The sequence below is a fragment of the Clostridium sp. MCC353 genome (genome assembly GCF_018785315.1).
GTDB lineage: Bacteria > Bacillota > Clostridia > Lachnospirales > Lachnospiraceae > CHH4-2.
Genome location: NZ_WQPN01000054.1, coordinates 1 through 57,671 on the forward strand (window position 1 = coordinate 1; position 57,671 = coordinate 57,671).

Below are 57,671 nucleotides of genomic sequence, written 5' to 3' on the forward strand. Positions count from 1 at the left end.
AGGGCAGAGGTGGAAGCATGGCAACATGTGCAGCTGACTGTTACTAATCGGTCGAGGGCTTAACCAAGTTGGTTTAGGAAGAGGAACCGGTGTAAGAACCGGAACGGATGGAACGGCAGGAATGTCGTGGGTGATATATAATTCAGTGTGTGGTTTTGAGGGTACATATGTGTGGATACATATATGGCAGTGTTAGATGTATGTATTGTTTGTTCGATAAAACTATTTATTAGATAAGATTCCTGGAAACAGGGGTCTTTTTTATTTAAGTAAGAAAGTGTTCTATTGAGTAAAAATAAGGTGATATTTCGTAACCGGCAGGGTGTTTTCAACATATACTATAACCAACATGATATGATAGGTGACGGAATGAATATATATGTTGTCAGGCGGGGAGATAGTGTGGATTCGATTGCGGAGAAATTTGGAATTCCCGTTGAAACACTCATTTTGGACAATCAAATCGCCTATCCATTCCGTCTGGCTGTCGGCCAGGCGGTTTTAATTGACGATTATCCGAATATGGGTGATAAGCCGCCGCTTCAAGTAAATGGGTATGCATATCCATTTATTGAAGCGGATACACTGAGTGAAACCCTTCCTTTTCTGACGGATCTGTCGGTTTTTTCCTATGGCTTTACAATAGAAGGTGATTTGATCCCTCCGATGGCATCCGATGACTGGATGATTCAAAAAGCCGAAGACGCAGGCGTGCGCCCCATCTTGACGTTAACGCCGTTAGGCGCTGATGGAAGGTTTAATAATAACCTGGTGTCAGTTTTAGTGCAAAATCCCAAAGTCCAGGAACATTTGATCTGGGAGTTGGGCCGTACAATGCTGGAGAAAGGATTTGGCGGCGTTGACGTGGATTTTGAGTATGTTCTGGCAGAGGATCGGGTTAATTTTGCAGACTTTGTAAGGCGGCTGACCCAGGTGATGAACCTGTTCGGATATCCGGTTTCAGTGGCTTTGGCTCCCAAGACATCGGGAGACCAAAGGGGGCTGTTGTACGAAGGCATTGATTACCGGTTGTTAGGCGAGGCGGCCAACAGGGTTTTGCTGATGACTTATGAGTGGGGGTATACATACGGTCCTCCTATGGCCGTTGCCCCGATCAACATGGTCCGCCGGGTGGTAGAATATGCGTTGACGGAGATACCAAGAGAAAAAATCAGCCTGGGAATTCCAAACTATGGATATGACTGGCCCCTTCCATTTGTGAGGGGAGAGACGAAAGCGGTTACAATCAGCAACAGGGAGGCGGTGCAGACTGCCATTGACCATGGAGTGAATATCTATTTTGATGAAACTGCTATGGCGCCTTATTTCCGTTATTGGCAGTATGGGATTCAGCATGAGGTATGGTTTGAAGATGTAAGGAGCATGAAGGCGAAATTCGATTTGATAAAGGAGTATGGGCTTACGGGCGCCGGTTACTGGCAGATTATGCGGTTATTTTTGGCTAACTGGCTGCTGTTGGAAGATATGTTTACAATTCTGTAATTCCATGAATATAAAAAGAGAGTTTCTGATACGGATTCGGCCGTCAGAAACTCTCTTTTTAAACAATTAAACCAGGTAACCTTTACTTCTCAAAGCCTGTTCATCTGCTGAAGAGGCAGGAGAGAACCCTTTTTTAATAAGGCCCTGTGTGTAAATTTTATTATAAAATGCAGATATGATGATATTGAACACAAGACCGCCAATACCAGCGGTGAAAAATCCCACGATAATTGCTGCAAAGAACATGATGAGAGCCCATACAAAATCCCCGCGTAAAAGTGGAACAAAGAAGCCAAAGAAAAAGGTGGTCCAGGAAAAGCCGATTTTTACTTCTTTTACCTGACCGGATGCATTAGATAACTTCGCGTGCATGTTAGAATCCTCCTGAGTGTAATATATTTGTTTGTGATATGGAGGCCATAATTATACGGAAAAATATCCGAATATGTAGGTGAACCTACTCATATCCCCCAATGAGATTATAGCCTCTAAGTCGAATTGTGTCAATTTAAAGATTATGATTTCGGCGCGCAGCGGCCCGTGAACAGCAACCGCTTTCATTCTTACCCCTTAACCCCGCCTGCTGCAATGCCATCAATAAATTGATTCTGTGCCAGGAAAAACACCGCCAGTGACGGGATAATAGAAATCAACGATGCAGCCAGAATCCGGTTCCAGTTAAAGCCCGTGTCTGCATCCATGGATAGCTTTATAAAAATAGATGCTGTATATTTGGCGGGTGTGGATACATAAAGCAACGGTCCCATAAAATCATTGGATGTCCACATAAACTGAAACAGACTACAGGAAAACAGCGCCGGTTTCAGCATGGGCACAATCACATAAATCAATGTCATAAAACTGTTACAGCCATCAATTTTTGCTGCTTCTTCTAATTCACCCGGAATCCCCCGCAAAAACTGTATCAGCATAAATACAAAATAAGTTTCTGTGGCAAACAACTCCTTTCAGCGCCGCCAGAAAGATTACCATGGCTGACCCAAACTGCCATATAAAAACATCAATGTAGTTGAAAATTCCCCACTTTAAGATGCCATCAAACAGCTGGTAATCCGAAAAACTGTATACCAGCGACGAACCAAACGGGTATAATTTAAAAATCAGAAATACTATCAGCCAGGGCAGTATGTATAAAAATCCTACATTTCCCTTTAGCCAATGCTTTCTTTTCATGTTTAGTCAGCCCTCTTCTCCCCATATGCCTTATTGATGCTGTCCAGAAGATACTGAGCCAGCTCATCAGTGTCATCTCCATAGCTGATTCCTTCCATGACTTCATAGTAGGCACCGGTGCTGTCCTTGAGCTTTGCATTTTCAAAATAAGGGTCCAAAGGATAGTAGGCGCTTGCCATTCCTATCTTATATCCCTCATAGGTCAGTCCTTCCAACAGTCCGGCCTCTTCCAGAACATTTACAGCTTCCTTATTGACCGGAATTCCTCTGGTTGTGTTCAATATTTTAACTGCCTCAGGATCGGACACCAGGTAGTTGATCAAAAGAACCGCTTCGTCCTTGTGCTTTGAGGTTTCTGTGACTCCAAAGGTACTGGTAATCTTGTAGATGCCTGCGTCCTTCTTTCCAAATCCCTTTAAGTAAGCACCTGCCACAGTCTCTCTTCCTTCTTTTAACGCATTGGTATATCTTGACTGTGAAGAATCCCAGTCAAAGTAGCCGCCAAACTTACCATCCGCCCAGCTGGAATGCTGGTCTACCGTGTCATAGCCGCTTGACTTCAATTCCTGAATTGTTGGCATCACATGGTTAACCTCCAGTGACCTCATCCAGTCCAATCCGTCTTTCAGCTCTTCCATGGTATAATTTAACTGATTGTCCACAACCCATGGTTTCTCATACTTGGACTCCAGATAATAAACCATAAACATCATTCTCTCATATTCGTACAAAGCCATGGGATAGTATTCGTCTCCCAGCTTATCCTTAAAAATCTGGCCGGCCGCCATCAAATCGTCAAAAGTTTCCGGAATCCCGATTCCCGCCTCGTCAAAGGTTGTCTTATCCCAGTAAAATACTTTTCCCGACACAGTTACCGGTAATGCCTGAAGCTTTCCTGCCACATTGCACTCACTCAACACACTCTCATCATACTGGGTCAGATCGATGACATCCTTATAGTTGTACAAATCTACAAACTTGCTTCCATCCACTGAGAACTCGTAAATCCAGTTCCAATTCAACTGCATTACATCCGGTGCAGTCTTTGCGGCCAACTCAGTAGAAACTTTCTCAGCCCAGCCTGAAAACGAACCATATTCCGGTTCTACTGTAATCCACGGATATTTTTCCATAAAACTGTCAAGCGCTTCCAGCGTGGCCTCATGCCGCGCATCGCCTCCCCACCAGGAAAAACGCAGTGTAACAGGTTCGTGGTCCCCGCTGGTACTTCCGGCCTCTGTCTCCTTATCTGGACTTTGCGTCTGAGCCTTCTGCGTCTCTGGCTGCGAGGTCTCTCCCGAACCAGAAGAAGTACTACATCCAGCCACCATACCGGCCAGCATGGAGCATGCTAAAACAACTGCTGTTAATTTTTTTGCTTTCATCTTTTATTTCCTCCTTTTTTTAATCTATCATTTCATCCAGTTCCATCAGGGACTTTGTATAAATCTCAAATCTTCTGTTCCAGACCTGATTGCAGATTTTAGTCATACGCTGAATCCTGGGGTCTTCTGGATCAATCAGGTATCCCGGATTGTATTTTAAGTTTACTTTCTCCCAGCCATAACCAGCGGCTGTCTCTTCCACCCACTGGGCCATATGCTCCTGACTGTTTTCTGTAGGATACCGAAGGTTGATGGACTGTATGATTTTCCCCCTGTCAGTACGGACCATCCCCCCACCAAGCCCTGGTCAAATTTTTCAAAAGCCTTCCAAATATATTGAAGACATTCCACTGCATCCTTCTCCAAATGGATAGCTGCCTTCCTGCAGCTCACTGACACTTTTGACCCTGAAAAAGTCCATCATATCATTTACAAATTCGTCCTTGTGCCCCTCTATCCATCTTCTTATCATGCAGTTCTTCTCCTCAAATAATGGAAGCGTTAAGAAGTTCCTGTTCCATAAACAGAATATCTTTCTTCAGATATTCGTAGGCCTCATATACATTGTGTTGTTCCAACGCCTCAACAATTCGGTCATGGTAGTTTACGCTGGTATGTGCGATCACAGAACTTCTCAAGTTATAAAGCTGTGCATAAGCCCTGGTACAGGTTGAAAGGGCAGTTTCCAGAACAGAGGCAACCAACTCATTTTCAGCGAAAGACGTCAGGGTCAGATGAAAATCCATGTTGTTGTTCCACGCAGTCCATATTGTTTTGGCGCTGCCTTCGGACAAACGTCTGTGATTTAAATCCTTCAGCTGCAGCAGCCGCTCCGACGTCATCTGGCTGGTAGCCTTTGGAAGGCTGGACAGTTCCAGATAAAGGCGCAGTTCAATAAGATCCTGAATATCCCTGGAAGAAATACGAACCACCTGATAGCCGCGGCGCGGGATATTTTTTACGACATTTTCATTGCAAAGCTGAAGCAGAGCTTCACGAACGGGGGATTTACTCATCTTGAAATGCTCAATCATCTGGTTTTCCGTGATAATGGTATCTGCGGTCAGGGTACCTCTGCAGATCATCTCTATAATCTGCTTATATACGAAATCTTTTAAGGAACATGTTTTATCATCGGCCATAGGCTTCTCCTTCCACTGCATTTACCACCCACCGGATTCTTTCATGGGAAATTTCCGTAGGAAGTGTACAATCCGCTCCTATAATCAGCCGATGCCCTTTCATCTGCTCCAAAATTTCTCTGGTGTGGCATACAATCTCCTCTTGTGTCCCATCTACCAGGACACCATGGCGGTCCGGAAAGCCGCCCAGGATAATACTGTCCTGAAACAGCCTGGCTCCATCCGACAGACTAAACTGGTTTCCGTTAACCCCCCAGTTGACAATGGAAGGATGCAGATCTACATACCGGTTAAAATCTATATTGGCCTTGCAGATATGCAGTATGTCGAATTTTGTGGTGTTTTTGATATGTGCGTATATCTTCTGCTCAAAAGGAGCTACAAATTCTTCAAATTCTTCCCCTTGAAAGAAATGGCGCTCTCCTCCAAGAGCAGCATAGAAGATTCCCTCCGCCCCTGCTTCCAGGGAACAGTCGGAAAATTCCATCAGGGTCTGAGTAATTATCTCAAACACCTGCTTCATTTCCCTGGGTCTGCTTCTACAGAACTGTGCCAGATTTCCACCCTTGGTTGTAAATTGACCGGAAAAACCAGTCTCATGAAAAGCCGATGCCAGAAGTCCATGAATGGTAGCTGCAATCGGGTACCTGCCTTTGGAATAATCCGCAATTCGTTTTATGATTTCCATCTGATCTTTAAAAATTTTATCTTTTCTGGAAAACCCCCTGAATTTGTGAATATCGTTCTCCGTGGCAATGATGCTCTCCCCGTCATATAGGATATTTTCATTCATAATCTTCAGAATGTCTGTATCCGTCTCCTCCATAAAATTTATATGAGCCTGAATTGCCGCCTCTCCATGATGCATGGTATCCGGAAAGTGCAGCCAGAACCCCACCGGCGGCCTGTCTGTATCCTTTCCTTCCAGCAGGTTGAAAATACGTTCATGCTTTGTCATCTCAATCCCCTCCTTCATTGAAATTTTGCTTTTGTGATAATATCAATAGTATCATTAATATTTCGCTTTTTCAAGCTTTTTTTATAATTATTATTGATTTTTTTCTATTGAATTGTTTATTTTATACAAAATATTGTTTTTTATAGTATTACTACTGAAAATTATAATCATATCACAAATGACAAAATATAGTTACTGTTCACGGCCAATGTCATTTAGTTTATGATGATCATCAGAGGCTATTCGTTATCAGATAGTGGTGTAACAGGCTTAATAGAGGGTATAAACAGTTTCCTGTGTGAGACATGCAGGGGATAGGACGAAATGGGGAAATTTAGGGTATGACAAACAGACAGATTGCTCATCTGTCTCAAAATGTGTTATTTTTCTATGTATCAATAAAATGAAAGAGTGAGGAAGCAAATTCCCCGCTCTTTCTTCCAATATAGTATGATTTTGATCGGTGCCGGCTCATTTTCGACGATTACACAATTCATGCGGTAGATTTAGTAATTGAGGACAAAGATCGTCTGAAATATGTCACAAAGCAGCTTTATCCGGAAATTGAAAAAAAGTACAAGACTAGATTGGAAATGTGTAGAACGTGATATTCGTACCGTAGCGGAGATCATTTGGAAAAATGGCGGAAAGGAGCGGTGCACCATCTGTCCGATTGTGAAAAAGATGGAGAATGATATTGAAAAATTAGAGGAAGAAATCAAAAGGCTGAATGGCACAATAGAATGGATGCATAATTTGATCTGATTAAAGAGTATGGGCTTTCTGGCGCAGGTTATTGACAGAGTATGCGGTTATTTTTGGCCAACTGGCTGCTGTTGGAAGGCATGTTTACAATTCTGTGATCTCATGCATATAAATAGAGAGCTTCTGATATGGTTTCGGCCGTCAGAAACTCTCTGTTTAAAATTAAACTAAGCAGCAAAGTCTTTCCTACTACGGGAATTTTTAATTTTATATTGTTTTATGAGCACTGTTACCATGTAGCGCTATTTCTTTAGCGTTAAACGCAGATTTCCTTGCCAAATACCACACTATCACTTATAATAATCCCATGGAGACATAGCTCAGCTGGGAGAGCATCTGCTTGACGTGTAGAGGGTCGCAGGTTCGAGTCCTGTTGTCTCCATTTTTAGTTTACATTACATATATGCATGCCGCATTAAAATCTGGATATATAGAATCAACTTTTCTGCGAATCGTACAGGCAAAGGCTTCCCATCCCTAGAACATAGTTGCAATTTTTACATAACTTAGCCTATAATTGTTGAACCTATTACTTGAGTATACATAATAAACTCAGAAGGGAAGTGTCCTTTATGTCATTACCCCATCACGAACTTACACATCCGAAGATTACTGGAACCAACCGGAAGGCGAACGGGCGGAACTGATTGACGGTCAACTCTATTCCATGGCACCTCCCAGCTTTCAACATCAAAAAATAATTTCTGAATTTACACAAGCTATTGGCTCTTATATCAAAAGCAGCCATGGTGACTGCGAGGTCATACCTGCTCCGTTCGCTGCCAACCTGGACGCTGATGATAAAAACTGGGTGGAACCGGACATTTCCGTGATCTGCGATAAAAACAAGCTGACCGACCGCGGATGCTCCGGAGTTCCGTTTTCGTATGGTCCGCACCAATATGCTGTTCATTGGAATACAATCTCAGTCCTCATATCTGTCATTCCCCCACCATTCAGGCACCAGTTCCTTCAGAGTCACGATCCTTCTATTTTCATAATCCATCAGAATCTCAATATCCTTACTGCTGGAATCCAGCTGCATCATAAACTCCCGGCATGCGCAGCAAGGCGACGCAGCCCTTCCGTCCGGATAAACCGTAACTATTTTGTCAATCTTATGTTCACCATATGTTATCATATTCGCTAGAGCGTGTTTAAAAATTGCTTTCTGTCAGATGTGCGTCACAGTTTGTGGGAGATTTGTCCCGAATGAAGGGCGCATAGCGGGCTATGTAACCTGAATTCGGGGCAAATATACCGCAAAGTGGGACGTGCAGATGGCGGAAATGAATTTTCAAACACGCTCTAGGGCGCTTCTCTCCGCACACATTCCCAATCCGCAGGAAGTGTCGATACAGACGCCCACATAAATGTTTCCGGCCTGGGTTAATATGGCTGATGCGACACCTCCGCCGTTTATAAACGGAGATATAACTCTCCGGTTCTGCACCTTTTTCGCTTCACAGTATAAAGTTTCCCAAATATCCATCATCTTCTCCTTAGAATTTTCTTTTATTGTAGCAAATTACTGCCGTGATAACCAGCTTTATGTTCTGTATTAGATAGTTTCTGTGATAAATAGTAATAAAATAGTAAAGTTTTACCCCTTAAAATCCTGTATAATAAAATTAATCACAATATTGTCTGCCAATTTAAAAACAACGCAGGCAAGCCAGGAAGGGGAGGCAGTGTGAAAAATAATCCTGATAGCTTATTTTTTACACCAAAATTTGCATCGGAGCCGTAAATTTGCATCGCAGCTGAGAATCCGAAATTCTCATTGTATGTCTTGTATGCCTGCTGTGCGTCTGCCGTGTGCCTGCGCGGCGCAGAATTTGCGCAAAAAAACGCTCCGGAAAGGAGGATTAATATGAGTAAAAGACATGGACTGCTACCGCTGATTCTGTCCGCCGCACTGCTGTCCGCAGCAGGATGTCAGGCTGGAAGGGTGAAAGAGATCATAGAGCCGATTCAGACAGAAACATCTGAAACCGGGGAACTTGAATCCGGTTCCGGTGAACAAAGTTCAGATTCTATAACAAAGGCGGAGCATTCCGGGGAGAGGGATATAAAGGAATCGGATACAAAAGAATCGAATACGAAAGAAGCGGATGAAAAAGAAGCGGATTCAAAGGGGACATCATCCCCAGAACCGTCAGAAGGCGTCTTAGGGGTTCCTCTCATGAGCAGAGAAGATTATCCTAAGGTCAACGGTTCCACCGCCACCATTCCGCTGTCACAGGCCCTCTACCGTCTGTCCACAGGGGCAACGGAGGAAGAGGCGGCGTCGGACATTGTTCATGACAAAACGACGAATTCCTATATGGGGCTGATTAATGGGTACAATGATCTGGTGATCGCCTATGAAGCGGCGGAAAGCGTATTTGAGGAGGCCCGGAATCGAAATGTGGAACTGGATATCCGTCCTATTGGAAAGGATGCTCTTGTATTCCTGACAAATGAGGGAAACCCGGTTCAGTCTCTGACCGATGGAGAACTGGCGGACATTTATACGGGAAAAATCACCAACTGGTCCCAGGTAGGAGGCCGGGATAAGGAGATAGCCGCATTTCAGCGGCCGGACGGTTCCGGCAGCCAGACTTTGATGAAAAAACTTGTTATGAAGGATCGGGAGATGGCAGAGGCCCCGACGGAGATGATTTCCAGTGAGATGGGAGAACTGATCGAAGCCCTGGCTGATTATAATAATGAAGAAAATGCACTGGGATACTCCGTCTATTACTATGCCCACAACATGTACAACATGCCGGGGCTGCGGCTGATGGGAGTGAATCAGGTATCTCCTGACAATCAGTCGATCCGAAACGGAACCTATCCCTATGTCAATGAATTTTATGCGGCTGTCAGGAAGGACGAACCGGTGGATTCCAATGCTTACCGCCTATTTCAGTGGCTGACAAGCAGCGGAGGCCAGATTTTTGTTGAAAGCATGGGTTATGTTGCGGTCAGCGACGTGAAGGAAACCAAGGAGCTGTTCCCGGAAGAGGAGAAGGACCGGAAGGAAGTTCTGGCCTTTGGTGAAAATGAAAGGCTGATCGTGAATAAAGATATCACAGGCGGCCAGGCGGGAAGTCTGGTTATAGACCGGAATTTAAACGTTGTGGATCAGGAGAAACCTTATTCTTATTCCTATAATTTTGTGGATATTCTGGAGCTAAACCAGCCGGTGCAGGTGATTGATAATGAAAGCGGCCAGTCAGGAGTGGTGAGATTTGGAACGGATGAGGTCATGGTCCCGCTGATCTATGATTATATAAGGGAGTGGAACGGTTTCTATCTATGCGAACTTTGGGATGATGATGGAAACCGTAAATGGACATTTTACGATAAGGCCGGAAAGGTGGTAAAAGAGCTGGAAGGCAGCAGCACATCATTTTTTGACACTCATTTTTGGTGTTATGGGATAGACCGGACGAATGTGGAAATTTATGACAGTGCGCTGAATTTGGTGAAAAATATCGATCTGACACAGTATGGAACGCTGAAATTCGAAGTTTACGGCTATAACAGCGGTTTTATGATATTTCAGGATGATAATTATGTGATGTGGAATATAGACGGGACGGATGTTTTCGACAGCAGGGAAATTCCTGCCGGCGTATGGGAGTATCCCCTTCATATCTATAGGAATGACGGAAACACCTTCGTTCAGGGAACAACTCCGTACAAACCGATGCTGCTGGGCAGAAAATGGATCGTTTTTGCCCATGATCAAGACTGCATCATTTATGACCGCGAGAAGAAGAAAGTGACGGCCGGGCCGGACCTGGATATCCGGTGTTTCGAAAATGAACTCTGCTACTTAGAGGAAACAGACGGAGTAAAACGAGTTCATGATGCCGACGGAAAGGTGCTCACTTCTCCGGACGGAACCGGGTACACCCTTGTATTGGGAAATGGGTATTTTGGGTACGCAGGAGACGGCCAGATTGTGGTTGAGAACAATGCAAAGGGCGAACGGTTTGTCTTAGAAGGAAAGTTTAACCGGGACAGTGAGGTCACTCTGGTGGCGGACCGAACGTTTTTAGCCAGCACCTATCCTGATACGGCTGACAAGGAGGATGGGAAATGTTATCTGTTCCGGGGCGGGCAGAAACTAATGGAACGGCACAGTATCATCTACTCTCCCTACCGGGGGAAGATGTTAACCGACCGGGACAGCGATGACAAGCTGATTCTGGATGACAACGGAGAGATCATCTATGCGTCAAAGGAGAAGGAATATCTCTATCTGGCCACCCCGGACGTAGTTGTGACTATGAGAGGAAATTATCTTTGTATCCTTGATTCCCGGGGTAAGTGTGTTTTAAAAATGCTCTCTTCCTATATGGCTGATGATTAATGGAATACTTCCTGTCTGCAGTCCCCATCGGTATAACCGGTTTTTCGCAGGTATTGTTACAAAAACTTGTAACTACTTGTAAAAATATGACAGATTGTATATAATTTATTTGGTAACAGTTCAGACGGCGGGAAAAGTGATAAAGAAAGCTGCGTCAAGCTCGCTTGTAAGCAGTTTTCTTTATCACTTTACATATCGGATGGACATCCGATGCTTTTTGACCGGCCTTTTCGGTCAAGAAGATGAGCCGTCTGAACTGTTGCTTTATTAGAGCGTGTCAGCAGTAAAAATATGATGAGCAGAAGATAGATTAATCGTCCGCAGAGGAGAAACTCATGGAATCCAATTTGAATTATTTTTGTGAAGATAAGATACGGCTTGAAAAACTTCTGTCTGATTTGTCGGATATTTTAAAAGATACAGATGACCGGGAGACGAAGGAAAAGATTCAGTCAGCGGTCAGGCAGATGGTGAAAGCCTACCGCATTATGGTCATCGGAGAACGTCAGTCGGGCAGAACGTCTCTGCTGAACCAGATGTTTTTATGCGGGAAGTGGGAGAATACGGGAGGCGGACTGGAGAAAACAGACGGCATCGTGGAGATCTGTTTCGGCGCGGCCCAGGCTGAGATCCGGGTGGCGGATGGATTTGTCAGAAAATTTGTAACGGATGAGGAATTGAAGGGGCTTGTGCTCACGGATGTGGGCGGGGAAGAGCTCTACAGAGACAGACGGATCGAGGAGATGAGCCTGGATTCTCAAGTGATCCTGGCCGTATTTTCAGCGGAAAATATTCAGTCTGCATTTGTATGGGAATTTATTGAACGCCATTGCCTGAAGAAAAAGGTGATCTGCGTTCTGAACAAGACCGACTTGTATCCGCCGGAAATTATCGAAAGCAAGAAAAGAAAACTGCATAAATATATGTTGGAAGCAGGTATTGAGGCGCCTGTTTTTTGTATGTCGGCGATAGGAGAACCGGAAAAACAGCGGGAGAACCGGGAAATGGTCCGGGCATACATGAAACACAGCATAATCGGAGAACACCCGGAGATAGAACGAAATGAGGTAAACCTTCAGGAACTGACCTCCCTGTTCAGGGATTTAAAGGTTTCATTTGAAAAGCGGAGCCTTCAGTTCGCTGCGGATAGGAAGATTCTTCTTTTTATTAATGAAAAAATGGATTCATTTTACCGCAATCAAAATGAGAGAGCGGAGAAGTTAAAAAAGGAAGTGTTTACCGTTGTCCATCAGGAAATCGAAGATTACAGCAGCAGTATCATAAAAAAGCTGGATTTCAATAAAATCCAAAATGATATGGATACCAGCAGCAAAACCGTATTTATGGAATGGCTTCAGCATGAAATCGATAAGCGGGAGAGGATAATGAACCAGAAGGTCCAGAATAAGGTTCAGGCAGTGCTTCAGTGGTATTATGAGGACCTGGAGGAGGCTTATGAAGAGATAACGGACCGGCTGTCAAACCGGCCGCAGATATTGGAGATGGACGACCGTTTTTACGGCACGCTGCAGGAAGGAAAGCATAACGCGGTGACCCGGGCGATTGAAGTTGCCGAATCCTCCAATGAAGGATTTTCCAGTCTGTATTCCGTGACGGAGGAACTTTATAAAAAGGTGAAGAGGGAGAAGGACCAGTATGAACATATGAAAAACACCGCCGGAATACTGGGCAGCGCTGCAGGTCTGATAAAGGGCGGGATTATTACCGGAGGTTTATCCACGGTGCCCATTCTTTTTACCCTTGTGATGGGGACGGCCGGAGTATATGCTGCCATGCAGTTGTTTGAATATCTTTATGACGGAAAAGCCGAGAGGAATGTGGAGAAATATGTCAGGGAATTCAAGGATAAAGTGAGCGGAATTGAGGAACAGATGATCACAGAACTGGGTGAGCGTCTGGACCTTGTATTTGGCCGGCTTTTGGATGGGGTGGACAAGACATTTATGCCGTTCCGCACGACCACCAACATTGATTCCAGGAACATTCCTTTATTGGAAGAAAAACTGCGGGAAGCAGAATATTTATATGAAAACTTAATGAGATCTCTGGAGGGAGCATGATGCGGGAAGCGGCGTTATTGATAAAAAGGATAAAAGATTACGGGCAGGAACAAAACTGGAATAAACATGAAATAGACCTTCTGGAGGAGACGGAAGAACTGATGATGAGCGGTCTGACGCAGGAGCAGAAGCAGAAGGAATTCGGACGGGTCGGAAGTCTGCTGGAACAGAAAATGGGGCAGGAAAGCAGGCCTGCGGTCTCAGCAGAGAGGACGGACAGGGAAGCATTTGTCAAAAAGCTGCAGTCCCGTCTGGCACAGTGCCAGGACAAGGTTTACAGACTGGGGCGGCAGCGGGCGATGGAAGCCGGGCCGGAGATCGATCTGCTGAAAGGGGAGCTGAGAGGCGTCTGCGATGCGAAAGCGAATTACCAGGAGATGAAACACCGGCAGAATTTCAGGAAGATATTCATGTCTAAGGTGGAGAACTTTAATATCCGGCTGAGAACCATGGCCGGGACATTTGTACAGGAGATTATGGCGGAATATGACAGGTGTTTCGGCCAGATAAAGAGGCAGCTTACAGAGGCTGAGCTGCCGGAATTTAAGATCAGTGAAAAGGAGTGGTATCAGAGTGGGGGGAAGAATATCGATATGCTTCAATCGGAGGCAAAGGCTTCTGCGGATTATCTGAAACTGGATCAGGCCCCGTTTGAAACATTTGCCCAGGAATGCGGAGTGAAGGTTGAACATGCGGCCCGGGGGCACAAGCGAATGACCGATCTGATCCGGCTTCTTCCTATTATAATATATATTGGCAAATACATACTGGATACCTATATCCTGCAGTCGGAGAGCATGACGGAGAAGATTTTGAATGCTCTGCTTGAGTGGATCGCTGCAAATGGGGAAAAATCGATGGATGAAATTATAAAAGTGCTGGAATTTGTTCTGCCCCTGTTAAAGGAGGGCTCTGAGGCAGTGGCCTTTGGAGTTGACTTGATATTTACGCTGATCTTTTTCGGCTGGCTCTATTTTATCTATCTGGTTATTGTTAACCGGATTCGTAAAAATTCGCTGGTCACCCGGCTTCAGGCCTGTATGGAGGAGCAGATTAACGGATTTTTAGGCGGAATCAATTTAGAGGACATGGTTCAATCATCCTTTGAGAGCTTAGAGGAGCGGATAAAAAACTTGTACCAGGAACACTATGCATTTCTGAATCAAAGGCTGGCCTTGGCCGCTGTGGAGAGGGAGATGGAAGAAGCGTCGGGAATAGGCGGCCGTTTAAGCGCTTTTTATGAGGAATACAAAAGATTAGGCAAAAAAGGCGCAGAATTTTAAATACAAAGGAGGTTTATAAAATGGCTGGAATAAATCAGGTATTTGGACATATTAAAGGAAAGGCGGAAACTATAACGAGCCGGATTACTGAACCATCCGGCGGCCAGGATAAGAATCCGGTCACAGTGAAGGCCTTAAAACAGCGTAAAACGGCTTTGATTCAGGAAAAACAGAAATATTTCGGATATTTGGGAATGGCAGCTTACGAACTCCATAAAGAAAAGGGGCTGGATTTTGAGGAACTGGCTGAGGAATTGGAGAAGCTGATGGAATTTGATGCTGAAATCCAGGAGATCAATGACCAAATCGAAGAGAGGGAAAAGGAAAAGATGAAGCAGGGCCGGAACATCTGCGTGAACTGCGGCTCAAAGCTGGAAGGCAAAGCCAAGTTCTGCTCCAACTGCGGAACCCCGGTTCTGGGAGATACGGTCACCTGCCGCTGCGGCACGGAACTGAAGAGGAATTTGAAGTTCTGCCCCAACTGCGGGCTTAGTGTGGAACAACTGCTGGAAGAGGAGAAGAAAAGCTCTGTTTCTAATAATGATACGGAGGAAAAAGTGTGTATCTGCGGAGCAAAGATTGTTCCGGGACAATTTATGTGTATGGAATGCGGCCGCCAGGTTTAACCTGGCGGTTTTTCGTTTTATAGGAAAGTTCATTTTTGAGGATATTTATGGCGGAAACGGGATTGTATCACAACTCTTATACAATTATACTAAAGAAAAGAAAAAGTTGAGCGGGAATTATAACAACTTAAACAAAAGGAGGTACTCTAAATGAAAAAGAAACAAGTGATTTCAATGCTGTTGGCGGGCTGTATGATGTTCTCGGTTGCCGGCTGCGGAGCCGGAGGAAAGAAGGATGGTGCGGCTGAAACCCAGGCTAAGGAGACCACGGCCAAAGCTGAGACAGCGGCGAAAGAAGAGGCGGCAGGGGCCAAAGGGGAAAAAGAAGCGGCTCCAGAGAGCGGCAAAGCGGAAGGCGGAGGCAAATTGGTGATTTATACGGCTGCGGATCAGAGCGAGATCGATCTTTACATATCCGGATTTGAAGCACAAACCGGAATTGAAACGGAAATCGTTTCAGCAGGAACCGGAGAATTGCTGAAACGAATTGAAGCGGAAGCGGAGAATCCTTTGGCGGACGTACAGTTTGGCGGAACTCCTTCTGTGGTACTGCCTTATTCAAAATATTTTGAACCCTATACTTCTGCAAACGAGGAGCAGCAGATTGATTCCTGCAAAAATGTGGACGGGACCATCACCAGTTATAATGTACTGCCCTTCTGCCTGATAATCAATAAGAATTTGATCGGAGACATTGAGATTAAGGGATACGAAGACCTGCTGAACCCGGAATTAAAGGGAAAAATCGCATTTGTGGATCCGGCCCAGTCTTCCACAGGGATGCAGCATCTCACCAACATGCTCATGGCCATGGGTGGTGAGGACGAAGAAAAAGGATGGGAATTTGTCAAAGGATTTATCGCTAATCTGGACGGAAAACTGCTTTCCAGCTCTTCGGGAGTGGGCAAAGGAGTTGCGGACGGTGAATATGTCGTAGGGCTGACACATGAGGGATATGTTACGGATTTAATCAATGACGGTTATCCGGTTGAAGCCGTTTACACAAAAGAAGGCATCCTGGTTTCGGCCAGCACGGTGCAGATTATCAAAGGGTGCAAAAACCTGGAAAATGCAAAGAAATTTGTGGATTATGTGACTTCTGAAGAGGTGCAGACGGAAGCTTCGGCCACCTTAAACGCCCGGGGCGCAAACGGCAAAGCTCCTGCTCCGGAAGGGATGAAGGATATTGCAGAAATGCATGTTCTGGTGGAAGATGTATATCAAACGTTAGAAAAAACCCAGTCTTATCTGGAACGGTTTAAGGATATTTTTACGGATTAATTTAACGGCAGCAGTTGATGGGATCTGCAGCGCTTTGGCGCTGTAGATTCTCTTGAAAAGGGAAATGATCATGAGTGTTAGAATTGATATAGAAAATGTGGTGAAACAGTATGACAATGGTAAGATTACCATAATACCGGATCTGACCGTTCATATTAAAAACGGAGAATTTTTCACTTTATTAGGCCCCTCCGGATGTGGAAAAACGACGCTGCTTCGTATGATTGCAGGATTTAATTCTGTGGAAGGCGGTAAAATTAAATTCGACGGCCAAGTGATTAACAACATACCGGCAAATAAGCGGAATATCGGCATGGTTTTTCAGGACTATGCGATTTTCCCTCATATGACGGTGAAAGAAAATGTTGCATACGGTTTAAAACTGCGCAGGCTCTCCAAACGTGAAATTGCGGAAAAAGCGGATGAGATTATGAAGACCGTAAAAATAGACCAGTATCAGGACCGGCTGCCTGAAAAGCTGTCGGGCGGCCAGCGCCAGCGTGTGGCCCTGGCCCGGGCTATCGTGATCCGCCCCAACGTGCTTCTTATGGATGAACCGCTTTCCAATCTGGACGCAAAGCTGAGGGTGGATATGCGCACAGTCATAAAAGAGATCCAGCAGGAAGTGGGAATTACGACGGTTTATGTAACCCATGACCAGGAAGAAGCTCTGGCCATCTCTGACAGAATTGCTGTCATGAACGGAGGTGTGATCCAGCAGATGGGAAGGCCGAGGGACATATACAGCCGTCCTGCCAATGTGTTCGTGTCCACATTTATCGGGCATTCCAATTTGCTGGGAGGAAAACTCCATGTGGAGAACGGGACTTGCAGTGTGGTTTTCGCCAATGGTTTTGAGGTTAGGATGAATAATCTGGTTGATTCGGTTACCGACGGGATGGAGGTCATTGTGGCGGTCCGTCCGGAAGAGTTTTCAGTGGCGCAGGGAGGGTTGGAAGCAGAAATACATAAGGCCACATTTTTAGGACAGAACATGAATTACCAGGTCCGCTTCGCAGATCATGTGAGCTGGAACCCGGAACTTGTCAATGAATTTGTGCAGGATATGGGGACTGCCCACACGTTTTATCACGAGGGAGACAAAATCTGCCTGATCCCCAATGCCGCCAAGATCAACGTATTCACCAAGGATGGAACGGCAAGCCTGATGAAGGATGTGATGAAGAATGAGTAAAATGAAGAAAAAAATGGATTTTTGGACGGCTGTGACCATCATAATTGCGGCTTTATTCATCCTGTTTTTGATTTATCCCCTGTTTTCCCTGTTCCTTACCGGATTTCAGAATCCTGAAACCGGCCAGTTTACCATGGATAATTTCATCCGTTTTTTCAGGAAGAAGTATTACTATCAGACCTTATTCAACAGTTTGAAAATTGCGGTCTGCGTAACCTGCATTGCAATAGTGACCGGCTCAGCCCTGGCCTACTTTATGAGTTTTTATAAAATACATTTCAGCTCGGCGTTGGAAATCCTGATCATCATTTCCATGCTTTCTCCGCCGTTTATCGGCGCCTATTCCTGGATTCTGCTTCTGGGACGGAGCGGAGCCATAACTGTTTTTTTCAAAAATGTTTTTGGAATTACAACGCCAAGCATTTACGGCTTTGGTGGAATTGTTCTGGTGATGACCCTGAAATTGTTCCCGTTTATTTTCCTGTATGTATCGGGAGCGTTAAAGAAAGTGGATGCCTCACTGGTTGAAGCGTCCAGCAGTCTGGGCTGCGGGGCTTTAAAAAATATCTATACCATTATTCTGCCTTTGGTTCTGCCGACGCTTTTGGCCGGGTCCCTGTTGGTTTTCATGAATGCATTGGGAGACTTCGGAACACCCCGCCTCATCGGAGAAGGGTTCCAGGTAATGCCGGTTGTGATCTACAACGAATTTGTCAGCGAGGTGGGAGGAACAGCCAACTTCTCGGCGGCTCTGGCCACGATTCTGGTGTTAATAACAGCCGTTTTGTTCCTGATACAAAAGTATGTGGTAAACAGACTGTCATTTACAATGAGCTCCATGCGGCCCATTGCCCGGAAAGCCATACATGGATGGAAATCCGCAGTTGTACATCTGTTGATTTATTTTGTGGTTTTCCTGGCGCTGCTGCCTCAGATTACCGTTATCTTCACTTCTTTTTTGAAGACCCAGGGGTCCCGTTTCCTGAGAGGATTTACCCTGGACAGCTACCGCGCTGTTTTTAAGAATCTTTCGGACTCCATTTCCAATACCTTGGTTTTTGGCGCTGTGGCTATCACAATTGTTGTGCTGCTGGGCATATTTATCTCCTATATATCGGTGAGACGCCGCAATGCGGCCACTGGCTTTATCGATATGAGCACCATGTTTCCATATATATTACCTGGTTCTGTATTAGGCATCACCCTGCTTCTGGCATTTAATAAGAAGCCGCTTCTGCTGAGCGGAACAACTTTTATCATTATCCTGGCCTATGTGATCCGGCGGCTTCCGTATACCCTGCGTTCCAGCGCGGCAATTCTGTACCAGATCAGCCCCAGCATGGAGGAGGCATCCATCAGCCTTGGATGTTCGCCGTTAAAGACATTTTTTAAAATTACAGTGGTTCTGATGCTGCCGGGGGTGTTTTCAGGCGCGGTTTTGAGCTGGATTACTATCATTAATGAGTTGAGCGCCTCTCTGATCCTCTATACGGGCGGCACGCGCACTATGTCTGTGGCCATCTATACGGAAGTTCTGCGGAGCGGTTATGGGACGGCAGCAGCCATGTCTACGGTTTTAACGGCAATCACCGTGCTGTCTTTAGTCATTTTCTTTAAATTATCGGGCCGTAGAAGTGTGGATGTATAGTATAATGGATTCAGGATCAGATTTCTGAAAAGGAGCGGGTACAGGCATGGAGAGGACATTCCGGCATTATTGGGACGATATTAAAAAGAATTTTATTCTATATTCACTGGTGCCTCTGCTTGTACTTGTATTTGTGGGGTATCCGCTGCTCTATCTGTCATTTATGCGGGACCTTTATCAAAATAATAGAGATTATAATGAAAAAATCTCTTACGAACTGGAAAAAAGCTTGGAACAATATACTGAAATCGTGAACGGTTTTGCCGGGCGTGAGGAGATTGGCGGGATATTAAAAGGCAGTGAGACGGTTAAAAAAGAGAAACTCTATGAGGAACTATATAAAAAACTCAGGGAAACGTCGCTGTCTCCCCACTGTTTTGTGGTGAGCGCAGACGGTAAGGTGATGATGACAACCACAACGCAGATTCCGGATTATATCAATGAGCAGAATTTTACCAAACTGGGTATCGGACGGCGAATGACGGAAAATGCAGACAGTGTGATAGTGGAAAGATGCACATCCCAATGGGGAAAAGCTTATTCCATGTGTGTGGGGCGCGCAGTCCGGCAGGATGGGCAACTGCTGGGTTTTATTATACTGGATTTACCGGGGGAGAATCTGCAGCAGCTTCTCAAACAGAATTCTTCTTATGAAACGGTGGTGGCGGATAAATTCGGATATTTATTTTCGGGTAATATAAGCGATGATTTTATCCGGCATAACAAGCTGATTTCCTCTCTCAGGAACGGGAACGGCAAGGTGGCAGTTGACGGCAGACGCCGGTATGTGACGTCATCCAGGCTGGCGGATGGGCAGATCAATGTTTATGTCATGATGGACATCGATTACCTGGATAAAATGTTTTTTAATATCGGCATTTTGCTTTTGACCGTGGCTTCCGCTTTTACCGCATTGCTGCTGATTACGTCCCAAAGGTTTGCACGCCGTAAAAGCAAGATACTGGACGATATGGTGGCGGCCCTGCGGAAAGTGCGGAAAGGGGATTTAAACACCAGGCTGGAGGCGGATTCTCAGGATGAACTACAGCTCTTTGCGGAAGAGTATAACCGGATGCTGACGGAACTGAAAGAAGTCATGAAGATCAATGAAGAAGTGGTGCGGCAGACGGTGATTACGGAAATCAAACAGCTTGAATCCCAGTTCAATCCCCATTTTTTATACAATACCCTGGGAAATATCAAATATATGGCCGTATTTGATCCGGCAGGAGCGCAGAAGATGATCGATGATCTATCGGAAATCCTGCGCTACAGTATACGAACGGTGGATTCCCTGTCGCGGCTGGATGAGGATCTGCAGTATACCAGGAACTACCTGGATATTCTGAAGTACCGGTTCCGGGATGCGCTGAAATGGTCGGTGAACATTGAGGAAGAAGCGTTGGACTGTCTTGTTCCCAAACTGATAATCCAGCCGGTGATCGAAAATGCCATCAATTACGGATTCCGGTCCCAGACCACTCTTACCATTGATATCAATGCTGTGTTCTGCGGCGGAATGCTGGTTCTGACCATCAAAAATGACGGTGTGGGGATGGACCGGGAAAAACTGGAAGAGGTGACGGGCCAGTTAGAGCGTGAACATGACACCACAAGGCACATCGGTTTATATAACATACACCGGAGAATCCAGCTTTTATATGGAAGGGAATACGGAGTACAAATAGAGAGTTCGCCTGAGGAGGGAACCTCGGTCATCATCCGGTTTCCGGCTGAGAAGGGGGAAGTGAAATGATTCGTTTGGTCATTGTGGAAGATGAATGGATTTTGCGGGCCGGGTTAATACATTCCATTGACTGGGCCTCCCTGGACTGTGTGGTTGCCGGAGAGGCCGGGAACGGAAAAGAAGGGCTGGAACTGATCCTGAAAGAACGGCCGGATATTGTAATCGCCGATATCAGGATGCCTCTGATGGATGGATTGGAGATGATCTCCGCGGCATCTGACACATATCGGTTTTGGAGTATTCTGCTTACCAGCTATTCGGAATTTGAGTATGCGAGACAGGCGATTACCCTTGGAGTATCAAAATATCTGCTGAAACCGGTCAATGAAAAGACCCTGTATGAAACACTGGAGCAGTTAACGGAAGACATCAAACGGGAACGGCTTTTGGATAAACTGCTGCAGCGGGTACAGGATACCGGGGTATCTGTTGATGACGAAAATCTTCAGGTGCATATGGTAAAAGATGATCCATGCAATTATTATGTTGAAGCGGCCCTGAATGAGATTTATGAGAATTATACCCGGAAAATCAGTTTGGAGTCCATCGCGGACCGGCTGGAGGTCAGTTCCAGCTATCTGACCCGCAAATTCCGGGAAACCACCCGCCATTCCTTTCTGGATTATTTAAACCAGTACAGGGTAATTAAAGCGATTCAGCTAATGGGGACGGGAAAATACAGGTTTGGAGAGATCGCAGAACTGGTGGGCTTTTCCAGCGAGAAACATTTCTACGGCGTGTTCCGTAAGTATACCCATATGACGCCTTCGGAGTTTATCAAAGAAAAAGTCTCCATCGTAATGACAGACCTGGATATCAAAGAAAAATAGTTTTGTGTGCAAATAAAGGAGTATATAAAATGACACCAAAGGAACGTATGGAGGCGGCATTAAATCTGCGCCGCCCTGATCAGGTTCCCACCTTTGAGCTGGAATTCCAGCTTGAGGAGGAATTATACGGCAGAAAGTTTATTACCCAGGACATAAGGCCGGAGAATCTTGGGAAGCTTTCAAAGGCCCAGAGGCAGGGCAGGATGTATGAATTAGCCGAATATATGATTCAGGTTTACACGGATTTGGAGTATTCTGTGATACCGGCATACGGCCCCCACCGGAAAAAACTGACAGAGGACGGGGACCTGCCCGATGAAACCCGCTGGCTGCACCGGTATCTGTTTGAAATGGCAGAGGGGAAAATGATGCTGGGATTTGAGGGAGACGGTACATTTGCAATTCCATCAGGAGAAGATATGTATGAGTTTTCCTATGCTTTGGCAGATGACCCGGATGGGATGAAAAAACTGGCTGGGATGAAAGCAGAAGCGGCGGTGGAAAGGAATAAGAAGCTGCGTCAGACTGGTGTGGAAGTGCTTATGCTCTGCTCTGACTACTGTTTTAATTCAGGACCATTTTTTTCACCCGCAATGTTTGAGGAATTCGTTCAGCCCTATCTTGGCCGCATTATTGAAGAAGCGAAAAAAGAAGGGTTTTATGTGATCAAGCATACGGACGGCAACATTCTGCCCATTCTGGATCAGATCGTGGAGTGCCGGCCCCATGCCATTCACTCTCTGGACCCCATGGCTGGGATCGATATGGCGGATATCCGGGAGAAGGCCGGTGATAAAGTATGTCTTTGCGGAAATGTCATCTGTTCCGGTCTCCAGTCGGGAACCGAGCAGGAGCTGATCGACAGCGCTGTGTACTGCTTAACAGAAGGAAAGAAGGCGCCGGGTTATGTTTATACCACCAGCAACTGCCCGTTTTCCGGCGCGCTGCCAGAACGTTACAGGACAGTTCAGAAGGTGTGGAGGGAATTGCGGGTTTATTGAATCCCGATGGAGGCTGATATGCATAAGGAGGTATGGGAACAATATAATCTCTGGCGGGAAGAAAAGACCATGCCGTCAGATTTGAAAATTTTGTTAAACGAGATGAAAGAATCCCCGGAAGAGATCAGGGACAGTTTTTACCGTGACCTGGAATTTGGGACGGGAGGGCTCAGAGGTCTTTTGGGGGCGGGAACAAACCGGATGAATCTATATACGGTTGGAAAGGCGGCCCAGGGACTGGCTGAACATCTGAAGAAATCTGTATCCGGTCCGGCCAGTGTGGCAATCGCCTATGACAGCCGAATAAAATCGGAAGAATTCGCCCGGTATGCGGCCGGCGTTTTAGCGGCAAATGAGATCAGGGTGTGGATTTATCCCCGCCTTCAGCCTACCCCGGCTCTGTCCTGGGCGGTGCGTGAGTTAAAATGCGATGGCGGAATCTGTATTACTGCCAGCCATAATCCGGCCAGTTACAATGGCTTTAAGGTATACGGAGGGGATGGATGCCAGATCAGGCCGGAAGAGGTGCGGGAAATACAGGCGGAGATGGACTGTGTGGACTTATTCAGGGACGTGGGTTTTATGGATTTTGATGAAGGAATAAGGCAGAAGAGAATCCGTATGATCCCCGGGTATATTTTGAATGATTATATTGAACGGAGCTGCCGGGAAGGTGAGACGGAACCTTCCTGTGCCCGGCTTCGAATCGTATATACGCCTTTAAATGGTGCGGGCAGGGAATGTGTGATGCGGGCTTTGGAAAAACTGGGAGGGATCGAGGTAAGAGTTGTGCCGGAACAGGAGATGCCGGATGGGAATTTTCCCACCTGTCCCTGCCCCAATCCGGAAAATCATCAGGCCTTAGAAAAGGGGCTGTTTCTTTGCAGAAAACTCCATCCGGACCTGCTTCTCGCAACCGACCCAGACTGTGACCGTGTGGGAGCGGCCGCTATAGAGGGGAATGAATGGAAACTTTTGACCGGCAATGAGACCGGAATCCTGCTGCTAAACTATCTTTGTCTGCTGCGGGGGAAAAAACATGGAGGCCCTAAGGCTGATGTTGCAGTCACTACGATTGTATCCACCGATATGGCAGACGCGGTATGTAAAAAATATGGAGTGGAATTGAGGCGTACACTGACGGGCTTTAAATACATTGGCGAGCAGATCGGGAGACTGGAGGAGGCCGGAGAAGCAGGCAGGTATCTGTTTGGCTTCGAGGAAAGCTGCGGCTGTTTGTCCGGGACTCATGTCAGGGATAAGGATGGGGTGAATGCTGTGGTACTGATCTGCAGGATGGCCGCTTATTATAAGGAAAGAGGCCTCACCTTATGGGATGCGATGAAGGCGCTGTATGAAGAATTCGGATGGTATCAGAATGAACTGCTGAGCTTTAACTTTGACGGTGCGGACGGCACCCAGGTCATGGAGCGCATCATGAGACTTCTTCGGACCGCAGGGCCTGAACAAATCGGCGGGATGAAAGTGGCCAGTATCACGGATTATCAGGTGGGAGTGGGAAATCTGCCGAAGGCGGATGTACTGGAATTCCGGCTGGAAAACGGCGGGAAACTGATCATAAGGCCCAGTGGAACGGAGCCTAAGATGAAGGTATACTGTTTTGTCCGGCAGGACAGCCGGGAAGGGGCGCTTGACGCCATGAAAAATTTGACCGGGAGTGCATCCGGGCTCCTGTTAAGATATCAAAAAGGCGCTGTATAAGAAGCGCCTTTTTGATATTTTAACAGAATCCGGCAGTTTGTGACAGGAATGAAGCGGTTTTTACAGGAAGATAAATGCCGAAATTACCATGGATGTGAATAAAATAAAAAAGCAGTAATCATACCATTGCACCGTCATTTTAATAGAATAGGTCCGGTTTTTAGTTCCATCAAATCCCTTGGATTCCATGGCCATGGCCACATTTTCCGACCAGTGCATGGTGTTCACCAGCATGGAAAAGATGGGTTTGAAAGACAGGGGCGTGATGCGGTATCCCTTCACCTTATAGGCCATGCGGATGGATGCGTATTCCCTTTGGATTGTGGGCAGCAGGTGATAGGCGGCCAGAACTCCGTACGCGAATTTGGGAGAAAGTCGGCACTGCTGCATCAGACTGTAGATGAATTCTTCCGAATCGGTGGTCAGGGCGAAGAGCATTCCTAAAAATGCGTAGGCGTAGATTCTGAGGGCCAGCTGGAACGCATTGGAAACAGATGTCATGGAATAGGACATGACGCCGAAATTCAGGGAGCCGGTGACTGGAGCGCCGGGGGCGTTTCCCGTATGAAGGAGGGCGGCAAAAAAGAGGCTGGCCGCAGCCAGGGTGGCCGGAATCAGGATCTTAACCACTGAAGCCATGCGGACCCTGGAACCGGCAAGGAGGGCCAGACAGACCAGAATTAAAAGGCCGTTCAGCCGGGCCGAATAGCTGAAGGAGATCAAAAGGCCGCAGACCAGCACGGTGAAGGCTTTTACAGATGGGTTGATCTTTGACATGGCTTCAGCTCCTTTTCTTGAATGTGATAGGTGATATCGGCGCAGGCGGCCAGGTTTAAATCATGGGTAGAGAAGACGATGCAGAGCCCCTGGTCCCTGGCCTTTAGCCGGAGCTGCTCCATGATGGCCCGCGTGGAGCGGTCGTCCTGTCCGTAGGTCGGCTCGTCCAGCAGCAGGATTCTCTGCTCCCCGCAGAGCACCGAGAGGACAGCCAGACGCCGCTGCTGGCCCTGACTGAGCATGTAGGGGGAGTATCTTCTGTATTCCCAAAGGCCGTACTGGGTCATGAGGTCTTTGGCCCGCTGCTTTTTTTGACTGTCATTTAAACCAGGGCACCAGATGTTTAAGTTTTCCATGACCTCATCCAGGACATTGGTGGTGGTAAACTGCTGGGAAGGGTTTTGGAAGACGATTCCTGCCATTTGAAATAAATCTTTTTCTTTTATTTTCCGTAAATCATTTCCATTTATCCGTATGGTTCCGGTGTAAGGGCGCTGTTTTAAGAGGGCATGGAAGAGGGTGGTCTTTCCTGTGCCGGATGGGCCGGTCAGGGCGGTCATCTGTCCATATTCAAAGCGGATGGTACAGTTTTCCAGTAAAAATGGTTCCTTCTTACCCGATTTGACAGATACCTGGTCTAACTCCACGGCCGTTCCCCCAGAAGGCGCTTTTTCCGCCTTGGGATACTGGCGTCCGGGAAAGAAAACGCCCTGTGCCAGGAACAGTTCCTCGTATTGATCCAGGTTTTCAGGCGTAATTCCCCGTTTGACGATCTGTCCCCCTTTTCCCATCAGGATAAATTCATCGGCGGCAGTGAGCCAGTTGTCCAGCTGGTGGTCGATGGCAATGATGGTGGTGTGATGGGCGGAATTCTGCTTTTTTAGAAGGTTTACGATTTCCCTGGAAGATTCCGGGTCAATATTGGCAAAGGGCTCATCCAGAAGGATTCCCTGAGAACCCAGGGCCAGAAGGCAGCAGAGGGCAGCTTTTTGTTTTTCTCCGCCGGAAAGGGTGGAAAAACTGCGGTCCAGAAGAGGCCCTATGGACAGGCCGGCAGCAAATTCCTCAATCCTGGAATCCATTTCCTCCGGGGGAAATGAGATATTTTCCAGACAGAAGCGAAGTTCTTTTCTCAAAGTATCCATGCAGAACTGCAGGTCTGGGTTCTGGAACATCAGGGTCAGGTACCGGCTGCGCTCAGAAGGGGAGAGGGAACGGATATCCCGGCCGCAAAGGGTGATGGCGCCGCTTAAAAGCTCTCCTCCGTTTTCCGGGTATAAACCGGCGCAAACAGCGGCCATGGTGCTTTTTCCACAGCCGCTGTTTCCTATAATCACAGTAATGGTGCCCGGATGGATGCTGAGAGAGGCATGTTCCAGGATATTATGTTTTGCCAGTTCGAAATAGCGAAAAGTTACGTTGTCAGCTGATAAAAATTCCACTGTTTTCCCTCTATTCTTCATCCAGATCAAGTGATTTCCGTCCTAACGCATATCCCTTTAACACGCCGGCTTTAGACAGTCCGTCGCCTAAGAGCTTGCAGCCGATTCCGCAGAAGATGATGGAGCTTATCAGACGGATCACAAAGATGGAAATCACCAGTTTGGGATCTAAGGTCCAGTATGCGTAGCGCAGGCCGGTCCATAAAAAGCTGAGAACGGTGCAGAGCACGGCTGATAACATGGTGGTGGCATAGTTGAATTTTTTATATCCGAAGATTCCAAATCCAATTTCCGCACCGATTCCCTGTATGAATCCGCTGACGAAAATGATCGGCCCGTAGAAGTTGCCCATCATCACTTCCAGCAGGGCGGCCAGCATCTCGGCCACCACTCCCACACCCGGTTTTTGGATGACATAGGAGGTGAATACAGCGGCCATGAACCATACGCCGAAGACCGGCTCATTTCCAAGGATTCCATAACCGGCAGGGGTTAATAAAACGGTCAGGTACTGACCTAAATAAACGGTGCCAAGGTATACGACGCCAAAGAGCATGGCGGTAATCGCAACCATTAGAATATCTTTTAATTTCCAGGTATTTGATTGTTCCATATTTTTTCTCCGTTAAAATTATTTTGTAGGGCTGTTGACAGACAAGGTGGCTTCGAATACATAGTGGCTTATATGTTCGGCGCAGTAGGCATTCACATAATTAAAGTAGTCAAACAGTTTCTGTATGTCGCATTCCAGCACGGTTACATAGTGGGTGGAACCTGCATAGATTCCCTGATCGATGGCATAATTAACGATATGGGCGATGTGTTCCATATAGTTGGCTACACCCATGGGATAGAGGGATATTTTGCAGAGCACAGGAAAATGGATGTCTCTGGTGGCAGCGTCGTTCAACAGGGTATCGTCTTCGGCCAGATAGGATTCCGCATCCGTGTCTCCGGGACAGCCTTTGGAAAATGTAGCTTCCATGGTCATATGGACACTGGGATCATAAGCGTGTACAAAACAGGCTTTTACCGCGTCCAGCACATGAATCCGTTTTCCCCGGTACAGGGTGGAATGTTTTTCCGTATTGGCCCACACTTTGGACGTATCCACTTTTTGGATGGCGCCTAAAATGATATCGATATACCGGTCGCTCATGGGAGCCAGAGTAAAGCGGCATCCGGTGATGTCTTTGGAAGCGCCGCAGGTTCCGGCACAGCAGGAACCGTAAGTAACATGGTTTTGGGTTGTTTCAGACATAAAAAAAGACCTCCTTCGTAATTGAAAATACAAAGAGACCTGAAGGTATTATCTATGGAAAAGTATTTGTTCACTCCCTACGCTGGCATTATCCAGATCAGGTAATGGGTAAGTAAAAACTTTCTCAGCCGCACGGCACCCCAGGAATCTCAAACAATATAATAACAGACAATGAGATTGATATCAAGGGTATCTTTCAATATAGGAAATTTTTTATCATGGAAGGTCTTTCCAGTTTGTCCAAAACCGTTTATACTTAGGAAAGAAACGTTATGAAACAGAGGCGGTGTTAAAAATAATCCTGAAGGCTTATTTTTAACACCCAGATTTGTGACGGAGCCACAAATTTGAATCGCAGCTGAGAATCTGCAACTCTCAGCGCGTGCCTACGTAACGCAAAATTTACGTAACGCAAAATTTACGTAACGAAAAATTTGCACATTAAAACGCTCCGGCATGGAGGATTAAGATGAAACCATTATTTGATCTGCATACGCATACGGCAGCCAGCGGACATGCATTCGGCACGTTGAAAGAGAATATTGAAGAGGCTGCGAAGAAGGGGCTTCTGGCCATGGGGACTTCGGACCACAGCAAAAATATGCCGGGAACCTGCGGCCCCTTGTTTTTCGGCAACTATAAAGTGATCCGGGATGAGATTTTCGGAGTTCGGATTTATACGGGGATGGAAGTCAATATCATAGATTATGACGGGCGTTTGGATATGAGCAGCGGAATGCTGGGAAAGATGGATTATGTAATTGCCAGCCTGCATGTTCCCTGTATCAAGTCCGGCACCCCCAGGGAGAATACGGATGCCCTGATTGGAGCTATGAAGAATCCATATGTGAAGATCATAGGACACCCGGACGACGACCGGTATCCTCTGGAGTATGACCGGCTGACGGCGGCTGCCAGGGAGATGGACATCGTGCTGGAAATCAATAATTCCTCCCTGCGCCCTAACGCATCCCGCCAGAACGCGTCCCGGAATTTAAAAATCATGCTGGAATATGCGCGAAAGCTTGGAATCCGTGTGATCATGGGCAGCGACGCCCATATCTGGTATGATGTGGGATGCCTGGACTACAGTGAAAAGCTGCTGCAGGAACTGGATTATCCGGAAGAATTAATCCTGAATTACAACATAGACCGTTTAAAATACGTATTGAATTGAGTTGTAATCCTATGCCCTTTATATTATACTTTAACTACAAAGAGGAAAGTATGAGATGAGGGGGGATTTCTATGCTGAAAAAGTACAGATACGCAAAAGTTCCGATTGCAGTATCCATACTCTGCCTCATCATTTTCAGCGTGATTGTAGATTTATTGTTTATCCAGTATGGAAAGCGGATAGACCGGGAATTCCAGCATTTGGAGGAAGAGAACCTGACTTCCGACGCAGTCAGCCAGAGCCGGCAGGTTGAGGCCAGAATTACGGAGCTGCTGGGACGGATGAAGGCGACCGGGGATCTTCTGACTTCCACCGGCATTGATCCGGAAGGAGAGTGGTTTACAAAATATCTGGAAGATGTGAGCACACTGACGGAATACCGGATTACCTATCTGCCTATTGGACTGCTGAAAGAACAGCTTAACATGATGGGATCCAACGAAAGGGACTATGAGATTTTCAAACAGCTTGAACGGGGGGAACCGGTTCTGGCGGACCTGCGGTATTCCAACCGGCTGCAGGGGTATTACTTTGCAGTTGCCCAGCCGGTGGTGAGGGATGGAAGAACCATTGGAACACTGCGGAGTGTGATGGCGGCAGGGGTTTTAACCGACAACACAACCGATCATGTGATGCATGAGACGTTTAAGCAGTATATAGTATCCCAGGACGGCACGGTGCTCTACAGTGACAAGGAGGACGAGGTCATAGGAGAGAACCTGCTGATTGATTTAAGGGACAATGGACTTTCTGAAGAGGTGCTTGAGCAGGTTCATAAAGCGCTTCAGGGAGACTGCGATATGTCGATTAAAATCTCCATACCGGGACAGAAGGTTTTTTATATTACAACAGCGGCCATCGGGTATAAGAAATGGAATATCGTAAAGTTTTCTTATACGGATAAAGTAAACGTGACTTCCAAAGAGGTGATGAAGCACACCGTTTTCATCACCTGTATGGTGATCAGTTTGATTGTGGCCGCCTGTGCGGTGGTGTTTGGATTGATTTATTCCCATGAAAAAACGATCTTTATGGAACAGGCCAGATACAGGACCCTGGCCAGCTTTTCCGACATCATCATTTTCCAGTATAATATTAAGGAAGATTATCTGGAATTTTCGCCTAACGTATCGGAATATTTTGAAATCGGCAGCGACCATATTGAAAAGCTGAGAAAGCATGAATTAACCGTTGTTCACCCGGAGGACAGAACGCTGCTGTTTGAATATTTTCACCGGGCGAAGAAAACCGGAATGCCACAGAAATGGGAGATGCGTTTTAAGAACAGCCAGGATATGTATTTCTGGGGAGAATGCAGATGCCAGATGGTGGGGGGAAACGGCATGGGGCCCGGATTCCTGATCGGAACCATTCTGGATATCAGCGACCGCAAGAAAAGGGAACTGGATCTTCTGAATAAGGCCAACAGAGACGGCCTGACGGGAATCCTCAACAAAAAGGCGATTGAGGCTGGGGTCAACGACCTGATTAAAACACATGGGGACGGTTTCCTTTTCATGATTGATTTGGACAATTTCAAGCATGTAAATGACACTTATGGACATGGAGAAGGAGATTCCCTTCTGATTCGGATTGCCCGGATGCTTCGCAGCATATTCCGTGAACATGATCCGGTGGCCAGGGTCGGAGGAGACGAGTTCATCGCTTTTATGTCCGATACGAAAAATCAGGATATTGCCAGGCTGAAGGTGGAGATGATTTTTAGTAAATTGGATGAGATCAGCCTGGAAACCGGTTATGACGTTGCCGCAAGCATCGGCATCGCCGTCTGTCCCGCAGACGGAACCGATTTCCAAAAGTTGTATGAGGCGGCGGATCAAGCCATGTATCAGGCCAAGAAGTCAGGTAAAAATGGATATGCCTTTACCGGTCATGAGAAAGAAGATTGACCGTTACCGGGCGGTCCAGGGTCATGCTGTCTTCTGTTATCAGACAGTCATAAGCCATCACGTGTACGCCTGATTCCGACACATCCCGGAGGGCTTCTCCAAATGCGGGATGGGCAGCCATGTTGGGCTGGAATTCGTGGATACCTTTCATTTGAATAACGAATAAAACAGATGCCGCATAGCCTTCCTGTGCGGCATGTTTTAATTCCAGAAGGTGTTTGATTCCACGTTCTGTAGGAGCGTCTGGAAATCTGGCTATGCCGTTTTCTTCTAAAGTCACTCCCTTCACCTCCATAAAAGCCGGCCGGCCGTTTCTTGTATAGGCCAGATCAAAACGGGAGCTTTGAAAGGTCACTTCCCGGCGCAGGTCTGAGATGCTGGGGGCAGCGGACAGCCATTCAAAGGCTGCCTGGTTCGGGGCCTGGGAATCCATGTTGATTAAAAGCTCCCCCCGGGAAGTTGCTTTTTTGACCCCGATCAGGGAATATTCTGTTTTTCTTCCCAAAGCGGCGGCATCGGGATGATGCTGCAAAAAAACCTGTGCTCCGGGGAGGAGGAGTTCCCGGCAGCGGCCGGTATTTTTTACATGGCAGATGATTTCTTTTCCATCTGCCGCGACGCGGGCGAGAAAGCGGTTTGGCCTTTCTAAAAAGGTCCCCCGCAGGATGTGTTCGTATTTCATATATGCCTCGATTCTGCCTGAAAGGAACGCCGGTGAACAAGTCCGATCCTTTAAACCGGTGATTGAACGTTGGTGCGGACTTGTAATCAGGGGCATTCCGGGCAATTTATTTTAAATTTGTAACTGGAATCATTACCAGTATAGCAGATTTTCCATATAATAATATAATGAAAAATTCAAAGCAGGTATTTATGTTTTATATTAATTCGACAGATGGAGTGAAAATAGCAGTTTACGATTATAACCCGTGCGGTAATAAAACCGTATTTCTGGTTCATGGATGGCCGTTATCCCATAAGATATACGAATATCAGATCGGGCCGCTGGTGGAATGCGGATACAGGGTTGTGGCAGTCGATTTGAGGGGATTTGGCATGTCGGATACGCCGGCCTGCGGATACTGTTATGATCAGATGGCGGACGATATCTACCAGGTGGTGACATCGATGAAATTATCCTGCTTTACCCTTGTGGGTTTTTCCATGGGCGGAGCCATTGTCCTCAGGTATATGAGGCGGCACTGCGGTCATGGCGTTAAAAAGCTGGTTCTGCTGGCAGCGGCTGCTCCGGTCTGGACCCAGCGTCAGGGATTTCCCTATGGGCTCACTGTAGATTATGTAAATCAATTGATCTGCCAGGCGTCCACGGACCGGCCTCAGCTGGCTTATGATTTCAGCCATAAACAGTTGTTTGACAGCCCGCATGGGGAAGCTGTTAAAAACTGGTTTGAGGATATCGCTCTGTCCGCATCCGGGCTTGGAACCGTGAAAAGCGCTTATGCCCTGCGGGATGAGGACGGCAGGGCGGATTTAAACTGCGTGAAGGTTCCTACGGTGATCATACATGGGGAAAAGGATCAGGTGGTGTCCAATGACCTGGCGATGATCCAGCACCGGTATATTAAGAATTCCAGGCTGTACCAGCTGGAACATTCGGGGCATGGGATCATGTATGATGAGCTGGAGCGGTTCAATCAGATTTTTTTGAATTCGCTGTAGGAATCTACTCCAGGGTTGACAAAGAGAATCAATCTATCATATGATTGAATGGTAGAAGCCGTCACCGGACGCAGCTGATGCGAGCTGTTTTTCGGTGACGTTTTCTTGTCAGGATAATGAACGATTGGGGAGGCCGGGGATGCAGAAAAAGTCGAAAGTATATGTCAGAATGCTTTTATCATATCTTGGAATTCTGTTGATTCCAATACTGCTTGGTTTTTTAATCTACATAGTCACATTAAATGTGATAAAGGGCCAGTCAGCCAGGATGAATGATAATATGCTTGAAATGGTGCAGCGGGAGATTGACCAGAAAATTGAGGAAATCAACAAGATTTCCAGCCGTCTGGCCATGGATATGAAGGTTCAGAAAGCTTCGAGGGTTAAAAATAAGTTCGATACCTCAGATCAGATCATGCTTTACGATATTTTTAAAGATCTGAGCAATCTGGGCGTGTCTGAGAACTTCATCAGCGATGTGTTTATCTATTTTAAAAATACAAAGCTGATTTCCAGCATACAGGGGAATATGTCTGCGGATTTGTATTACCGCCTGTACTATGAAAGTGAAGGCTATCCGCTGGAAGCGTTTGAAGATTATGTGGGACAAGTCCATTATGCGGACAACCTGGTGATTCAGAAGAAAAATGGGGATAAGATCCTATTGTTCACCATGAGCGATCTGGGCATGGATATCAGGGATGCGTCGGCAACCGTATGTATTGCCGTCAATTTTTCAGAGATTGAAAAGATTTTGAGTTCCATGGAATGGAATGACCAGATGGATATTTTCATGATCAATGATAAGGACGAAATCATCGGGAATATGGCAGGAGAACCTGGAAAAGCATTCCGGTATGAAGATTTATCCGTTGTGGCGGGAACCGGGAAACAGGTGATCGGTAATGAACGGATCCTTTCTGTGCGCCAGTCTGAATCCACGGGATGGAAATACGTTACCATAATCCCGGTTTCAGCGCTGGAAAAGGATATTCAGGACGTAAAACAGATTGCGATTCTCGGATTATTCGGCTGCCTGGTTGTGGGATTTTTCATTTCCCATTATCTCACGAAGAAGAATTATAATCCGATCCGGTCCATTATGGAGGTGTTCCGCAGATACAGCAATGACGACATCAAAGATGGGGAGAATGAGTACCAGTGGCTGAATGACCAGGTGAACCGGTTCTTTAAGGATCAGGTGGATTCTAAAAGGCTGCTCCGCCATAACCAGAAGAACCTGAAGGAATATTATCTGTCCCAGCTTCTGCAATATGAATATGACGGGAAATTAGAGAACCTGAACATGTATGGGATCCGTCTGCCGGAAGCGTTTAACCAGGTGATTTTACTGGAGTTTAAGAGCAGCAGGGCTGTGGAGACAAGGAACTATGAGGCATGTGCCCAGGAAAATGCCCTGCGTAAATTCATTTTGAAAAATATACTGGAAGAAACGCTGCTGAACTATTTCCAGGTGGAACTGGTGGAGCTGGGAGAGAATGTGGCGGTGATTGTCAACAGGCCGGAATATGATGAAAATCATGCCGTCCTGAGGGAAAATATAGAAAATGTCCAGCAGATTACCCAGGATCAGTTCGGTTTTTCCTTCTGCGCCCTTTTAGGGCCGGTCTGCCAGGGCCTGGGCGGTGTTCACGCTTCCTGGCAGCAGGCGCTGGAACTGGAAAGCTACATCAATCTTCTGGATACGGATTTAGTCAGCTTCGATGAAGTCAAGGATATACAGCCCCAGTACCGGTATTCCGTAGAAGCGGAACAGAGGATTATCAATGCCATTAAGGCAGGGGATGAACAGTCGGCCAAGAAACAGATGGATTTGGTATTTCAGGAGAATTTTAACGGAAAAGTATCCACCAGCGTCTGCAGGTGCCTGATCTTTGATATGATCGGAACTTTATTAAAAGGGGCCAGCGCAGGAGGATATCTGAACGCGGCGGGGGATTTGGATTTTAACAGGGGATTCAGCGTAAAACAGCCGGTTCCGGAATTAAAACAGCATTTTTATGAAGCTGTGGACCTGATCTGTGAAAAGATTGCGGAAGAAAAGAAAAAGATGGATGGGGATAATTCTTTCAGCCAGAAGGTGGAAGCCTATATCCGGGAGAATTACAGCAATCCTGATCTGAACATATCCATAACCAGCCAGCAGTTTAAAATGACTCCGGCGTATCTGTCGTCAATTTATAAAAAACAGACCGGGAAAAGCCTTCTGGATTATATTAACTCGGTCAGAATTGAGCAGGCGGAGCAGTTATTGAAGGAAGGATACAGCGTGATCGAGGCGGGTCAGATGTCCGGGTTTGGGGACAGCGGCACATTTATCCGCGTTTTTAAGAAGAAAAAAGGGGTTACACCGGGCCAGTTAAAGAAACAAATCACCAATTTTTAAAGTTTTGCCTATTGATTTTAGAAAATGCAAACTGCATGTTGAATTTTTGCCCATGCAGTTTGCATTTTTTCTATATATTTTTAATTCGTCATGGGATATTCTGGAAACACGAAGCAAATCAAAATGTTTAAGGAGGAGTAAGTGATAATGAAGAAAAGATGGTTATCATTATTCGTGGCGGCAGCAACTGTTATGACAACAGTTTCCGGCTGCGGCGGAGGCGCGAAAGAAGAAACGAAAGCGCCGGCAGCGGCTTCACAGGAAGCCTCAAAAGAGACAACGACAGGTGCAGCTGGGGAGACACAGGCAGCAGCAGAGTTTTCCTATCCTATGGCGGCAGGAGACAAGCTGACCTATTGGGCGGAACTTCAGGGAACTGTGAGCCCTAACTATTCAAACCTTGGAGAGACGCCGTTTGCAAAAGCGTGGATGAGCGCCACCGGAGTGGAGATTGAATTCATGCATCCGCCGGCAGGCCAGCAGAAGGAGCAGTTCAGTTTGATACTGGCTGACGGAAGCCTTCCTGATGTGATGGAATATAACTGGATCAATGATTATCCGGGCGGCCCGGAAAAGGCGATTAAGGATGGAATTATCATTCCGTTAAACGACGTATTTGAGCAGTACTGCCCGAATATTACAAAATATCTGGCTGAAAACCCTGATATTGATAAGATGATAAAAACGGATGAAGGACATTATTATGTATTCCCGTTCATCCGCGGAGACGCCAAACTGTGCAACACCATCGGACCGATGCTGAGAAAAGACTGGCTGGACGAACTGAACCTGGAAGTTCCCACCACCATTGATGAATGGCATGATGTGTTAACCGCGTTTAAAGCGGAAAAGGGTTCCACAGCTCCATGGTGTCCGGAATACACAAGAAATGATTTCAAGGACAATGATCCATTTGCCTATGCCTATAACACCTGCAGAAGCTTTTATGTGGGAGATGACGGAAAGATCTATTTCGGTGCGGTGGAAGAAAATTATAAAGAGTATTTAAAAACAATGGCACAGTGGTATGCGGAAGGGCTCATTGACCCTGATCTGGCAACTCTGCAGTTTGACCAGGTAAATGCCAAGATGACAAACGGAACGGCAGGAGCCTCTTTAGGGTTTGCCGGAAGCCGTATGGGCGCCTGGATCAATGCGGGCGTTACATCTGAACCGGACTATATGCTGGTAGCTGCTCCTTATCCGACATTGGAAAAAGGCGCCCAGCCTGAATTCGGACAGATCGACAACCAGTATACAGGACCTGCCAGCGTTGCCATCACAACCTCCTGCAAAGATGTGGAGCGTGCGGCAAGACTGCTGGATTATGCTTATGGTGAGGATGGACATTTCCTGTTCAACTTCGGCGTGGAAGGCGAATCCTATACAATGGTGGACGGAAATCCGGTTTATACGGACTGGATCTTAAAGAACCCTGACGGATGGCCTGTTTCACAGGCGATGAGCGCTTATATCCGCGGCAACTACAACGGACCTTTTGTTCAGGATCTCCGTTACCTGACACAGTATTACACCATCGATGCCCAGAAGGAAACTCCGAATGTATGGGGCGCGACCAACGCGAAAAAGCATAAAGTTCCGCCGATCACTCCAACTTCTGAGGAAAGTAAAGAATACTCGACCATTATGAACGAGATCAATACTTACCGGGATGAAATGGCGCTGAAATTTATCTTTGGCACTGAAAGCTTAGATAAATTTGATGAGTATGTAAAGAATATTGAAAATATGGGATTGAGCCGCGCTCTGGAAATTCAGAATGCAGCGTTAGACCGCTACAATGCCCGTTAGATAAAACTGCCGGTTTCCTCATAAAAACCTATCTGCTGTGTGTGCACGGATAATGTGGAAACCGGCCTTTTTAGCAACAATTCAGACGGCGGGGAAATTGATAAAGTAAGCAGAATCAAGCCCGCTTGTTTTATCCCATTAAATAGAAATGCTTGGAGGTCGCTATGAATCAAAAAAAGGATTTTATGAGCCGGGCCAGGAGAGACTGGCAGAGAAACCGCGCTCTGTATGCCATTGTCATACCCGTTCTTTTATTTTATATTCTGTTCCATTATAAGCCCATGTATGGGGCGATCATTGCGTTTAAAGACTACACTCCGGCCCTTGGAGTGGAAAAAAGCCCATGGGTGGGATTCGACAATTTCATCCGTTTCTTTAACAGCGTATATTTTGTGCGCCTGATTAAAAATACGATCCTGCTGAGTTTTTATAACCTGTTATTCGGATTTCCGGCGCCGATTATCCTGGCGCTTCTGCTGAATGAGGTGAGGGGAAAGAAATTTAAGAGCCTTACCCAGACCATCACCTATCTGCCTCATTTTATTTCCATGATCGTGGTTACGGGAATGCTGACCAATTTCTGTATGACCAGCGGATTGTTCAATGACATCATCGTGATGTTTGGAGGGGAAAGAAGCCCGCTTCTGCAGAATCCCAAACTGTACCGGACCATCTATGTGGCGTCCAGTATCTGGCAGGAGGTGGGCTGGGGCTCCATCATCTATCTGTCGGCCCTGGCAGGCGTGGACAGCCAGCTTTATGAAGCCGCACAGATCGACGGGGCGGGAAAATGGAAACAGATGATCAATGTCACCCTTCCGGCCATCACTCCCACCATTATCATCATGCTCATTTTAAAGATCGGTTCTTTGATGAATATGGGATATGAAAAGACAATTCTGTTATATAATCCGTCCACCTATGAGACGGCCGATATCATTTCTTCTTATATATACAGAATCGGCCTTTTGGAGCAGGATTGGAGTTATTCTACGGCAATCGGCCTTTTTAACTCGGTAATTAACTTTGCGCTGCTTATTTTGGCGAATAAGATATCCAAGCGCTACAGCGAAACAAGTCTTTGGTAGGAGGAGCGGAAATGAAAGTAAAAAGATCAAAAGGTGAACGGATATTTTCCGTATTCAATTACATCATTCTGACCGTTATCATCATCCTCTGTTTTTATCCGGTCTGGTATGTGGCTATGGCGTCTTTCAGCAACAGCAATCTTTTAACCCAGCACACCGGGCTTTTGATGAAGCCGCTGGGAATGAGCTTTGAGGCCTATAAAAAAGTGTTCAATAACCCCATGATCCTCAAAGGATATGGAAATACCCTGTTCATATTGATTGTGGGCGTAACCCTGGATCTGATCATGACTTCCCTGGGAGCCTATTTCCTTTCCAGGAAAAATGTGATGTTTAAAAAGGCGATTATGCTGCTGATCATTTTCACCATGTTTTTCAGCGGCGGTATGATCCCATTTTATCTGAATATGAAGGATCTTCATTTAACCAACAGCCTGTGGGGACTGATCATTCCTTTCCTCATTAATACATATAATCTGGTTATTTTAAGGACTTCGTTTGAAAGTATTCCGGAAAGCCTGATTGAAGCGGCTAAAATAGACGGGGCAGGACATTTGAAAATCCTGGCCAGTATTGTGGTTCCGCTTTCGAAGGCCATGCTGGCCGTCATGGTCCTTTATTATGGCGTTGGTATCTGGAATGCCTGGTTCTGGGCGTCGGCCACCATCCGTACCAGGGAAATGTATCCGCTGCAGGTTATTTTAAGGGAGATTCTGATGCAGAATGATGTCTCTTCCATGACAACCGGCGTGGGAATGATCGATCAGGAATCGGTGGGAATGTCGATTAAATATGCGACGATTATGGTTGCCACGGTTCCGATTTTATGTGTTTATCCGTTTTTACAGAAATATTTTACACAGGGGACTATGATTGGAGCGGTGAAAGAGTAGCCGCCAGAACTGTTATAATAGGAGATTGAAAAATGGAATTGAGAGTTCAGGAAATAATTGGTAAAATAGATAAAAAGCTTTTAGCGGAATGCGCCAGGCTGGACGGCAGAATCCCTTATATGGCAAAAGAGGGCAGGTATCTGGAGGACATGAGGGAGAACAAGCTCTCCTGGTGGACCAATGGATTTTTTGCAGGGATGAACTGGCAGATGTATCAGTGTACGGGCAATCCCCTGTATATGGAAACAGCCAGAAAGACGGAAATGGAACTGGACGAGGCGCTGCGCCGTTATGTGGGACTGCATCACGACGTGGGATTCCAGTTTCTGCATACCGCGGTTGCGGATTACCGCCTGACCGGGAATGAGGAATCCAGGGTGAGGGGCCTCCATGCGGCCAATCTGATGGCAGGGCGTTTTAACCCGGCCGGAAATTTTATCCGCGCATGGAACGGAACTAAGACGGGATGGATGATCGTCGACTGTCTGATGAATATCCCGCTGTTATATTGGGCGGCTAAAGAGGAAGACGACCCCAGATATTCCGACATCGCGGACCGGCATGCCCATACGGCATTGGAATCCCTGCAGCGGAAGGACGGCTCCTGCAATCACATCGCAGTATTTGACCCTGTAAACGGAGAACTTCTGGAACATCCCGGCGGGCAGGGCTATGGGGAAGGTTCTTCCTGGTCCAGAGGCCAGGCATGGGCCGTCTATGGTCTGGCTCTGGCCTACCTGCATACGAAAAAAGAGGAGTATCTGGACGGGGCGAAAAGAGCGGCCCACTATTTTATCTCCAATGCGGCCCTGACCGGTTATGTGTCACTGGTGGATTTCAGGGCGCCCAAAGAGCCTGTTTACTGGGATACCTCAGCTACGGCCTGCGCGGCCTGCGGACTGCTTCAGATCGCGGAGATGGTTCCGGAACTGGAAAAGCCTCTTTACTATGAAAGCGCGGTAAGAATGCTGGCGGCCCTGGATGCAGGACACTGTGACTGGGATCCGTCAAATGATGGAATTTTGTTAAATGGAACGGGAACTTACGGAAAGCTGGAGGATACCCATGTCTCATTGATCTATGGGGATTATTTCTTTGTGGAGGGGATTTTGCGGCTGGCCGGCAAAGGATTTATGATATGGTAAAAGATGAGTATTTTGAACTGTTGAAAACCTGGTGTGACGGCCTTTTAAGGCATCAGCTTGATATGCCGGGGCAGAAACGCTTTGACGGGGCCCTGTTATGTCCGGCCTGTACCGTGATCCACGGCAGATGCCATGACGCCGTATATCCGCTTTTATATATGGCGGACGCCACCGGTGAAATGAAGTATAAGGAAGCGGCGCTCCGTCTGTTCGACTGGGGCGAAAACATGGTCTGTGATGACGGCAGCTTTTATAATGACGCCCAAAGTGAATGGAATGGAATCACTGTGTTCGGGGTGATCAGTATTTGTGATTCCCTGAGAGAGCATGGGCATTTATTGGATGAGGATGCGAAAAAAAGGTTTGAGGAGAGGATGCGCCGGGGGGCGGAATGGATTTACCGGGTTTTGACCCCTGATTATGTGACGAATATTAACTATAATGGTACGGCTGCCGCGGCCATGGCTCTGACGGGTGATTATTTCAATATTCCTGAATATTTAAAACGGGCAAGGGAACTGGCAAAGCTGTGTATGGATCATATTACGGAGGACGGGCTTTTATATGGGGAAGGAATGCCCAGGGAAGAGATAACGAAAAGGGGCTGCCGTCCTGTGGATATCGGATATAATGTGGAAGAAACAGCCCCGTCCCTGCTGATCTGTGCCAGGGTCTTGAAGGATGCCGAACTGCTTGAAAAGGTGAGGAAGCTGCTGGAATGCCAGCTTGAATTCATGCTGCCTGACGGGGCGTGGGACAACAGCTTTGGAAGCAGGAACTTCAAATGGACTTATTGGGGCAGCAGGACCTCGGACGGCTGCCAGACGGCTTATGGAACCTGGGGCGGGGAAGAGCCTGTTTTTCAGGAAGCGGCTCTTAGAAATTTGAACCTGTACCGGGCCTGTACCCATGACGGGCTGTTATACGGGGGACCGGATTATTGGAGCCATGGGGAAGAGCCTTGTATCCATCATACCTTCTGCCATGCGAAAGCGTTGGCGGCGGTGCTGGATTGCGGAGGGATGGATAGGATCAGGGTGAAACTGCCGATTGAAAGTGGGAATAGGGTCAGATATTTTCCGACAATCGATACCTACAAAATATCATTTGGCGGTTTTTTATCCACATTAACAGGCTATGATTTCGAATACATGAAAGGGGGCCATGCCTCCGGCGGCTGTGTGACCTTGTTATGGCATGAAAAAACCGGGCCTGTTCTGGTATCTTCCATGACGGCCTACAGCCTGAAAGAAGCCCATAATATGCAGCTGAGCGTTAAAAAATCGGAGCACCGGCCCCTTACCATGCGGGTGGAGACGGAGATGGATGAAAAGGTATATTCCCAATTTTTTGACTATGGATCAGAGATACAGGTGAAGCAGGCAGAGGATGAGGTTTATGCTGAGGTAAAGGCGGAGCTGGTGGATATCGGCCGCAAATCCCTGAAATCCCCGGTTTACTGCCGGATGATTTATACATGGAACAAAGATGGCTTCCAGGCAGAAGGATGGATCGAAGGAGATCAGGAGAGAAGAGCGTCTTTGATCATTCCGGTCATCGGCCGTCATGGAGACGGGTACGGGATGGACGGAAACCGGGTAACGATAAAAAGAAATGGCGGTACAGTGGAGATAGAATCAGAACATGGGTTAAAACAGCCGGCACCGGTATTTTTTCTGGCCGGTGGATTTGAAGCCTGGGAACTTGTGGCAGCTCCGGACCGGCAGGGGCATTTCCGGGTAATGATTAAAGTGTTATAGCATAGGCATTTTTAGAAGGAAGAAGGAGAGGTATATGAAACATCTGACGATCAGAAACAGGAATGATGCGGCGGCGGTTCTGCTTGAGATGATACGTCCGTTAAAGGCGTTTTACAGTCCGGGGCACGCATGGCTGCATGTGGGAAATACCGGCGTTCATTATGGAGAAAAATCTTCCCGAATGGAAGGGTTTGCCAGAATTCTCTGGGGCCTGGGGCCTCTGTGGGCAGGGCTGGATGGGCTCAATGAAGACATCAGGGCAGAAGCGGAGGAATGGCGCGCCTGGTATCTGGAGGGAATCATTCACGGAACGGATCCGCAAAGTGACGAATACTGGGGAAATGTGATGGATTATGATCAGAAGATGGTGGAAATGGCTGCGTTAGTCACAGCGGTCAGCCTGTCTCCGGATCAGTTGTGGGAACCGTTAACAAGCGGTCAGAAGGAAAATCTCTATCATTTTCTGGATCAGATCAACAGGCGGGAGGTACATCCCAACAACTGGCGGTATTTCAGGATACTGGTAAACATGGCATTCCGCCTTCTTGGCCTGCCATGGTCTGAAGAATGTATGGAGAAGGACCGGAAAGTGATCGAAGACTGTTATACAGGCGGCGGATGGTATTATGATGGAAATGCAGGTCAGGTGGATTACTATATTCCGTTTGCCATGCATTTTTACGGTCTGATTTATGCTGGGATGATGGAACAAAATGAGCCGGAATACTGCGGAATCTTAAAAAGCAGGTCGGCGGAATTTTCCAGGGATTTTGTGTATTGGTTTTCTAATGACGGGAATGAAATCCCCTATGGGCGCAGCCTGACTTACCGGTTCGCACATTCCGCATTCTTTGGTGCATCGGCATTTGCGCAGGTGGAGGGAATCGATTATGGAGTGATGAAACATCTGGTGCTGTCCAACCTGGAAACCTGGCTGAAACGGCCTATTTTTGACAATTCCGGTGTTTTAACCATCGGTTATGGCTATCCCAACCTGTTCATGAGCGAACGTTATAATGGGCCGGGATCCCCTTATTGGGGGTTAAAGGCATTCATTATGCTGGCTCTCCCGGACAGCCATCCATTTTGGGCGGCAGAGGAGAAGGAGTATGAGTTTGACCGTCAGAAGCTTCTTTCCCAGCCTCATATGCTGGTTTGCCATGAGGATCAGGGCCATGTCCTGGCGTATACGGCGGGACAGCACTGCAGAAACCATGGCCATTGCCCTGAAAAGTATGAAAAATTCGTTTATTCCAACCAGTTCGGTTTCAGCGTATCGAGGGAACCGGGGCTCAGGGAAGGTGCCTTTGACTGCACTCTGGCGGTTTCTCTGGCGGATGATGATAATTACCGCATGAGATATGGGGTAAATGCATTTGAAGTAAATGAAAGGGCGGTAAAGGCGGAGTATGATCTGATGAAGGGCGTTAAGGCTGTCAGCCTGATTATTCCCTGGGGGGCCTGGCATGTGAGGGTTCACAAAATACAGACTTCCTGGGAGATCGATCTGGTGGATGGCGGGTTCTCAATTGAGGCGGATCCGAATTTCCGGGTGGAACCGGGAGAAAAAACGGGAAAATATACCCAGGATCAGATTAAGCAAACGGAAAATGGCATTTTTGCGGTTCTCCCATGGGGAATCAGCGGGGCGGTCAGTTTAGACGGAGGTCACGGGGAAGTGATCGACTGTGCTCCGAACACCAATTTACTTTATAATCTCACCATACTGCCGGTTATCAGACACAGGCTGGAACCGGGAGAACATGTAATTGTTACCTGCGTATTCGGGGACCGGTCTGAACGGGCGGAAGAGAATATGAGGAAGATGCCGGAAGTGGTGATCGAAGGGGATATGGTGATTGTGAAGGATGGGGAAAAGAGGGTGGAGGAGAAGGTTTGTATTATTAAAGGGTGCTGAAATGCTTTAAATAAGGGATTGGATGAAGAGAAAAGAATTTCCTTTCCTATGATAAGATACTTACGTATAGTTGAAAAGAAGTCAGAGGATAATCTGATGGTTTCCTTCGGAAATAAACGAAGGAGGAAATGTAATATGAAGACACTTAAAGTGTTGACGTTGGTACTGGTGATATTTGCAGTGTTATGGAAAGCTTTCCATAACACTGCAGCAGCACAAAAAACAATCAGTGTATCCATGACAAGCGTTGAGGTATCATCAATCGTCATGTGACTGTGAGGGAATGTCGAAAGACGTCCTATTGATTTTCCTAAATGCATTATATATTATCTTGTCGCAAGACTCTTCAATATCCTTCTCGATACCTTTCTTGCCGATCATTGCCGTTACAGAAATCGAGCGGCATAAGTTTTCGCATCCTGTATGATCTTTTGAACCTTTTCCGGAGAAGTTTGAAGCGTTTGATCCACAATTGTCAACGTAGGAATTATCCCTTTTCTCAACGGTGTTCTCCACTGAGGATTGGCACCTAGTTCATGCACACCTGTACTGAACCGACCAGGATCTCCAAGACAAAGGTGTCCAAAATTCCTTGAATAAGTGTCAAACATTGGCGGATATGCTTCGTCATGCCAGTGCAGTTTTCCGTCTGTGTGTCCACATTGCAGAAGAGGAATGCAGGCGGAAAGTCCATCATACCAGCCCTCACCAGCAATGAGCAATTCTGGATGATCCTGGCGAAGTTTATGGACAAGTTGCTTTACACCATTGTAAACATTATGGTTTGGGTCGTTTTTCCAAATTGCAGCAATATCAAGAAAGACTCCGTCGAATCCATATACATCACAGAGTGTCAGAATTTGCTGGGTCAATCTGTTCTGCCATTTAGGAGCGCCTGGATTCAGGCTGCGGTTAGAGCTATGATCATAATGTCTGGAGGCATCCCAGTCCACACTGGAGCGGTTTATGTTACCAGATGCGGTTCTCAGTTCAGAAGGTTCTCCCCAATGACTAAATCCATCGTGATGTATACCACTTACGTTGATTCCAAACATGAGCATTACATGTACTCCCAGTTCTTTTGCTTCTTTGCACAATCGTCGAAACCCTTCCTCGCCACCCATGCGTACATCTGGACCATACGCACCATATTTCCAGTAGTATCGCCCTTCCCACCCCGGCAAATAGACCAGGATTCGTTTTGGTTCGATATAGGTACACAACTGTTTTATGTTATTCAAAATAGCAGCATAATCGTTAAAGATATATCCAGTCCAGTGCTGGCCGTGGATTGCAGCAATGAGAGATATCTCTCGAGCCCACGAAGGCACATCTGTACGCTGCTCCCAGGGCACCAAATTATAAGCCTGTTGGATATGTACCATAAAGGGGCGATATATTTCTCTCAAACTTTTTCTTAGTCCGATTTCCCATCTGGGAACCTGAATATGATTGGTCATTTCAGTGGCCAATTCTTCATATATTAATTCAGCAATAAAGGATGTATCGTCTGCTTTTTGAAATACAAATGTTTTTTCTCTAACACAAATATCCAAGGATTGAAAATACAGGAAACAACCATCCGGCTGATTAAACACCACCAATGGAGTTCCAGCGTCTCTCCATCCTTCTGGATACTTGAAACACAAACCCTCCTCGGTGATGGGGCGCTTTCGGGCATCAATCAAATTGATAATATCTCCTACGGGAAATTCGGATACGATCAGTTTAACCGAACGGATTTCCTCTTCAGCATGATCTATAAATCCCTGAAATGTAATACCGGTGGTATCATCCTTAGTATCTACCCGGATCTCGGCATATCCCGGAGCGGTAAGCTGACCGCCTGCAGTAAGCAACCCATTACATTGTAAAAGGGTATTGTTTTTTTTGACGGTGACACCGCTCTTTAAAGGATCCAATGAATAGACATTTGTGAAGGTATAAATCATGGCAGATATATGAATACTGCCGACAATCAGACTCGCATTAGAAAAAGTGAAACTAAGTTCCTGCATTTTAATCCTCCTCACTTAATGAAATTATACACTTAGACTGTCAATGGAGGGTGGCGCAGTACAATCCGATCCTGTTCAAAGTCCATTCGGGTTATATATACCTGACGATTTTCTCCGGCCATGTTGTAATCGGTATGGGCATGATAGATGCAATACAACATTCCTTCCGAATCAGAGACAACACTGTTATGGCCAGGACCTGAAATCTGTTTGTCTGCACACAGAATAGGATTATTTTCGTATTTTATAAAGGGGCCTGTGGGACTACGGCTGACAGCTGCTCCTATTCCATAGTATAGTGAGCCAAAATAGTTTGCCGAATACATCAGATGGTAATACCCATTATGCTTTACCACGAAAGGGCCCTCATTCCAAAATTGTTTTTTTTCAGGCTCTTTTCTTTCCCATGCCTGCTCCGGCTTGAGAATACAATAGCCCTCTCCCTTGACCGTAATGAAATCGTCTCCCAGTTCTACAACCCAAATGTCAGCCTCCTTGGCTCCGTTTACAATATGATTTGCACCGGCTCTGGAATAATACAAATAGTTTCTTTCTCCGTCCTTTAAGATATGTGCATCCAGGACTCCGTATCCGGGGTCAAACATTGGACGCTGATCGTAAACATCCAGAAAGGGCCCTTCCGGTGTGTCAGAAACGGCTACACCTATTCGCAATTGCTCCTGCGAATATATTTTCCACTGCGCAGTGTAGTACATATAGAATTTGCCTTTGAACTCATATACTTCCGGAGCCCAAAAGCAGGAGTCTCCAAAGCTTTTATCCGTTGCACGATAACATATCCTGGGACCCGACCAATCCGAAAGATTATCCGATTTCCAGCAATAAAATCCATGGAACCTGCTGGTTGCATACAGATAATATATCCCTTCATGTCTCAGTACATAAGGGTCTCCAATATTCGTAATAGGCACTGGATTCTTTATATTTCTTATTTTCATATCCGGCAGGCCTCTCCTTAGTATGCGGCTTCCCGCATTGGTAAAGGATCAGCAGTAAAAGCCATTCGGTTTGCCATAGTCTCCAGCATCGTTATCTTTATATTGACATATGAGGCATCGTTGTAAAGATTTAACCGTTCCTGAGGATCCAGATTTAGGTCATAGAGTTCTCCCTGATTAGAGGAATGATAATAATTAAGCTTGTATCGTCCATCGAAAATCATGGTTGCAAAGATTTTAACGGAACCATGACGCATAGCATTGTAGTACTCACAGTATACCGTCTCCCGAAAACAATCCTCTGCATCCTGTTCCGTAAGCAGCTTGCAAAAGCTCTTTCCCTGCATTGCGGCATAAGGAGGCAACTGTGCAATGTCCAACAACGTAGGTGCAATATCAACCAATTCAATCATGGCTTCACGGACTACACCCTTCAGAAAATGTCCTGGCCAGCTGATGATGAGTGGTACTTTGACCATGGGATCATAGAAATATCCGCCTTTGAGGTATATTCCATGATCTCCCAGCATTTCGCCGTGATCGGATGTAAAAATAATCACGGTATCCTCATATTGATTGGTGTCTTTTAGCGTTTGCACAACTCTTCCGACTTCTTTGTCCAGCTGTTCGATCATTGCATAATAGGCTGCTTTGATTAAAAGATGGTCTTTCTTACACATAGCATCGTATGCAAAATTACCCTTGGTAGAATAGGCTCCTTCATGATCAATCTGCTGGGGGGTAGGCTTGTGATCCAATTCTCCCGGTTGATAATTAGGCAAATCCTCCGTAGTAAGACGGGCAATATACTTTTCCAACAGTGCCTTGGGTGGATCAAAATCGTGATGCGGATCAAAAAAGTTCAACGAAAACATCCATGGATTTTCAGGGTAAAGGCTATGAGACTGAATGAACTCGATCGCCATTTCTGCACACCAGTGGCTGTGGGAATTAACGGTATCTGGTCCAATATAGACATAGGGAGAACCGCAATATGGAACACGGTTATATTCTTGTCCCCGGGCGGCAAGCCATATGTTATATTCATTATTAGCCCAATTGCTCTTTGCACCCCGGAAGTCCGGATGATGAGACCAATGGAATACACTGTATCCATCGTCTGTCCTGGGCTCACCGGATACACACACACTGGTATGACAAGGCGCAATGTGTAGCTTTCCGGACAATCCAACGGTATATCCGGCATCTGCAAACAATTTCGTCACCAGCTTTTCCTGTCGAGGCATCCGTTGGCCATTTTGACGGACGCCACATGTTCTGGGATAACGGCCTGTGAGGAATGATGCCCGAGAGGGTGCGCACACCGGACTCTGGCAGTAGGTATTACGCATCAGAACACCTTCGGATGCCAGCAGGTCAATATTTGGTGTATCCAGCCGGTCATTACCATAACAACTTAGGGCATCGAAGCGTTGCTGGTCTGTGCATATGTATAGAACATTCGGCCTGCGCATTGGGGATCCACTCCTTCCTTCACATCATACTCCAACAAAAAGTCGTCCAAAGATCGTCTCATCCGGTTCAGTACCGGTGAGCTGTCCGGATCAAAGACTAAATTAGTTATTTCATAGGGATCTTGCTCCAGATCGTACAGTTCCTCTATTTGACAAATGTTGCGGACATATTTATACCTGCGGTCTGACCAGGCATAAGCACGGTGGGGAATGTGGTGACCATAGGTTTCAGCGAATAGATACTCCCGCCAAGGTGTATTCCGGTTGGTAAACAACTCCAGAATATTCTTTCCGTCCACCTGTTCACGAAACTGGGTCCCTGCAGCTGCCAGCAGCGTTGGAGCCAGGTCAACATTGCTGATCAATTGGGTTCCCTGAGAACCCGGCGGGATCACACTATCCAAACGCATAGCAAAAGGTATGCGCAGTACTTCCTCTGCCATATAGGCATCCTTGTCAAAATGACCACCGTGGCTCCCAATGGCATCGCCGTGGTCAGTGGTCCATATCACCATGGTATCTTCCATCATCCCCAGCTCCTCCAGGGTATCCAATATCTGGCCTCCTGCTTCGTCGGTCATGGTAATCTGTGCATAGCATCGCGAAAGCGTCTCAGCATATCGGGACCAGGGGGCCGGATTGTCCTGAAGGATTCGATAGTCCTGGCTAATACCCTTAGCGGCTTCGAATCGATAGATATCCGGTTTCATCTTCAAATCATCTCGAAAGCTGGGATACTCTGGAATCTGCTCAGGAGGATACATATCCGCATATTCCCGGGTAGGGAAATAGGGTTGGTGAGGACCCCAGAATTCCACCTGCAGACAGAAAGGACGGTCACTGTCCTTCAACTCCCGCAGCTTACTGCAGGCTTCGTGGGCAAGGAAGAAGGCCTCATGAGTCTGCTTGGGGGTGACCAGAATTCCAGAGGCACTTTCATTCATGGTTTTGCGATCCAATACCTTTTCCTGGCCCTCCACAATGTCATCGATCCATCCGGGGGTACACCAGTTGTGCTCAATCAGCGCCCGGGGGAAAGGCAGTTGTTGTTCGTGTAGATACTCTTGATACCGGGGGAGCAGATAGGGACTGCCGTAATCCTCACAAAAGACACCCTCTGCTCCGAAGTCCGCAGGAGTTCCCTTGCCGGTGTGCCATTTTCCGTAATAGAAAAGGTCATACCCGGCATCCGTCAGTGCCTCCAGATAAGTCTGATGGAGGTATTGCTGTGCGTTGTTCTTATACTGCTTGTGATGGCAGGTATGAAGTCCGGTAATCATAGTACGCCGGGAAGGAGCGCACAGAGGAGTGGAACAGTAGACTTTATCAAAAGAAGCGCCCTGCTGTGCCAAACGGTCGAAATTAGGCCGGCGGATATAAGAGGCATCATGACCATAATAGGCTTGATGGTCATTGACCAGTAACACAATGTTTTTTTTCATAGACAACCCTTCTTCATTTTATGGAGCTGTCAATCTGCCCTTCTATGATATAGCGCTGCAAAAATAGATACAGCAATATTACCGGTAAGATTCCTACCACACACAAGGCACAGGCCTTGGGTACATTGGGAATACCGTTGGACAGACTGAAAGCATTTTTGATTTGTAGTATAATAGTGTGCTTGGATTTATCCTGTAATAGATACATAGGCATCAGATACTGATTCCAACAGCCGTTGGCGACTACAATGATACGTGTTACCGTAATCGCCTTGAGTTGGGGCATAATGATGTAGAAAAAGGTCTGCAGTACACTGGCACCATCTATGGTAGCTGCTTCATCCAACGCCCTGGGAATGGATGAAAGAAAGTTCACATAGAAAAACATAGTGGCGGACATACCGGTAGCCGCCAACAGCAACCCCAGTCCCCAAAGGGTATTGACCATTTTCGCTTTGACCATCAGTGAATAGGTACCCACCAGCAGCGTTACCCGGGGGATCATCATAATGGTCATGCTGCCGTAGCGCAGATATTTAGCAAATCTTCCTTTGCTTCTGGCAATGCCGTAGGCCGCAAGAGCACCAAAAACGATCTCTACTGAACAGGTGATGACTACCAAAATAATGGAATTAGCAAAGCCTTGCCAGATGGTACCCTCCCGGAAGATGGCAATATAATTGCCAATGTTAATAATCCGAGGAAATTGGAGCTTGGAGCCAATGTCCTGAACAGTACGCAGGGACATAGTCACCAGCACATAGATGGGCAGCAGATAAATCAGCACCAAGGCAATGGCCCCCACATAGGTCCAGATAGAGGGTTTCTTGTTCAGCCGCATCAGTACTCTACCTCCTTCTTTCTCAGATACGCATTCACAGGGAAGGCAATTATCATAATCACAAGAAAACTGACAATGCCCAGTGCCGAAGAATAACCTGCCTTTTCATCGTTAAAATACAGCGTGGAAATGTAGTACGACAGGGACATGGATTCCCGGTTGGGGCCGCCGCCGGACATGGATGCAATCACATCGAACATCTTGAATCCGTTGATTAGATTGGTCACAACAGCTGTGGTAATGGAGGGGATCAGCAGGGGAAGGGTGATCTTTTTGAACATCTTCCATTTTCCCGCACCATCGATCTTTGCAGCCTCCTGATACATGGCCGGAATATTTTGCAGTCCGGCAAGATAAATCACCATGCATAGTCCTAGATACTGCCAGGAATTGACCAGTGTAATCATCAATACGGCACGCCAGCCGGTTTTCATCCAGTAAACAGGATCCAGCCCGAACATGCCCAGGATCTCGTTGAACACACCACCTTCGTACTGAATGAAATAGTAAACAATCTGGCCCATGAGAAAGGCAGAGATCATAATGGGTACATACACAATGGCTCTGACTGCATTGCGGCCACGGAATTTCTTATTTAGAAACAAGGCAATGGCTAAGCCGCCCATATTTTGCAGCAGGGTGGAACCAAAGCCGTAAATCATGGTGTTAAAGAGTGATCTCCAGAATACCTTATCGGTAAACAGCTTTTCAAAATTGTCCAGACCCACAAATTTCATATTTTGGGAGTAGCCATTCCATTTGTAAAGGCCCAACCGCAGGGCGTTGACAAATGGAATACAGACGAAGCAGAAGATCAAAAGCAGCCCAGGGACTGCTATTAGAATGTATTTTCGCTGTTGTGACTTCATGGTACACGTCCTTTCATGGGTAGCTTCAAAGGCGGGACAGCAACTTGCTGTCCTACCCGTTCTGCATTCGTGGATCACTCCGGCAGTTCCGGAGATCCGCTGTTACTTAAAGCTTATTCTGCGTGTGCTGCCTCATACAGATCCTGATAGTTTTCCAGCAGCATCTGTTTGACTGCCTGAATTCCCTGTTCAGAGTAATCGGTGGCCAGCATTTCCATACCGGATTTAAACACATTCCACATACCTGAAGGCATATACTCTCTATCCCAGAAATTATCGTAGAGGATGTTGTCTCCGGCACATTTTTCCTTCATAATGGTGAAGTACTCCAGAATCCTGCTGTCATCGGTTTCCATAGTAGGCTTCATGCAGTTGACAGTACCAGAAGCTACTGCAAGCTCGTTGGCGTTCTCAGGTCTGGTCAGGTATTTCATGAATGCCTTGGCAGCTTCCGGATTTTTGGACTCCTTCCACAGACCAAATGCATCACCCTCACCGATAGCCACAAATTTCTTGCCGCCTTCCTTGGAGGCAGGAATCGGGATGATGGCATAATCCCCATCAGGATTCAAGGTCAGGCAGCCCTGCAGCAGGGCGCCGCCCTGTGCGATCATAAATGCAGCCTTATCGGAGGAGAAACGCTCACTGGTATCGGTGTTATTGATGGTAGCAAAGTCCTCAAACATATAGCCCTTGCTAATCCAGCCGGCCAGCTCCTCAAGCCAGGGAACAAAGGACTCGAAGTCGTAGCTGCCGTCAAGCATAGCTGCAGAGTCTTCTGCCAGCTCACCTTCATAGCTGACCCAAGTACCTGCTGAATTGGCCATGGTGGCAGGCACAGGAGCGGAGGCAATGGGAGTAAAGCCTGCGGCCTTGATCTGAGCACAGATATCGTCAAAATCATCCCAGGTCTCGATGGAGTAGATATCCACATTTGCCTGATCGCATACACCTTTGTTTACCAACATGCAGGTGTACAACTCAGACGGCATGCAGACATAGATTTTGCCATCATCGTCCGTGATCGTACCCAGTGCAGATTCGTCATAATCTGCAACCCAGCTCTCGCCGGATAAATCAGTCAGATATTCCTTGTAACGCAGGATAGACCAGCCGTGTGTCTCAAACACATCGGGCAGCAAATTAGATGCCATTCTTGTCTTCATGGTGTTTTCATAGTCATCGCCGTAGGAGGTTACTTCCACATTACAACCGCTTTCTTCTTTAAAGCGGTTTACAATGGCATTAAAAATATCCAGAGAACCGCCGGAATAACGGACTGCAATTTCGATGGTAGTACCCTCGTAGGGCTTTGCGTTAGAGCTTTCCTTGGGTTCCGATTCTGCTGCACTGGTTTCGGCCGGCGCATTCGTTTGTTCAGCAGCCGCTTCACCTGTGTCAGTGGTAATTTGGCAGGCTGCCATAGACATTATCAGGCACAATCCTGCTATTACCGCAATGATTTTCTTTTTCATCATATGTCCTCCTTGTTTTTAATAATTATTTTCAGATACCTGAAGGGTATCCGTTTTTTTCTTCCGTTTCCGGTGTTGTTGTTGTATAATAAAAATAATATCAGAGGCGCTGTTTCTTTCGAAAATATTCGGAATTTTCTTAAAAAAGAAAATAAATCCGTGTTTAGCTCAGCAAATCAGGAACAAATCAAATAAGAAAACGATTGTTATTTTAAATGACATCCGGTTCTCCGAGATCTGGAATTCTCCTTGGCTGCCAGAATCGGAGTATAGATCTTAGGATGTGTCCTCTGTAGTTGCCACAGTTAATCTATAGTGTAATTGCACAATAAAAACTGTATTTAAAATTTTATATTGTGCATTTTTGCTTTTGTTTATTTGGATTATAGCATTACGAGATGTATACGTCCATACACATTCCTGATGAGTTTATAGACAAAACTGCTTTCTATAGGAGACGAGAGTATTATGATTGAGATTTCGGGATATTGGCGAACTGTTCTTAAAAAAATGGGTACTCAGGATGATTCCGAACCGCTAGTCATTAACTGTTGCGGATATCAAAAATTTATGACCAAGAACCTATTTGTAAATAGAAAATCGGGGCGATTGGATTATCAACTGATTTATATTTCTCAGGGCAGCGGTTTCTTTCTTCTAAATGGTGAATGGAAACAGCTATCGGAAGGCGAACTCATTCTTTTCCGCCCCCACGAACAGCAGGTATATTCGTATTATTATGAGGATAATCCGGCTGTATACTGGATCCACTTTACTGGAAACAATGTGGATTCTCTATTAGAAACCTTTCAAATCCATTCCGGGTATATCGGTAATCACTCATCCATCATCAAGTTATTGAGCAAAATCATCACAGAGCTTCAACTCAAGAAGTCTGGCTACAAAATGGTAATCGATTCCTACTTTCAAATTCTGCTTGCTACCATATACCGTTGTAAAAATGATATTCTTTCTAATGATAGAAATTCCAAATTGATGGATTCTCTAATTATACAACTCAATGAGCGTTATCAGCAAACCTGGACTGTGAAGGAAATGGCCCAGTTCTGCAATTTAAGCGAAGGATATTTCGCCCATTATTTTAAAGAATCAACAGAATATTCACCAATGCAGTACTTGACAAACCTGAGGATTTCCAGAGCCAAATACTATTTGGTGGAGACAGATATGCCTTTGTCCACCATTGCACCGCTAGTCGGATATAAGGATCCGCTCTACTTTAGCCGTGTGTTCAAAAAAACAACTGGTCTTGCTCCTAGAGATTATCAGAAGAACTACGGCAGCGTGAAGCATTCCGGAAGTGGACCACCAGCGAGATTGGGATCGTTCTGACAAGGAACGGATCCACCTAGTCTGAGGCGGTCAGCAGCCCTTTTTGTGGTTTGCTTTTGGACATCGGTTTTTCTTAGGTTCATATCCATTAGGATGCATGCGTAAGCCCAGTTTACAGCGTGGAACTCCAACCGGAGTTTGTGTCGGGCTGGGATAACAGGCGTTTATAGTTACAGTCAGCAATACCGTTTTCCTTACACATGCAGATTCGTTTTTACCGAAGAAGCTTCTTGAGGAATCGGAAGCGTCTATATAACAGTATAAGAAAAGATATGCCCTTTGCTCCTCGGAGGGGGATGGACACATTGCCATGGATAATCTTGCAGAGCTTACGGTTAATGCTTTTGAAGCAGGTTTCATTACGTATGAGAAGCTCGAATATCTGTTAAGCATGTGCGGTCTGAAGCCTGATGATCTTGGAGTCTGGAAAGTATCTGGAAATGCCTTTCCTTCGGATGAGGAACTGGACAGCATCATGGAGGAAGGAATATGATAGATAAAATGATCATCATGCTTAAGTATAAGCTGGAGGACAGGGGGAAACAGCTGATCCGTATCGATAAATGGTATCCGTCATCGAAGACCTGCAGCCGGTGCGGACAGGTCAGGATGATGCCGTTAACCATGCGCCGGTATGAGTGCAGCTGCGGGATGTGCGTGGATAGGGACTTAAATGCGGCGATCAATATCAGGAACAAGGGATATGAGATATATCTAAAGGCAGTATAGCTGCAGCAGTCAACTGTAGGGCTGGGATGGTCCGAACAGTATAATCTACGCCTGTGGAGCTGGAATAGACCTGCTAACAGAGAGGCAATCGGCGCTGAGACAGGAAGCTCGTGACTTTAGTCGTGAGAGCAAGTTCACAAGGAGGGAAAATATTATGAATAAAAACGCAATCACGAATCCTCTGACGTTAAATGAGATAGGAATGGAAGCGCTATCCAAGGCACTTTCTCCTGTAGATGTTGCTCGTTTCCTTCGGCTGTATGATAAGGGAAGCGGAGATTATACCAAAGAGCGCGAACAGGAGTTAGATGGACTTACTATGAGCGATATTCATGCTTCTATGTAAAGCAATGCGAGAATAAGCGCAAAGGAAGGATGATTTCTCATGGCTTTCAGCCATGGGGATTTTTTTACATAAAAACATAGAAAACCACGAAAGGAGGAACTATATGAACATAAAACTCGTTTTACCATCTGCTGACTATAAAGAAAAGGTTTTAAGCTATAAGGCGGATTTCATCAAAAATGGTGACAGCATGGACGGAGCGGCAGGACTGGAAACAGCACAGACATTTGAAGATTGGTATACCGCGTGGAAGAATAATTTATCAGAAGCGACTGTGTGTGGGGGTTTAGTTCCGGCAACGACTTTTTTAGCAGTTGATGATAATGATAATTTAGTTGGAATGATTGATATAAGGCATAGGTTAAACGATTATCTGCTGAATTTTGGCGGACACATTGGTTATAGTGTTATTAAATCGCAAAGACAAAAGGGAATTGCTACAAAGATGTTGTCACTCGCATTGGATGAGTGCAGAAAACTTGGTCTGCAAAAGGTTCTGATTACTTGTGACAAAGAAAATATAGCTTCTGCTAAAACCATAATTAATAACGGCGGAATTTTAGAAAATGAGGTTCCTGAGAATAACCGTATCACACAACGTTTCTGGATTAATCTGTAATTCACCCCTAAATTAAAATAAATCCGCACGTCCCCGGCTCCACTGCCATATAATAAAAAGAGAATCTACGGAATGAAGTGATAATTTGATTCGAGTGTTTATCGATCAGGGACATAACCCGGAACGGGTTAACGCAGGCGCCGAGGGCTTTGGCCTGAGGGAACAGGACATCACATACATGGTGGGCTATTATCTGTCCAACATTTTAATGGCCGACGGCCGTTTCCAGGTGAGGACTTCCAGGACTAACCCGGAGCAGATTTTAGGCTATGACAACCGGTCCAGCTTAGATGCAAGAGTGACTGCGGCAAACAACTGGCCTGCCGACTATTTTATCAGCATCCATGTGAATGCCAATGTGAATCCGGCTGTGAACGGCAGCGAAGTTTATGTTTATGAACTGGGCTCCCAGTCCTATTATCTGGGCCAGGATATACTGGCAGAGATTGTCAGGCGGGTGGGAACCATGTATAATGGAGTGAGAGCCAATCCATCCCTGTACGTGCTGCGGAACACCAATATGCCGTCTGTACTGGTGGAACTGGCCTATATCACCAATTATGAGGATGCGGTGAAGCTGAGTGAAGACCAGTACCAGTTCGCATATGGAATTTATGTGGGACTGCTGAACTATCTGGCCCTGCCTCAGGTATTGTTCTAAAAATGAAGGTTATGGGTAACGGTTACGGAAAGGATAAAAGCAGGGGATGAAAAAACGATTTGTTAAAAAGAAAATGCTGTATTCACTTTTAATTCCATACCTCCTTGCCGGGATTTTCGTCACCGCATTTTTTGGATATAAATATAACGCTTCTGTAAAAGAAATAAAGAACAGTTATTTTGAGGAAAATGAAGCGGTTCTTGGAAAACTCAACAGGGAGCTGGATTATCTGATCAGTGATATCGAGAATCTGATCGTCGAAGTGGAACTGGATAACCAGCTCTTAAAACCGCTGGCCATATCAGAAGGGAAACGGAGCGGCAGTGAAAATTACTCAATCGCAATGGCCCTGATTCGGCTAAGGAATATTAAGAAATATAACCATTTGATAGAAGATCTCCTGCTGTACTACAGAAAAGGCAATTTCTTTTTAAATACTTTGAGCATCCGGGATGAACAGGGGATTTACAAGGATTACAGCAGCAACCAGACCGTCGGCTTTGAACAGTGGAAAGGGGCGCTGACCCCGGTTTACCCTCAGGGCCGGCTGGTTACTGCGGGCGAATCCATTTTCTACATCGTTACTGTGCCGTTTAACGAGCAGATTGAGAGCTGCAATGTGATCGTAAAGATTGATTCCGACGGGTTCTCTGAACTGATGAATGACTATAATCTGGTCAATGAAAATGCAGTCTACCTGTTTGACAGCCATATGACCCAGGTGGCCTCTAATATCATTGGAAAAGCGCTCCCTTTGTCGGAAGACGATGTGAAAGCGGCGTTTCAGAATGCCGTATCCGGCAGCAGATTGGAACTTAACAGGACAACCTATCATATCTCAGGCGCCCAAAGCGATAAAACAGGTTTAAACTATCTGCTTTTGACAA

General features: G+C 46.3%; 50 protein-coding genes, 1 tRNA gene, 5 pseudogenes and 1 riboswitch (1 of these 57 running past the window's edge). Of the genes and pseudogenes, 34 read left to right on the plus strand and 22 right to left on the minus strand.

Annotation, left to right across the window (positions count from 1 at the left end; all coding sequences use genetic code 11):
• Positions 1-369 precede the first annotated feature (369 nt).
• The gene (locus GPL15_RS10870; RefSeq protein ID WP_215698702.1) at positions 370-1,503 is read left to right on the plus strand and encodes a glycosyl hydrolase family 18 protein; all 1,134 of its coding nucleotides are present in this window, start codon (positions 370-372) and stop codon (positions 1,501-1,503) included.
• Positions 1,504-1,569: 66 nt separating this feature from the next.
• On the opposite strand, the gene GPL15_RS10875 is transcribed toward GPL15_RS10870, so the two are convergent.
• The 7 genes and pseudogenes from GPL15_RS10875 to GPL15_RS10905 form a co-directional block, all read right to left on the minus strand.
• Entirely contained in the window at positions 1,570-1,875 is a 306-nt protein-coding gene (locus tag GPL15_RS10875; RefSeq protein ID WP_215698703.1) for a DUF2628 domain-containing protein, read from the minus strand.
• A 191-nt stretch (positions 1,876-2,066) separates the two neighbouring features.
• Positions 2,067-2,465: pseudogene (locus GPL15_RS10880) on the minus strand (carbohydrate ABC transporter permease); the annotation flags it as partial.
• 234 nt (positions 2,466-2,699) lie between these two features.
• Positions 2,700-4,082, minus strand: a complete 1,383-nt coding sequence (locus GPL15_RS10885) for an ABC transporter substrate-binding protein (protein ID WP_215698704.1) — start codon at positions 4,080-4,082, stop codon at positions 2,700-2,702.
• A 19-nt stretch (positions 4,083-4,101) separates the two neighbouring features.
• Positions 4,102-4,371, minus strand: a complete 270-nt coding sequence (locus tag GPL15_RS10890; RefSeq protein ID WP_215698705.1) for a hypothetical protein — start codon at positions 4,369-4,371, stop codon at positions 4,102-4,104.
• Between the two features lie 27 nt (positions 4,372-4,398).
• Positions 4,399-4,554, minus strand: coding sequence for a hypothetical protein (locus GPL15_RS10895; RefSeq protein ID WP_215698706.1), 156 nt, complete (start codon positions 4,552-4,554; stop codon positions 4,399-4,401).
• Between the two features lie 13 nt (positions 4,555-4,567).
• Positions 4,568-5,224, minus strand: a complete 657-nt coding sequence (locus GPL15_RS10900; RefSeq protein ID WP_215698707.1) for a GntR family transcriptional regulator — start codon at positions 5,222-5,224, stop codon at positions 4,568-4,570.
• Positions 5,214-6,182 (minus strand): uroporphyrinogen decarboxylase family protein, encoded by a 969-nt coding sequence (locus GPL15_RS10905; protein WP_252198306.1) that lies wholly within the window; start codon positions 6,180-6,182, stop codon positions 5,214-5,216. The genes GPL15_RS10900 and GPL15_RS10905 overlap by 11 nt, the downstream gene beginning before the upstream one ends.
• Before the next feature lie 564 nt (positions 6,183-6,746).
• Here GPL15_RS10905 and GPL15_RS10915 point away from each other — a divergent pair.
• From GPL15_RS10915 to GPL15_RS10925, 3 genes and pseudogenes are all read left to right on the plus strand, one after another.
• Entirely contained in the window at positions 6,747-6,947 is a 201-nt protein-coding gene (locus GPL15_RS10915; RefSeq protein WP_215698708.1) for a hypothetical protein, read from the plus strand.
• Positions 6,948-7,256: 309 nt separating this feature from the next.
• Positions 7,257-7,329, plus strand: a tRNA-Val gene (locus GPL15_RS10920).
• Positions 7,330-7,524: 195 nt separating this feature from the next.
• Positions 7,525-7,797 (plus strand): annotated as a pseudogene (locus GPL15_RS10925) (Uma2 family endonuclease); the annotation flags it as partial.
• Between the two features lie 75 nt (positions 7,798-7,872).
• On the opposite strand, the gene GPL15_RS10930 reads toward GPL15_RS10925, so the two are convergent.
• Positions 7,873-8,088: a hypothetical protein gene (locus GPL15_RS10930; RefSeq protein WP_215698709.1), complete on the minus strand. Its 216-nt coding sequence runs from the start codon at positions 8,086-8,088 to the stop codon at positions 7,873-7,875.
• 16 nt (positions 8,089-8,104) lie between these two features.
• Positions 8,105-8,188: pseudogene (locus tag GPL15_RS27980) on the minus strand (DUF6783 domain-containing protein); the annotation flags it as partial.
• Here GPL15_RS27980 and GPL15_RS27985 point away from each other — a divergent pair.
• A pseudogene (locus GPL15_RS27985) lies at positions 8,165-8,320 on the plus strand (DUF6783 domain-containing protein); the annotation flags it as partial. The pseudogenes GPL15_RS27980 and GPL15_RS27985 sit on opposite strands and share 24 nt — an antisense overlap.
• Here the strand turns inward: GPL15_RS27985 and GPL15_RS10935 are convergent.
• Positions 8,257-8,439: pseudogene (locus tag GPL15_RS10935) on the minus strand (cytidine deaminase); the annotation flags it as partial. The pseudogenes GPL15_RS27985 and GPL15_RS10935 overlap by 64 nt on opposite strands.
• Positions 8,440-8,820: 381 nt before the next feature.
• Here GPL15_RS10935 and GPL15_RS10940 point away from each other — a divergent pair.
• From GPL15_RS10940 to GPL15_RS10990, 11 genes are all read left to right on the plus strand, one after another.
• A complete protein-coding gene (locus GPL15_RS10940; RefSeq protein ID WP_215698711.1) occupies positions 8,821-11,313 on the plus strand; it encodes a substrate-binding domain-containing protein in 2,493 nt (830 codons plus the stop codon).
• Between the two features lie 335 nt (positions 11,314-11,648).
• Positions 11,649-13,394, plus strand: coding sequence for a GTPase domain-containing protein (locus GPL15_RS10945; RefSeq protein WP_215698712.1), 1,746 nt, complete (start codon positions 11,649-11,651; stop codon positions 13,392-13,394).
• Entirely contained in the window at positions 13,391-14,677 is a 1,287-nt protein-coding gene (locus tag GPL15_RS10950) for a hypothetical protein (RefSeq protein ID WP_215698713.1), read from the plus strand. The genes GPL15_RS10945 and GPL15_RS10950 overlap by 4 nt, the downstream gene beginning before the upstream one ends.
• A 20-nt stretch (positions 14,678-14,697) precedes the next feature.
• The gene (locus GPL15_RS10955) at positions 14,698-15,303 is read left to right on the plus strand and encodes a zinc ribbon domain-containing protein (RefSeq protein WP_215698714.1); all 606 of its coding nucleotides are present in this window, start codon (positions 14,698-14,700) and stop codon (positions 15,301-15,303) included.
• A 150-nt stretch (positions 15,304-15,453) separates the two neighbouring features.
• Positions 15,454-16,584 (plus strand): extracellular solute-binding protein, encoded by a 1,131-nt coding sequence (locus GPL15_RS10960; protein ID WP_215698715.1) that lies wholly within the window; start codon positions 15,454-15,456, stop codon positions 16,582-16,584.
• 70 nt (positions 16,585-16,654) lie between these two features.
• A complete protein-coding gene (locus GPL15_RS10965) occupies positions 16,655-17,779 on the plus strand; it encodes an ABC transporter ATP-binding protein (RefSeq protein ID WP_215698716.1) in 1,125 nt (374 codons plus the stop codon).
• Positions 17,772-19,427 carry an iron ABC transporter permease gene (locus tag GPL15_RS10970; protein WP_215698717.1) on the plus strand — a complete coding sequence of 552 codons (1,656 nt, stop codon included), beginning with the start codon at positions 17,772-17,774 and terminating at the stop codon, positions 19,425-19,427. Before GPL15_RS10965 ends, GPL15_RS10970 begins: the two co-directional genes overlap by 8 nt.
• Before the next feature lie 46 nt (positions 19,428-19,473).
• Positions 19,474-21,183, plus strand: a complete 1,710-nt coding sequence (locus GPL15_RS10975) for a histidine kinase (protein WP_215698718.1) — start codon at positions 19,474-19,476, stop codon at positions 21,181-21,183.
• Positions 21,180-22,004, plus strand: a complete 825-nt coding sequence (locus GPL15_RS10980) for a response regulator (RefSeq protein WP_215698719.1) — start codon at positions 21,180-21,182, stop codon at positions 22,002-22,004. Before GPL15_RS10975 ends, GPL15_RS10980 begins: the two co-directional genes overlap by 4 nt.
• Positions 22,005-22,033: 29 nt before the next feature.
• Positions 22,034-23,005, plus strand: a complete 972-nt coding sequence (locus GPL15_RS10985) for a uroporphyrinogen decarboxylase family protein (protein WP_215698720.1) — start codon at positions 22,034-22,036, stop codon at positions 23,003-23,005.
• Positions 23,006-23,023: 18 nt separating this feature from the next.
• Positions 23,024-24,727: a phospho-sugar mutase gene (locus GPL15_RS10990; RefSeq protein ID WP_215698721.1), complete on the plus strand. Its 1,704-nt coding sequence runs from the start codon at positions 23,024-23,026 to the stop codon at positions 24,725-24,727.
• Between the two features lie 60 nt (positions 24,728-24,787).
• Here GPL15_RS10990 and GPL15_RS10995 read toward each other — a convergent pair whose 3' ends face one another.
• From GPL15_RS10995 to GPL15_RS11010, 4 genes are read right to left on the minus strand one after another with little or no spacing between them, the layout of a single operon-like run.
• Positions 24,788-25,504 carry an energy-coupling factor transporter transmembrane component T gene (locus GPL15_RS10995; protein ID WP_215698722.1) on the minus strand — a complete coding sequence of 239 codons (717 nt, stop codon included), beginning with the start codon at positions 25,502-25,504 and terminating at the stop codon, positions 24,788-24,790.
• Positions 25,480-26,946, minus strand: coding sequence for an ABC transporter ATP-binding protein (locus GPL15_RS11000; RefSeq protein ID WP_215698723.1), 1,467 nt, complete (start codon positions 26,944-26,946; stop codon positions 25,480-25,482). Before GPL15_RS11000 ends, GPL15_RS10995 begins: the two co-directional genes overlap by 25 nt.
• Before the next feature lie 10 nt (positions 26,947-26,956).
• Positions 26,957-27,559, minus strand: a complete 603-nt coding sequence (locus GPL15_RS11005) for an ECF transporter S component (RefSeq protein WP_215698724.1) — start codon at positions 27,557-27,559, stop codon at positions 26,957-26,959.
• Positions 27,560-27,577: 18 nt separating this feature from the next.
• Positions 27,578-28,207 carry a Ykof family thiamine-binding protein gene (locus tag GPL15_RS11010; RefSeq protein ID WP_215698725.1) on the minus strand — a complete coding sequence of 210 codons (630 nt, stop codon included), beginning with the start codon at positions 28,205-28,207 and terminating at the stop codon, positions 27,578-27,580.
• A gap of 56 nt (positions 28,208-28,263) precedes the next feature.
• A riboswitch (TPP riboswitch) is annotated at positions 28,264-28,360 on the minus strand.
• A gap of 316 nt (positions 28,361-28,676) precedes the next feature.
• Here GPL15_RS11010 and GPL15_RS11015 point away from each other — a divergent pair.
• Together GPL15_RS11015 and GPL15_RS11020 are read left to right on the plus strand one after the other, a co-directional pair.
• The gene (locus GPL15_RS11015; protein ID WP_215698726.1) at positions 28,677-29,384 is read left to right on the plus strand and encodes a phosphatase; all 708 of its coding nucleotides are present in this window, start codon (positions 28,677-28,679) and stop codon (positions 29,382-29,384) included.
• Between the two features lie 71 nt (positions 29,385-29,455).
• Positions 29,456-31,294, plus strand: a complete 1,839-nt coding sequence (locus tag GPL15_RS11020) for a diguanylate cyclase (protein ID WP_215698727.1) — start codon at positions 29,456-29,458, stop codon at positions 31,292-31,294.
• On the opposite strand, the gene sfsA is transcribed toward GPL15_RS11020, so the two are convergent.
• Entirely contained in the window at positions 31,269-31,976 is a 708-nt protein-coding gene (gene sfsA / locus GPL15_RS11025; protein ID WP_215698728.1) for a DNA/RNA nuclease SfsA, read from the minus strand. The genes GPL15_RS11020 and sfsA overlap by 26 nt on opposite strands.
• A gap of 191 nt (positions 31,977-32,167) precedes the next feature.
• Here sfsA and GPL15_RS11030 point away from each other — a divergent pair, with 191 nt between their 5' ends.
• The 9 genes from GPL15_RS11030 to GPL15_RS11070 all read left to right on the plus strand — a co-directional run bounded on the left by GPL15_RS11030 (position 32,168) and on the right by GPL15_RS11070 (position 44,270).
• Positions 32,168-32,974: an alpha/beta hydrolase gene (locus tag GPL15_RS11030; RefSeq protein ID WP_215698729.1), complete on the plus strand. Its 807-nt coding sequence runs from the start codon at positions 32,168-32,170 to the stop codon at positions 32,972-32,974.
• 139 nt (positions 32,975-33,113) lie between these two features.
• A complete protein-coding gene (locus tag GPL15_RS11035; RefSeq protein ID WP_215698730.1) occupies positions 33,114-35,381 on the plus strand; it encodes an AraC family transcriptional regulator in 2,268 nt (755 codons plus the stop codon).
• Between the two features lie 147 nt (positions 35,382-35,528).
• Positions 35,529-37,193 (plus strand): ABC transporter substrate-binding protein, encoded by a 1,665-nt coding sequence (locus GPL15_RS11040; RefSeq protein WP_215698731.1) that lies wholly within the window; start codon positions 35,529-35,531, stop codon positions 37,191-37,193.
• 164 nt (positions 37,194-37,357) lie between these two features.
• Positions 37,358-38,281, plus strand: a complete 924-nt coding sequence (locus GPL15_RS11045) for an ABC transporter permease subunit (protein WP_215698732.1) — start codon at positions 37,358-37,360, stop codon at positions 38,279-38,281.
• 11 nt (positions 38,282-38,292) lie between these two features.
• Entirely contained in the window at positions 38,293-39,174 is an 882-nt protein-coding gene (locus GPL15_RS11050) for a carbohydrate ABC transporter permease (protein ID WP_215698733.1), read from the plus strand.
• A gap of 32 nt (positions 39,175-39,206) precedes the next feature.
• Positions 39,207-40,319, plus strand: a complete 1,113-nt coding sequence (locus GPL15_RS11055) for a glycoside hydrolase family 88 protein (protein WP_215698734.1) — start codon at positions 39,207-39,209, stop codon at positions 40,317-40,319.
• Positions 40,313-42,079: a hypothetical protein gene (locus GPL15_RS11060; protein WP_215698735.1), complete on the plus strand. Its 1,767-nt coding sequence runs from the start codon at positions 40,313-40,315 to the stop codon at positions 42,077-42,079. The genes GPL15_RS11055 and GPL15_RS11060 overlap by 7 nt, the downstream gene beginning before the upstream one ends.
• A 34-nt stretch (positions 42,080-42,113) precedes the next feature.
• Positions 42,114-43,997 carry a DUF2264 domain-containing protein gene (locus GPL15_RS11065; protein ID WP_215698736.1) on the plus strand — a complete coding sequence of 628 codons (1,884 nt, stop codon included), beginning with the start codon at positions 42,114-42,116 and terminating at the stop codon, positions 43,995-43,997.
• 135 nt (positions 43,998-44,132) lie between these two features.
• Entirely contained in the window at positions 44,133-44,270 is a 138-nt protein-coding gene (locus GPL15_RS11070; protein ID WP_215698737.1) for a hypothetical protein, read from the plus strand.
• Between the two features lie 113 nt (positions 44,271-44,383).
• Here GPL15_RS11070 and GPL15_RS11075 read toward each other — a convergent pair whose 3' ends face one another.
• The 7 genes from GPL15_RS11075 to GPL15_RS11105 all read right to left on the minus strand — a co-directional run bounded on the left by GPL15_RS11075 (position 44,384) and on the right by GPL15_RS11105 (position 53,079).
• Complete coding sequence (locus GPL15_RS11075) at positions 44,384-46,015, minus strand: DUF6259 domain-containing protein (RefSeq protein ID WP_215698738.1); 1,632 nt, start codon at positions 46,013-46,015, stop codon at positions 44,384-44,386.
• A gap of 32 nt (positions 46,016-46,047) precedes the next feature.
• On the minus strand, positions 46,048-46,974 hold the full coding sequence (locus GPL15_RS11080; RefSeq protein ID WP_215698739.1) for a glycoside hydrolase family 43 protein: 927 nt from the start codon (positions 46,972-46,974) through the stop codon (positions 46,048-46,050).
• 17 nt (positions 46,975-46,991) lie between these two features.
• Positions 46,992-48,449, minus strand: coding sequence for a sulfatase-like hydrolase/transferase (locus GPL15_RS11085; protein WP_215698740.1), 1,458 nt, complete (start codon positions 48,447-48,449; stop codon positions 46,992-46,994).
• Positions 48,392-49,891, minus strand: coding sequence for a sulfatase-like hydrolase/transferase (locus GPL15_RS11090; protein ID WP_215698741.1), 1,500 nt, complete (start codon positions 49,889-49,891; stop codon positions 48,392-48,394). The genes GPL15_RS11085 and GPL15_RS11090 overlap by 58 nt, the downstream gene beginning before the upstream one ends.
• Before the next feature lie 13 nt (positions 49,892-49,904).
• Complete coding sequence (locus tag GPL15_RS11095; protein ID WP_215698742.1) at positions 49,905-50,732, minus strand: carbohydrate ABC transporter permease; 828 nt, start codon at positions 50,730-50,732, stop codon at positions 49,905-49,907.
• Complete coding sequence (locus GPL15_RS11100; RefSeq protein WP_215698743.1) at positions 50,732-51,601, minus strand: sugar ABC transporter permease; 870 nt, start codon at positions 51,599-51,601, stop codon at positions 50,732-50,734. Before GPL15_RS11100 ends, GPL15_RS11095 begins: the two co-directional genes overlap by 1 nt.
• Before the next feature lie 113 nt (positions 51,602-51,714).
• The gene (locus GPL15_RS11105) at positions 51,715-53,079 is read right to left on the minus strand and encodes an extracellular solute-binding protein (protein WP_215698744.1); all 1,365 of its coding nucleotides are present in this window, start codon (positions 53,077-53,079) and stop codon (positions 51,715-51,717) included.
• Between the two features lie 465 nt (positions 53,080-53,544).
• On the opposite strand from GPL15_RS11105, the gene GPL15_RS11110 reads away from it, so the two are divergent.
• The 7 genes from GPL15_RS11110 to GPL15_RS11140 all read left to right on the plus strand — a co-directional run.
• A complete protein-coding gene (locus tag GPL15_RS11110; RefSeq protein ID WP_215698745.1) occupies positions 53,545-54,429 on the plus strand; it encodes an AraC family transcriptional regulator in 885 nt (294 codons plus the stop codon).
• Between the two features lie 310 nt (positions 54,430-54,739).
• A complete protein-coding gene (locus tag GPL15_RS11115; protein WP_215698746.1) occupies positions 54,740-54,922 on the plus strand; it encodes a hypothetical protein in 183 nt (60 codons plus the stop codon).
• On the plus strand, positions 54,919-55,158 hold the full coding sequence (locus GPL15_RS11120) for a zinc ribbon domain-containing protein (protein ID WP_215698747.1): 240 nt from the start codon (positions 54,919-54,921) through the stop codon (positions 55,156-55,158). Before GPL15_RS11115 ends, GPL15_RS11120 begins: the two co-directional genes overlap by 4 nt.
• Positions 55,159-55,312: 154 nt before the next feature.
• The gene (locus tag GPL15_RS11125; protein ID WP_215698748.1) at positions 55,313-55,504 is read left to right on the plus strand and encodes a hypothetical protein; all 192 of its coding nucleotides are present in this window, start codon (positions 55,313-55,315) and stop codon (positions 55,502-55,504) included.
• A gap of 103 nt (positions 55,505-55,607) precedes the next feature.
• A complete protein-coding gene (locus GPL15_RS11130; protein ID WP_215698749.1) occupies positions 55,608-56,123 on the plus strand; it encodes a GNAT family N-acetyltransferase in 516 nt (171 codons plus the stop codon).
• A gap of 94 nt (positions 56,124-56,217) precedes the next feature.
• The gene (locus GPL15_RS11135; protein WP_346344945.1) at positions 56,218-56,784 is read left to right on the plus strand and encodes an N-acetylmuramoyl-L-alanine amidase; all 567 of its coding nucleotides are present in this window, start codon (positions 56,218-56,220) and stop codon (positions 56,782-56,784) included.
• Between the two features lie 46 nt (positions 56,785-56,830).
• A protein-coding gene (locus GPL15_RS11140; RefSeq protein ID WP_215698751.1) for a helix-turn-helix domain-containing protein crosses the window boundary here: on the plus strand, positions 56,831-57,671 show its start. Its footprint extends 1,406 nt past the window's final position; the window shows 841 of its 2,247 coding nt (coding positions 1-841); the start codon lies at positions 56,831-56,833; its stop codon lies beyond the right edge, outside the window.

Coding starts and splice junctions, on each gene's coding strand:
- GPL15_RS10870 (WP_215698702.1), top strand. CDS start 370: ATGAATATATATGTTGTCAGGCGGGGAGATAGTGTGGATTCGATTGCG.
- GPL15_RS10875 (WP_215698703.1), bottom strand. CDS start 1,875: ATGCACGCGAAGTTATCTAATGCATCCGGTCAGGTAAAAGAAGTAAAA.
- GPL15_RS10885 (WP_215698704.1), bottom strand. CDS start 4,082: ATGAAAGCAAAAAAATTAACAGCAGTTGTTTTAGCATGCTCCATGCTG.
- GPL15_RS10890 (WP_215698705.1), bottom strand. CDS start 4,371: ATGGTCCGTACTGACAGGGGGAAAATCATACAGTCCATCAACCTTCGG.
- GPL15_RS10895 (WP_215698706.1), bottom strand. CDS start 4,554: ATGATAAGAAGATGGATAGAGGGGCACAAGGACGAATTTGTAAATGAT.
- GPL15_RS10900 (WP_215698707.1), bottom strand. CDS start 5,224: ATGGCCGATGATAAAACATGTTCCTTAAAAGATTTCGTATATAAGCAG.
- GPL15_RS10905 (WP_252198306.1), bottom strand. CDS start 6,182: ATGACAAAGCATGAACGTATTTTCAACCTGCTGGAAGGAAAGGATACA.
- GPL15_RS10930 (WP_215698709.1), bottom strand. CDS start 8,088: ATGATAACATATGGTGAACATAAGATTGACAAAATAGTTACGGTTTAT.
- GPL15_RS10940 (WP_215698711.1), top strand. CDS start 8,821: ATGAGTAAAAGACATGGACTGCTACCGCTGATTCTGTCCGCCGCACTG.
- GPL15_RS10945 (WP_215698712.1), top strand. CDS start 11,649: ATGGAATCCAATTTGAATTATTTTTGTGAAGATAAGATACGGCTTGAA.
- GPL15_RS10950 (WP_215698713.1), top strand. CDS start 13,391: ATGATGCGGGAAGCGGCGTTATTGATAAAAAGGATAAAAGATTACGGG.
- GPL15_RS10955 (WP_215698714.1), top strand. CDS start 14,698: ATGGCTGGAATAAATCAGGTATTTGGACATATTAAAGGAAAGGCGGAA.
- GPL15_RS10960 (WP_215698715.1), top strand. CDS start 15,454: ATGAAAAAGAAACAAGTGATTTCAATGCTGTTGGCGGGCTGTATGATG.
- GPL15_RS10965 (WP_215698716.1), top strand. CDS start 16,655: ATGAGTGTTAGAATTGATATAGAAAATGTGGTGAAACAGTATGACAAT.
- GPL15_RS10970 (WP_215698717.1), top strand. CDS start 17,772: ATGAGTAAAATGAAGAAAAAAATGGATTTTTGGACGGCTGTGACCATC.
- GPL15_RS10975 (WP_215698718.1), top strand. CDS start 19,474: ATGGAGAGGACATTCCGGCATTATTGGGACGATATTAAAAAGAATTTT.
- GPL15_RS10980 (WP_215698719.1), top strand. CDS start 21,180: ATGATTCGTTTGGTCATTGTGGAAGATGAATGGATTTTGCGGGCCGGG.
- GPL15_RS10985 (WP_215698720.1), top strand. CDS start 22,034: ATGACACCAAAGGAACGTATGGAGGCGGCATTAAATCTGCGCCGCCCT.
- GPL15_RS10990 (WP_215698721.1), top strand. CDS start 23,024: ATGCATAAGGAGGTATGGGAACAATATAATCTCTGGCGGGAAGAAAAG.
- GPL15_RS10995 (WP_215698722.1), bottom strand. CDS start 25,504: ATGTCAAAGATCAACCCATCTGTAAAAGCCTTCACCGTGCTGGTCTGC.
- GPL15_RS11005 (WP_215698724.1), bottom strand. CDS start 27,559: ATGGAACAATCAAATACCTGGAAATTAAAAGATATTCTAATGGTTGCG.
- GPL15_RS11010 (WP_215698725.1), bottom strand. CDS start 28,207: ATGTCTGAAACAACCCAAAACCATGTTACTTACGGTTCCTGCTGTGCC.
- GPL15_RS11015 (WP_215698726.1), top strand. CDS start 28,677: ATGAAACCATTATTTGATCTGCATACGCATACGGCAGCCAGCGGACAT.
- GPL15_RS11020 (WP_215698727.1), top strand. CDS start 29,456: ATGCTGAAAAAGTACAGATACGCAAAAGTTCCGATTGCAGTATCCATA.
- sfsA (WP_215698728.1), bottom strand. CDS start 31,976: ATGAAATACGAACACATCCTGCGGGGGACCTTTTTAGAAAGGCCAAAC.
- GPL15_RS11030 (WP_215698729.1), top strand. CDS start 32,168: ATGTTTTATATTAATTCGACAGATGGAGTGAAAATAGCAGTTTACGAT.
- GPL15_RS11035 (WP_215698730.1), top strand. CDS start 33,114: ATGCAGAAAAAGTCGAAAGTATATGTCAGAATGCTTTTATCATATCTT.
- GPL15_RS11040 (WP_215698731.1), top strand. CDS start 35,529: ATGAAGAAAAGATGGTTATCATTATTCGTGGCGGCAGCAACTGTTATG.
- GPL15_RS11045 (WP_215698732.1), top strand. CDS start 37,358: ATGAATCAAAAAAAGGATTTTATGAGCCGGGCCAGGAGAGACTGGCAG.
- GPL15_RS11050 (WP_215698733.1), top strand. CDS start 38,293: ATGAAAGTAAAAAGATCAAAAGGTGAACGGATATTTTCCGTATTCAAT.
- GPL15_RS11055 (WP_215698734.1), top strand. CDS start 39,207: ATGGAATTGAGAGTTCAGGAAATAATTGGTAAAATAGATAAAAAGCTT.
- GPL15_RS11060 (WP_215698735.1), top strand. CDS start 40,313: ATGGTAAAAGATGAGTATTTTGAACTGTTGAAAACCTGGTGTGACGGC.
- GPL15_RS11065 (WP_215698736.1), top strand. CDS start 42,114: ATGAAACATCTGACGATCAGAAACAGGAATGATGCGGCGGCGGTTCTG.
- GPL15_RS11070 (WP_215698737.1), top strand. CDS start 44,133: ATGAAGACACTTAAAGTGTTGACGTTGGTACTGGTGATATTTGCAGTG.
- GPL15_RS11075 (WP_215698738.1), bottom strand. CDS start 46,015: ATGCAGGAACTTAGTTTCACTTTTTCTAATGCGAGTCTGATTGTCGGC.
- GPL15_RS11080 (WP_215698739.1), bottom strand. CDS start 46,974: ATGAAAATAAGAAATATAAAGAATCCAGTGCCTATTACGAATATTGGA.
- GPL15_RS11085 (WP_215698740.1), bottom strand. CDS start 48,449: ATGCGCAGGCCGAATGTTCTATACATATGCACAGACCAGCAACGCTTC.
- GPL15_RS11090 (WP_215698741.1), bottom strand. CDS start 49,891: ATGAAAAAAAACATTGTGTTACTGGTCAATGACCATCAAGCCTATTAT.
- GPL15_RS11095 (WP_215698742.1), bottom strand. CDS start 50,732: ATGCGGCTGAACAAGAAACCCTCTATCTGGACCTATGTGGGGGCCATT.
- GPL15_RS11100 (WP_215698743.1), bottom strand. CDS start 51,601: ATGAAGTCACAACAGCGAAAATACATTCTAATAGCAGTCCCTGGGCTG.
- GPL15_RS11105 (WP_215698744.1), bottom strand. CDS start 53,079: ATGATGAAAAAGAAAATCATTGCGGTAATAGCAGGATTGTGCCTGATA.
- GPL15_RS11110 (WP_215698745.1), top strand. CDS start 53,545: ATGATTGAGATTTCGGGATATTGGCGAACTGTTCTTAAAAAAATGGGT.
- GPL15_RS11115 (WP_215698746.1), top strand. CDS start 54,740: ATGGATAATCTTGCAGAGCTTACGGTTAATGCTTTTGAAGCAGGTTTC.
- GPL15_RS11120 (WP_215698747.1), top strand. CDS start 54,919: ATGATAGATAAAATGATCATCATGCTTAAGTATAAGCTGGAGGACAGG.
- GPL15_RS11125 (WP_215698748.1), top strand. CDS start 55,313: ATGAATAAAAACGCAATCACGAATCCTCTGACGTTAAATGAGATAGGA.
- GPL15_RS11130 (WP_215698749.1), top strand. CDS start 55,608: ATGAACATAAAACTCGTTTTACCATCTGCTGACTATAAAGAAAAGGTT.